Consider the following 57671-nt stretch of genomic DNA (forward strand, 5'->3'; position numbering starts at 1 on the left):
GCTTCTCCGAGCTCGCGCTCACCGACGTGCCCGCTGGCGCCGCCGTGTGCGAAGACATCGAGCGGATCCAGATCGCCGCGCGTAGAGCCTCCGATCTGTGCAAGCAGATGCTCACCTACGCGGGCCGAGGCCGCTTCCAGCAGAAGGGCTTCGACCTCGCAGAGCTGGTCCGCGAGATGCCCCGTTTGCTCGAGGTGGGGCTGCCGAAGGGCGTCACGCTGCGGTACGACTTCGCTCAAGGCGCCTTGCCGATCGCAGGGGATGCGACCCAGATCCGCCAGGTGATCATGAACCTCATCTCCAACGCGACCGACGCGCTCGGTGATGCGGGAGGCGTGGTCACCCTGGAGACCGGGCTCGTCGACGCCGACGCCGCCTGCCTTTCGCAGATGCGCTTCGGCGAGACCCTCGATCCCGGCCGCTACGTGTGCTGCACCGTGAGCGACGGCGGGTGCGGCATGGACGACCTCACGCAGCTCCGCATGTTCGATCCCTTCTTCACGACCAAGCGCGCCAGCCGCGGTCTGGGCCTCGCGACGGTCATCGGCATCGTTCGCAGGCACGGTGGCGCGATCCGGGTCGAGAGCCAGCCGGGCCAGGGAACCACGGTCCGGATGCTCTTGCCGTGCACCGGCAAGACGGCATGAGCTGAAGGCTCGGTCTTCAGGCGTCGAGCATCGTGTCGATGGCTCTCCGCTTCGCCAGGAAGACGAACATCGACGGCACGAGGAACAGCGACAGCAAGGTCGACGAGGCGAGGCCGCCGACCACGGCGAGGGCGAGGGGTCGGTTCGACTCCGTCCCGTGCTCGAGACCCAGGGCCACGGGCATCAAGCTGATGATCGTCGCCAGGCTGGTCATGAGGATCGGCGTGAACCGAACGCGACCTGCCTCGACCGCCGCCTCGACGCGGTCGGCCCCCGCCTGAAACACACGGTCCGCGTGATCGACGAGCAGGATCCCGTTCGACACGGCGATCCCGATGACCATGAGCGTGCCCATCATGGCCGGGATCGACAGCCCCTCCCGTGAGGCCAGCAGGGCCATCACGATCCCGACGAGACACACCGGGATGGTGAACAGCATGACCAGCGGCAAGCGCAGCGACTTGAACTGCGTGGTCATGATCATGAACACCACCATCACCGCCAGACCGAGCGCGACCCCGAGACCCGAGAACGTGGTGCGCATCAGCTCGACCTGCCCGGCGAGCGAGAACCGAGCGTCCCGTGTCCTGGGGTCCTCCAGGAGCCGGCTCTCGAGGTCTGCGGCGGTGGTGCCCAGGTCGCGCCCTTCGGTCTGCATCATCACCGTGGCCACCCGCTGGAGGTGGTTGCGCTCGATCGCGACCGGGCCTGCGGCGCGCTCGATCGTCCCGTAGCTCCCCAGCGTCACCGCGCCGGCGCTCGCGTTCGCCAGGATCGGGACCTCCCGCAAGCGCCCGGGATCCTCGATCTGCGCTCGATCGTAGGCCGTGACGACGTAGTACGACTGGCCATTCGCCGAATCGACCCACACCGACGGGCTGTTGATGTTCCCGAGCGTGGCCTCGAGCGTCGTCTGCGCCGCAGCGCGTGCCGTCACCCCCACGAGCCCCGCCCCCTGCCGGTCCGTCGTCACGCGCAACTCCGGGTAGTCGAGCTGCAGCGCCGGGTACACGTCGCGCACCCCGGGCACCCGCCGCGCCACGTCCGCCACCGCTTGCGCCTGCGCCTCCAGCACCTCCAGCCGATCACCGCGCACCTCGACCACGAGCGGCGCGTTGTAGCCGTTCGAGAAGACGCTCGCCACGAGGCCACCGGGAGCTTGCAGCATCTCCACACCCGGGAAGCGCCGCGCGAGCACCTCGCGCATCGCGTCCGCGATCTCTCGCTGGGTCCGCGCGCGCCGCTCCGGCGGGGTCAGTGCGAGGCGGATGAACCCCATGTGCGGCCCCGCGTTCGGGCTGCTCATCTTCGACCTCGCCTTGCTCGGCGACCCCACGTTCAGGAGGACCAGCTCCACGTCCTCCGGCGGCAGCTCCTCGCGCAGCGTCTTGCCCATCTCCTGGAAGATCCGCGTCGACTCGTCGAGCGACGTGCCGGGCGCGAGCCGCACGTAGACCCGCTCCATCGACTCGTCGATCTCCGGAAAGAACGAGCTTGGCAGCCTCGACGCGCCGTACACGCTGGCGGCCACGAGCACCAGCGTGCCCCCGACCACGAGCCAGCGGAGCCCGAGCGCCGCCCGCAGCGCCACCGCGTAACCGCTCGACAGGCCCTCGACCATCCGCTGGAGGGCGCGCGCGAGCCGGCCTGGCTCTCCGTGGCCGAGCAGGTAGCGGCAGGCGACGGGCGTGACCAGCATGCTCACCAGGTAGCCGGCCACCATCGCCGAGGCGACCGTCAGCGCGAGCGGGGAGAACAGCTTCTTCGCGAGCCCCGTCAGCAGGATGACCGGCAGAAGGACGGCGATGGTGCACAGCGACGCCGCGAGCGCCGGCCCTGCCACGAGCCGCGCTCCCCGGAGCGCAGCGGTGGCCGCGTCGTCACCTTCTTGCCTTCGGCGGTGAATGGACTCCAGCACCACCACCGAGATGTCGACCAGCGGCCCCATGGCGAGCGTCAGCCCGCCCAGTGTGAACGCATTGAGCGACTGGCCCGTCGCATAGAGGACGAGCAGGATCACGGCGAAGCTCAGCGGGACCGAGATGGCCGCGATCAGCACCGAGCGTGCGCTCTGCAGAAAAACGAGGATCACCGCTGCGATGAGGAAGAGCGCCTGCACGATCTCGCGCCGGAGCCCGGTGATGGCCCCCTTCACGAACGTCGACTGATCGAAGATCGGCCTCACGGAGAGGCCAGCCGGCAGATCTGGCAGGTGGGTGAGCGCCTCCTTGATCGAGTCCACGATCTGCACGGTGTTCCCACCCGGGATGCGCAGCACGTTCAGGTAGACGGCAGGCTCCCCATCCACGGCCACGAACTGCGTCGGCAGCGATCCGCCGTCTTCGACCTGCGCCACATCGCGCACCAGCACCGGCGCGCCGTCGACCACCTTGATCACCGCCTCCCCGATCTCGTCGACCCGGGGCGCGACGGCGTTCGTGTACACGTTGGCCTCGAAGCCTGGCGTCATCAACCGCCCCGAAGGGAGCAGCGCGTTCGCCTTGTCGACCGCGGCGGCGACCTCCGTGGACGTGACGCCCCGGGCCTGCGCGCGCGCTGGATCCACGAAGACGTTGATCTGCCGCTCGCGTCCGCCGTTCGGGGAGGCGCTGGCGACGCCGGGGATCCCCTCGATGATCGGCTCGATGGTGTTGACCGCGAAGTCGTAGAGCTGCGCGCCGCTGAGCCCACCGCCGTGGACGGCCACCTGGAGGACGGGCGCGTTCGAGGGATCGTACTGCAGCACGAACGGCGGAAGGACGCCGAGCGACTTCGGCACCGACGACATCGCGAACGCCACCTGCTGCTGCACCAGCGACTGTGCGGCGTTCAGATCGGTCCCCCACTTGAGCCACACATAGATGATGCTCAGGCTGTTGCGCGACTCGCTCTTGATGTGGTCCACGCCAGGAGTCGCCGCGATGAACTTCTCAAGGCGCCAGGTGATCGTCTTCTCGACGTCCGTTGGCCCGAGCCCGGACGCCAGCGTGCCCACGATGAGCACCGGCGGCGTCAGCTCCGGGAATGTGTCGACGCTCATGCGCGGCGTCACCACGGCCGAGAAGACCAGGAGAGCGAGCCCGATGACGAGCACCGCGAGGGGATTCTTCAGTGCGAGCCGGGTCATCGCGGCGGCACCGCCGGGATCACCGCAGCCGGGATCGGGGTGTGGGGCGGTCTTTTCGAGACATCTCCTTCCACCTTGGCGCGCACGACGTTTCCGTTCGCGAGCTGGCCACGCCCCTCCACCACCACGAGCGAGCCGGCGGGGAAGTCGGGCGTGACGAAGAGGCTCTTGCCCGCCTCGCCCAGCACCTGCACCGTCACCGAGCGCGCAACGTCCTCCTCGACCAGGAAGAGAGACGCCTTCCCGCCACGCACCGTCGCTGCGCGCAGGGGAATCTCGAGCGCCTCCTGTGCTTCTCCGACCTCCGCGCGCACCTCGGCCGTCGTCCCCACGGGCAGTGCGCGCTCTGGATCGGGCACATCGATCTCGACGTGCAGCGTCCGCGTCATCGGGTTGGCCGCTGCGGCTCGCCGCGACACCCGCGCCGTCATCGCGCGACCCGTGGCCATCATCCTCAGCTCGACCTCGGCGCCAGGCGCAACGGCGCTGAAATCGGCCTCTGGCACGTCGGCCGTCACCCGGACGAGCCCTCGATCGATGAGCGTCAGCAGCGCCTCGCCAGGTCGCACGAACGAGCCGGGGTCGATCCTGCGTCGGACGATCTCGCCATCGAACGGCGCCCGGAGCGTGCAGTCGTTCACCTCCAGGGTCTTGCCGGCGAGCTGTGCCTTCAGCGCCGCGAGCTGTGCGTCGGCTGCCGCGCTCTGTGCCCGCTTCTGCTCGGCCTCGTTCCTGGAGACATACCCTCCGCCCACGAGATCCTGCACCCGCGCCGCCTCGCTCGCGAGCGCCCGCTGCCGCTCGTCGAGCGCCCGCGCTTGCATCGCGACGCTCCTGTTCCCGGCGCTCGCGCTCCGACAGTCGAGGGTGGTCACCACCTGGCCGCGCTTCACGGCGTCGCCGGGGCGCACCAGCACGGTCTCCACGTACGCCGAGACGAGCTGCGGACCGATGTCGGCGCGCTGCCACGGTTCGAGCGTCCCCACGAAGCGCCGCGACGGTCGGTAGCGCGTCGCGTGCGCTGGCGTGACGGTCACCCCACGCGGCTCTTCCGAGAGCGCCGTTGCTCCCACCCCCTCGGCCCGTCTCAGCAGCGCCGCGCCCCCGCCCAGCGCACCCACCACGATCACGCCACCCACCCCCAGCACCCACCGCTGCGCTCGCGTCACGTGACCCATCAACGTGCCTCCGCGACCACGCGATCGAGCAGCACCCGCGCCCGCGCCGCCTCGAATTCCCCGATCGCCCGCTGGACCTCGGCCTCGACCCGAACGGCCTCCGCGTCGATCAGCTCCAGCACGGTGCCGAGCCCTGCCTCGAACCGGGCCTCGGCCTGCGCGTGGTTCGCGCGCGCCGAGATCGCTGCCCGATCGAGCGCCAGCAGCGCCACCTGCGCCGTCTCCGTCGCGATGTAGGCCTGCCGCACCGCCGCGATCTGTGCCAGGCGCGCGGCGCCGAGTTCTGCTGCCTTCACCACCTCGATCTCGCGCAGCGCGTCTCGGCGCGCCTTGATCGTCGGATCGTGGAGCGGAACGTTGAGGACCACCCCCACGCTCCAGTTCGGCACGATCGGCGCGAAGCCGTACCCTGGGATCGTTTCGCCGTTGGTGGGCGGTGCACCCCCGGCACGCCCGGAGAGCGCCGCCGCGAGGGCCAGGTCCGGGCGCAGCTGGGCCTCCAGGGCGCGCGTCTCCGCCCGGGAGACCTCCACCTGGGCCTCGGCTTGCCGCACCTCGACACTCTGCCGGCGCGCGCGCTGCAGGAGCTCCGAGAACGGGGGCAACGTCCCGCGTTCCTCACCACCTCCGCCTGCATCGAGCGCCTGCTCGGGGACACCCACCACGGCCGCCAGCAGCGCCTGGGCTGCGGCGAGCGCCCCCTCTGCCCGCACCTGCGCCACGTCGAAGCGCGCCACCTCCGCCTCGGCCCGCGCCACATCCACCGGCGTCCTCAGCCCTGCCTCGACACCTGCCCGCGCTGCCTCACGGTGAGCGCTCGCGCGTCCTGCCGCCTCGCGCGCCGCGACCTCCACCGAGCGCGCCGCACGCACCGCATGGAACGCCTCCGCCACCTGCAAGGAGACGTCGAGCTGCGCTCCGTCTTCCATCCTCCGGGCCAGCTCGGTCTGCGCGTCCAGCGCCGCGGATTGCGCCGCGATCCGGCCGAAGTCGAAGAGCTGCTGCCGCGCTCCCACGGCGACCAGCGACGACGCGTAGGGCGCGAGGTCCGGCTGCGTCGCGATGCGCGTCGCCCCGACGCGCGGAAGGCTCACCCCGTTGTTCGCCAGGATGGCTGCCGTCGAGTTGTTCATCGTCGCGCCGAAGAGCTGCGCCGTGCCGTTGACGCTGGGCAGCCACTGCGCGCCTGGCGCCTCCGCCGCGACCAGCGCGGCCTTCACCCGCGCGCGCGCCAGGTGGAGCGAGGGGTTGTGCGCTCGGGCAAAGCGCAGGGCTTCGCTCAGCGTGATCGCCTTCGCGTGGGGGACCCATCGTCCTTGGCTCACCTCCTGCGCTGCGACCGCGTGGGAGCCGCTCAGCAAGCCGGCCACGAGGAGCGCACACCGAAAGAGTACCCGGCCACACCGTCGTTCGAGCATCGCCCGGGTGTCCGAGCATCAACGATGCCACCTCCTCGACAGGCATCATTCCAGGCAGATCGTTCGAGTTCCACCCTGGCTGAGCCACACGGACAGACCCACACCACGGAAAATTTCCCGACCATCCTGGGAAAATTTCCGTGTCGTCACCTTTTGAGGGCCTACGATCCGGCTCCCTCCCGGATGGTACGGAGCGTGCTGTTCGAGGAGGGCTCCCCCATCTCGATGCTGCTCGGACTCCCCAGCCCCCGGCCCACGCTCGCGTCGAAGGCCGCTCGCTTCCTCCGCCGTGGGTGGATGGTCCCCTCGGTGGCGCTCGCGTTCGTGGCCATCGCGGCCATCGCGCTGCACGACGAGCAGCGCGACCACGAGGCCGCCCTCGAAGCCCTCGCCCGCCAGCAGCAGATGTTCGCCCTCGTGCTCTCGGACGAGCTGGTGGCGCGCCTGTCGGCTGTCCAGCGCGACGCCCACGTCGTCGCGGACGACCTCGCGGCGGCTCACGATCCACCCGCCAGCCTGAGACAGGCCTACCAGAGCATCGAGGTGACGCCCGCCGCCCAGCGCCTCCGCGAGCCGCCACCAGCGCAGTCGCTGCGGGTGGAGGCCCCCTCCTCGGACGGGCGCACCGTCGCGCTGACCGTGCCGGTCGCGTGGCTGATCCGCTCGTCGAGCCGCATCGAGCGAGGCGGTGACGTCGTCGTCCTCGTCCGACCACCCGGGGACACGCGCTGGCAGACCGTGAGCAGCGCCCAGCGCATCAGCGAGCCGCTCACGCAGGCGGTCGCGACGGGGAGCGAGACCGCCCGCCTCGAACCCCACGAAGCGGTCGCCCTCGGTCTCCCTGAACGGCGCGCCGTCGCCGGCGTCATCACCACCGACACCGGGCGGCTAGGCCCCTTCTCCGTGGCCGTCGTCGCCAGCGCTTCGCACGAGCGCGAGCGGTGGTATCGCACCCGCAGCCGCCTCCTCGCGGGCGTCCTCGTCCCCGGAGGCCTCATCGTCGCCTTCGCCGCGGTCGCCCTCCGACGGCAGCGCCGCGAGCTGGAGCTGGAGAAGAAGCTCGCCCTGGCCGCCCTGATCCGGGCCAGCGACGAACGCCTCGCGCGGGCGAGCCGCGCCGCCACCACGGGCACCCTCGCCATGGGCATCGCGCACGAGATCTCCACCCCCCTCGGGGTGATCGTCGGGCGCGCCGAGCAGCTCGAAGCTCGGGTCGGCACCGATCCGAAGGCTGTGCGCGCGCTCCACGCCATCAGCGAGCAGGCCGGCCGGATCAGCGAGGTCGTCCGCGGCTTCCTCGATCTCGCCCGTGGAGGCGCGCCCTCGCTGCGCCCGGTCGATCCCGAGGACGTCGTGCGCGGCGCCCTGCGCCTCGTCGAGCACCGCTTCCTCACCGCCAGCGTCCTGCTCGTGGCGGACATGGACGGCTGCCTGCCCGTGCTCTCCGGCGAGCTGCGCCTCCTCGAACACGCCCTGGTCAACCTCCTGCTCAACGCTTGCGAGGCGAGCGTGAGCGGGGCCCGCGTTTCCCTCTCCGTACGGGGGACGCCGACCACCGTGGACTTCCTCGTCGAGGATCGAGGCTCTGGCATCCGGGCCGAGAACATCGCCCGCGCCACCGAGCCCTTCTTCACGACCAAGCCGGAAGGAGCGGGCCTCGGCCTCGCCATCGCCCACGAGATCGTCAGCATCCACCGCGGGACCCTCTCGCTCGAACCCCGCGATGGCGGTGGCACGCGCGCGTACGTGCGGTTGCCCAGGGGAGGAGACCACGCCGATGCCTGATCGCGCCCGCGCTCCGCACGTCGTCGTCGTCGACGACAAGATCGCCATGGCCGAGATGCTCGCGGACGGCCTCGTCGATCGCGGCTTCTCCGCCGTCGCCGTCGCCACGGGCGCGCAGGCCCTCGCCCAGATCGAAGCGGAGCCGGTGGACGCCCTGGTCACCGACCTGCGCATGCCAGGCATGGACGGCGTCGAGCTGCTCGCCGCTGCCAGGCGCGCCGCTCCCGATCTCCCGGTGATCGTGATGACGGCCTACGGCGCCGTCGACACCGCCATCGAGTCGATCCGGCGCGGCGCGTACCACTACCTCACCAAGCCGTTCAAGCTCGACGAGCTGATCGTGTACCTGAGCCGCGCCCTCGACGAGGCGAACCTGCGGCGCGAGACCCGCACGCTGCGCCGCTCCTTGCAGGGCCAGGCGCCACGCGATCGCATCGTCGCCCGCAGCGCCTCGATGCGCGCCGCGCTCGACGTGATCGAACGCGTCTGCGGGAGTGATGTCCCGGTGTTGCTCACAGGCCCCACCGGCGCCGGCAAGGGCCTTCTCGCCCGCCATCTCCATGCCGAGAGCGGCCGCGCGAACGGCTCGTTCGTCACCGTCAACTGCGCGGCCCTCCCCGAACCCCTCCTGGAGAGCGAGCTGTTCGGCCACGCCAAGGGCGCCTTCACCGGCGCCTCCACGCGGCGCCCTGGCCTCTTCGCCGAAGCGGAGGGCGGCACCCTGTTCCTCGACGAGATCGGCGAGATGGCCCCGCCCCTCCAGGCAAAGCTGCTCGACGTCATCGAACGCCGCGTCGTGCGCCCCCTCGGTTCGGTGAAGGAGCTCTCCGTCGACGTACGCATCGTCGCCGCCACCCACCGCGATCTGCGCCGCCGCGTGGCCGAGGGCCTGTTCCGCGAGGACCTGCTCTACCGTCTCGACGTCGTCGCTGTGCGTGTGCCGCCGCTGCGCGAGCGCCGCGAGGACATCCCCGAGCTGCTCGAGCGGTTCCTCAGCGAGGCCCGGACCCGCCACCCCTCGGCGTGCGTGCAGCGGCTCTCTCCCGCGTGCATGACCCAGCTCCTCGACTACCCGTGGCCCGGCAACGTGCGCGAGCTCGCTCACACCGTGGAGCGCCTCGTGCTCCTCGGTCGGACGCCCGAGGCGCAGCCCCCGGACGCCGCCTTGCCCCACCCGGTGCTGGCAGACACCCCCGCTCCCGAGTTCGCTGGGCCCGTGCTCACCCTGCGTGAGCTGCAGCAGCGCTACGTCCGCTGGGCGCTCGTCGAGCTGGGCGGAAACAAGACCCGGGCCGCCGAGCGCCTCGGCATCGATGTGAAGACGCTGACGAAGTACCTGCTCTGATTCACACGGCAGGGCACGCGCCCCCGCCGCCCCGCCGAGCAAAGCGCGTCGGGGCCCCACCACCCCGCGATCCACCCGGGAAATCAGGCATGTCTCGCCGCTTCGGGCCTGACGTCGGGGCACCGAGAGGTCTGGGTCGGAGGACCCAGAGAGGGGGGTCGCCGACGGGGAAGATTGGGTCGGGCCACCGAGACGTCTGGGCCGGGGACCGAGAGGGATGGGTCAGAGGACCCAGAGAGAGGGGTCGTGGACGGAGAGGGATGGGTCGGAGGACCCAGAGAGAGGGGTCGTGGACGGAGAGGGATGGGTCAGAGGACCAGCGGTGGAGGTCGTGGACCCAGAGGGATGGGTCGGATGACGGGTCGAGATGGGTCAGGGCACCGAGAGGACTGGGTCGGAGGACCCAGAGACAGGGGCCGTGGACGGAGAGGGCCGAGGCGGGCGACCCCGCGGTAAAGGTCGAAGGACCCACGGGGCGCGGTCAGAGACCGATGGGTCGTGGTGGGTGGACCCAGCCGCGAGGGCCAGTGGACCGAGTGGCGTGTGTGGCTCGACGCCGAAGGCCGAGGCCGAGGAGCAGCTCACCTCGCAGGGGCCGACGGACCCGTTTTGCGCTCAGGCCTTCTGTGCGGCCGCGATCCAGAAGCCACCCAGGCGGTGGAGCGGCGAGTCGCAGAGCGCCCACTCCGCCCGGCGCAGGGCGTTGCGCAGCACGGGGACCCGCATGGCGATGGCCGCGGGCGTGACGATGCGCACCCCGCGCGCGTCCACCAGCCGAAGCCCGGGGGGCAGGTAACGCTCGGCCTGCTCGGGGGTGTCGAAGCGGGTGTAGACCGCGTCCTCGCGGGTGGTCGCGCTGATGGCGCCAGCAGGCCCGAGCCGCTTGGCGAGGCCCCGGAAGCTCCAGGGGTTGTAGAACTCGGCGAGGACGTGCCCACCAGGGCGCACGACGCGCGCCATCTCGGCCAGCGCGCCGCGGATGTCCTCCACGTGCGCGAGCACCTTGAAAGAGCAGGCGACGTCGAAGCTCGCGTCGGGGAAGGGGAGGGACGTGGCGCTGCCCTCCTGCACGTCGAGCCCTCGGGCGCGCGCGCGCTCGAGCATGCCGGGCGAGAGATCGACGCCGCTCGCCGTCCGCGCGAACGACTGGATGCGGGCGAGCAGGAGGCCCGTACCGCAGCCGACCTCGAGGACGTCCCGGCCGTCGCCGAAGCGGCGCACGAAGTCGACCTCCAGATCATCGACGAGATCGTGGTAGCCGCCCGGGTCCTTCCCGCCGCGACGATCCTCGTAGCGCGCGGCGAACTCGTCGTAGTAGCTGCGCGTCGCTGCGAGGTGCGGGTCGGTGTCGGCGGGGCGCGTGCCCGAGGCGGGCTCGGGGCGTGACGCCGGCGGAGGAGACGAAGACGATCCCATCGCCGCTGCTGTACCGCGCCTCGGGCCTGGTGTCTCGCGTGGGTAGGTGCCGGGGCGTCACCCGATAACCTCATCGAGGCGGCCCGGCGGCGAGCTGGATGGGCGCGTGTGAAGGAGCCGGCACCATTGCAATCCTACACCGCTCGCTCGACCCTCGATTCGCGCAGTGTGGCCCTGTGAGCAGCCCGCCGACCAACGAAACCATTTCGACGAATACCCTCCAGCGGGCCAACGTCGGAATGCCATGGCGGGCCATCGACGGCGCGCTCGGGGCAACGCACGATGCTGATCCACCTCGTGAAATGACGCCTCTTCGCGTCGTTGTGTGGTGCAACGATGCGATGCGACGGGACGCTGGAGAGCGGTCGTGTGCATCGCCCGCACACTGTCATGTTTCATTGAATTGATTATGCGACGGTCAGGACATCCGGTGCTGGGGTATGGCGTGTAACGAATTCGGTTTCGTTCGTTTGATTGGTTGCTTATAAGTGCTCTGGTTCAGGTCGGAGCGGACGTGGTGCCTGATTCGCGAGGCGTCGCGCGTCGTTTCGTGCTTATCGTCGACTCAAGCAGGGGTGGCCTCCTTCGGCGGCGGGATCGTGTGATCCTGCCGTAATGGGCAGGTCCATCTCGTCCGAGGTGGTGAATCATGGCAAAAGCTCGATCGTGGTGGCAGCGCTGTGGGTCGGTGATGATGTCGGGGCTGACGGTCGCCGGCGTCGCTGCCTTCTCGGTGCTCGGGTGTTCGGCCGAGCCCGCGTCTTCTGTGGGAGAAGAGGGCGCCGAGCGGACTGACGTCGCCGGGATGTCGTTCGACGAGTTCATGAAGCTCGTCCATCGAGAGCCCGATACGGGTCTATACATCATCAATGGTGACGAGCCCGTCATCAGCATTCGCGAGCTGGAGCAGATCCATCTGACGATGGTCCAGGAAGGAGGCCTCATCGTGCATCAGGTGGGCAGCTCGGACTCGAAATGGGACGACGTCCAGAGGCTCAATCTCAGGTATTGCGTGAGCACGGGCTTCGGCGCGAGCTACAACACGGTGGTGAGCGCGATGGCGGCTGCAGCGGCCGACTGGGAAGCGGCAGCCAACGTCAAATTCATTCACGACACCAGCCAGGATTCGGCGTGCAACGCGTCGAATCCCAACGTCGTCTTCGACGTCAACCTCGTCTCGGGTCAGCCGTACCTCGCGCGCGCGTTCTTCCCCGACTACCCGCGGAGCCTGCGCAACGTCCTCATCGACTCGAGCTCGTTCGGGCCCATCCCTCCGTGGACGCTCACGGGGATCTTGCGGCACGAGCTCGGCCACGTCCTGGGCTTCCGGCACGAGCACACCCGCTTCGAGGCCGGGTTGGGATGCTTCGAGGACACCAGCTGGCGCGAGCTGACGGTCTACGACGCCGCGTCGGTGATGCACTACCCCCACTGCAACGGGACGCAGACGGGGGATCTGGTGCTCACGGCGCTGGACAAGGAAGGGGCGGTGGCGCTCTACGGGACGGGATCCGGGTCGGAGCCGACGACGTGCACGCGCGACAAGTGCTCGGCGGGCCCTCTCCTGAACGGCGCTCCCTGCGGTGCATGTGTACAGAGCATCTGTGCGGCGGATCCGTTCTGCTGCGACAACTACTGGGATGACCTCTGTGTCGCACAGGTCTACTCCGTATGCGGCAGCGTGACGTGCAGCACGGGGACCTGCGCTCATGGACTGTGTCAGCAGGGCGGTCCGCTGACGAACGGCTGCGATTCGAACGGTGTCGTCGCGACCATCTGCGCCGCCGATCCGTACTGCTGCGACACGTACTGGGACAGCTACTGTGTCGGTCACGTCAGCTCCGTCGCTGGCAAAACCTGTGACTGAGCGGAGCGCGCTGCGCTGAACCCGCGCGAGCCAGCGTCGGGGATGGTTTCGTCGTGCAGTGCGTTTCAGTACGCTCGAACGCATGAGCAACGACGATCGCCAGTTCCCCGACTGGCAGCAGGTATACAAGGACGGCGCTGTCGAGCAGCTACCCTGGTACAACCCTGACCTCGACGCGGATCTGGCGCGCGCGCTGGAGCGGCTCGGGATCGCGTCCGGAAAGGTGCTCGATCTCGGGACGGGTCCCGGGACCCAGGCCCTTCACCTCGCGCAGCGGGGCTTCGACGTGACGGGATCCGATCTGTCGCAAGGGGCCGTCGCGTACGCGGAGCAGCTGGCCGCAGAGCGCGGACTCTCCATCCGCTTCGTGCTGGACGACATCCTGAACAGCACGATCGCGGGCCCCTTCGACGTCGTCTTCGATCGCGGCTGCTTTCATGTGCTGCCGCCCGAGCGTCGGGCCGACTACGTCGCCGCGGTCCGTCGTCTGGTCGCGCCCGATGGTCATCTCTTCGTGAAGTGCTTCAGTAGCCTGCAGCCCGGAGACGTGGGGCCGCATCGCTTCACGCCGGAGATGATCCACGAGATCTTCGGTGGCAGCTTCGAGGTGAGCTCGGTCGATCAGACCGTCTACCAGGGTCAGCGCGATCCCTTCCCGTTGGCGTTGTTCTGCGTCCTCCGGCCTCGTCCTGCTGCGAACGGTTGAGCGCATCCTCTCGGCGCCGTGCCTCGCACGGTGGGCTCGCGCCGCGGCCTTCTTGGCCCACCCGAGGGGCGCCTGATAGCCGCAGAGCATGCGCCCAGTGGATGACCTCCGCGTGGCGCCGCGATCGAAGCGCGTACGTGCGCTCGGGATCGCGGCAGCCCTCCTCGCCTCCTCGACACTCTCTCTGCCGACGCCGAGCGTCGCCGCACCTGGACCTCAGGGCGCACCGCCCATCGCCGCCAGCCACGCGACACAGCAGGTCACGCTGGCCGAGGTGAACTCTCAGGTCGACCCAGCGGCCACGCACTTGCCGGATCTCACCGACATCCTGCGCCAGTCGGCCGAGGCGGAGCTGCGCGCGATCGACTGGGGGAAGCAGGGGCTGCGCCGCGGGTACAAGGTCTCCGCGGCGATCACGCGCCTGGAGAGTGGACGCGAGGGGAAGACGCTGCGTGCCTCGTGCGCCGTGTCGGCCGCCGTGCGTGACGAGCGAGGCTCGCTCCTGGTCATTGTGGAAGGACGCGCCCGCGCCGAGGAGGAGGGCTCCTTGCTCGCCAGCGCCGAGCGTGGCGCGCTGGAGGGCGCGGTCCACGGCGCCATCCACCGCCTGCCGGAAGCCATCCGCAAGGCGCAGTGAACCCCCCGCCGACCCGGGCGTGAGGGGAGGGCGGGCGCCCTGCGAGGCGCCGTGTGCTATCCCTCGGGGATGCAGATCAAAGCCCGGGATGGAAAGGTCTACGACGTCAGCAGCGCGCCGCCAGGCGGCACGCACGAGGTGCGCCTCGGCGGATCCGTGGTGGGCACGTTCGTGCTGCTGCCGCGGGAGACTCAGGTGGAGGTGAAGAGCAAGCAGGTCGACGAGACGCTGCTCGTCGACATCGCGGACCGCTTCGTCGATGCCGGCGGGGCGCCGATGGGGATCCTCTGACCGAGCGATCCCCGGGCCCCGCCGAAGCGACGCCGCGTCAGCTGCCGGGGCTGAACATGATCGGGTACACGACGGTGACGATGCCGCCCTCGGGCTGCGGGAACGACAGCCCGTAGAAGGCGCGGACGACGCAGGAGACGACGCCCCCATCCGGCATGTCCGAGCCGCCGTTGCCGACGTTCGACACGGCGCCGTCACGACCGATGACGAAGCGCACGCCGACGCGGCCCTGCAGGTTCGGGTTGTTGCGCAGACCGTTCTCGTAGCAGAGGCGGAAGCGACCGAAGTTCTGCCGCACGATACGCTGGATGACCTCCGGCGGCAGGCGGCCGCTCACGGTGGTGGCGCCCATGCGCACCTGCGGGGGCTTGGTGCGGTGCGAGCCACCGAGGCGACCATGGCCCGAGCCGAAGCCCTGACCGGTGCCGGTGCCCGACCCGTGGCCGATGGTGCCGATGTTGCCGAGGCCGATGCCTTCGCCGCGGCCGCCACCGCCCTCGCCGATGCCGGAGAGGCCGAGGCCACCAGCGCCGAACGAGTCGCCGATCTCACCACCCCACATGTTGCCGCGCGCGCTCAGCGCGTCGTTGCCGAGCGAGTCGTCGCGACCCCAGGGCGCGGTCGGCGCATTGGGATCACCACCGGCGCCCGCGTTGAGCAGACCGATCATGCCGAACTCCGCAGCGTCACGGAGCGCAGCCTGGCGAGCGATGTGGGGGTCGGCGTTGTCGGCCGGGCCCTTCACGCCGTAGCGGTTGCCGGTCGCCTTGGTGTTCGGGTTACCCATGGAACCCTCTTCACCCTTGGCGCGCGTCCCGGTGCCGCCTTCCTTGTTGTCGGCGGAGTTCTCGGCGACCTGCTCGGTCTCCTTCTCCTCCATCTCCTTCTCGGCGGCGGCCTGCAGGTACTGCTGGATGAGGTACTGCTGCTCCGCGGAGATGCCCCCGTCCTCCGTCCCACCGAGCGGCGGCATGAAGAACGCCATCGCCGCGAGCAGGCCCGCGTGCACGCCGAGCGAGAGGCCTTGGTAGAGCAGGCTCTGCGTGTCGAACGAGAAGTGCCCCGCCACCGCGCGGCCCGCGTTCACCGCGGAGATCTGGAAGATCAGACCGTCCAGCTCGACGCGCGCCTTGGAGCCGCTGGGCAGCGCGACCTGATAGGCACCGGACAGCTCCGCGCAGGGCTGCGCGCGTCCCGTGTCGATCGCCTGCTGCAGCGTGATCTTCGGCTGACCGGGCAGCTCGATCGTGCCCGTCGCGCGCGGCAGGAGCACCACGCTCACCGCGCCGCCGCGATCCGCGAGCAGCACCGGCGCGCGCGTGGTGCCGAGCTTCTCGGAGGGGACGAAGTAGTCGCACTTGAAGGTCTTGCTCTCCTCCTCGCCGACGTAGAACGAGCGCGGGGGCGTCAGGTGCTCCACGTGCAGGACCGACTGGTCCCACAGGATCATCACCTCGACCGAAGCCGCGTTCGTCTCGACCTCCTCGTTCGGCACGTCCGGGCCCGCCTTGACGAGCGTGTACGTGTACGAGCCCTCGGGCGCGTCGTGAGGCACCTCGTCGTGCGCGGGGGGAGGCGCGAAGGGATTGGCGAGACCGAAGGGATCCGCAGCACCACCCGCGAACGGGTTGCCACCCGCGAACGGCGCTGCAGGGGCGGCACCACCGAACGGGTTCGCGGCGAAGGGGTTGGCGGCAGGCGCTGCGGCGAAGGGATTGGCGGCGGGCGCTGCGGCGAACGGATTCGAGGGGACGGGCTTCGGAGGCATGGCAGCAGCGGCAGCGACGGCGACGGGCTCTGCGCGCTCGACGACGATGCGGGTGCCACCGATCTGGATCTGGTCGCCGGCGTTCACCTTGCACTTGTTGACGCGCGCGCCGTTCACCATCGTGCCCGGCTCGTTGCCGAGATCGATGAGGGTGATGTCGGAAGGCGAGGTCACCTCGACGACCGCGTGCATGCGCGAGGCGAGCTCGTCGTCGATGCGGAGGTGGCTCTTCGGGTCCTTGCCGACCTTGATGATGTCCTGCGTGACCGTCTCGCGACGGAGCAGCGCTTCGTTCTGGTAGAGCGCGAATGTGATCGCGACCTTCTGCTTGCCTTCCATCTCCGACCCTTCCTGATGCGCCCTGGGGCGCCGTGTCCCCGAATCGGGGAGTATTCTACGCAGGGCGCGCCTGCTTTTGTCTTTTGTTTGGCTCTCGACGGGTTCGTTTCGCGCCGACGACGCGCGGCGCGCAGGGCTCGTGCCCCGGGATCTCAGGACGCCAGGAACGTCGAGGCCGACCGATGTGCGACTCGACAGCGCCTCGGGACCAAAGTTCCCGAGAGAATGTGGTTCTGAGTGTTTCCGCGGGAAAACCCGCGAATCGTGACGCGCGGGGCGGGCGAGGGGCTCCACGCCGCGCCTCTTTTTCCAGAGGGAGTGTGTGTAAGCCCCCCCATGACCCTACCGAGCCAGCGGTGCCTCGGGTGCGAGCTCGACCGTGATTCGGAGGCGAGGACGGAGCGGATGGAAGCGCTCGACGAGCATGGAGCAGGCTTGACGTCCTGCGCGGTTTATGGACGACAGCCCGGACGCGCGTGACGGCGGACGTCACCTGGCGAGGGCGGCGTAGGTCTTCTTGCGGAAGTTGGCGCCGAGATCGACGTGGCTGTGCGGCTGGAGCTGCGCCATGACGACGCCGACGAGCTTCTTCTGAGGGTCGACCCAGAAGTAGGTGTTGAAGAAGCCGCTCCAGGAGAACGTGCCCACCGAGCCCAGATCGGGGCTCTTGCTCGTGTCGGTGACGAGCCCGAAGCCCAGACCGAAGGCGTCGCCGTGCTCCTTCTCGGTGAAGGTGACGTCGGTGGTGTGGTTCTTCAGCATGAGATCCACCGTCTCCTTCTTCAGGAGGCGCACCCCGTCCAGCTCGCCGCCGTTCAGCATCGCCTGCGCGAACCGCGCGTAGTCGTTGACCGTGGAGACCAGGCCTGCGCCGCCGGAGTAATACTTCCCGTTCCAGTCGAGCGGGTAGCTCGCCGAGTAGACGGCGCCGTTCTTCTCCACGGGGCCGTCGGGGAGCCGCTCGATCGTCTGATCCTCCTTCGGCTGGTAGACCGCGGCGAGCCGGGTCTGGTGCTCCGCCGGCACCCGGAAGTGGGTGTCGTTCATCTGGAGCGGCTTGAGGATGCGCTCGTAGAAGAACTCCGCGAGGGCCTTGCCGGAGGCCACCTCGATGACGCGTCCGAGCACGTCCGTGCTCAGCCCGTAGCCCCAGTCCGAGCCCGGGTGGAACGTGAGCGGTGCGAGCGCGATTCGCCGCGCGCCGTCGGCCACGGTCCCCTTCGTCTCCGTCAGCCCGTCAGAGACGCCCGCGTAGCGGTACTGCTTCTGGAAGTAGGGGGTGGTCATGAAGCCGTAGGTGATGCCGGAGCGGTGGGTGAGGAGATCCTCGACGGTGATCTCACGCTTCGCGCGCTCGCGCTTGTACTCACCCTTCTTCTTCGGATCGGGCACACCGACCGTGATCTTCTTGAACTCGGGCACGAACTTGGACAGCGGGTCCGAGAGGGCGATCTTGCCTTCCTCGACGAGCATCATCACGGCCACGCTGGTGATCGGCTTCGTCATGGAGCAGATGCGGAAGAGCGTGGTCGCCGTCATCGGCGTCCCGGCCTCCGCGTCCTGCAGCCCGTGGGCCTCGTGGTACTTCACCTCTCCGTTCTGAGAGATCATGGCCACGGCCCCTGCGATCTTCTTGTCGGCAACGAGCCCCGCCAGGTAGGCGTGCACCTCCTCGAAGTTGTCCTTCTCGGGCTCCGCGTTCGCGTTCACCGTCGCGCTGGGAGCGGCTTGCGATGGACGCGGCGGGGTCGGGGCCTCCTGGCTGCCTCCGCAGGCGACGCCGTTCACGAGGATGACGAGAGGGAGGAGGAGGCGACCTGCTGCATTCATCGCAATGGGCATTCAAGGCTCCTTGGGCTTGCGGTTCTGGCGCGCGCTCCTGTCGTGCAGCACGCCACCGGAGGCGCTGGAACAGCGTGGGCCGAGGCTAGCATCGAAGTTTTTCTACGGCCACGCTCCGGCGTCGCCGCTTCCGGTGCGCGCGGCCTGGTTGCGCGTTCGATCGCGATTGGGTGTAGTAAGCGCGAGCCGTGCGTCGGTGACCTCCGCTCCCCGTGAGGACCCTCCGTCGCGCTCGCGTCCTTCCTGCGGTGCAGGTGACGCGGTCCCTCCGTCGCTGCTCCAGAGTCGTCCCCGTGTCCGAGCCTCTTCGCCCAGCGGTCATTCCCGCGCCTCCACCGCCTGACGCGCCGCGCCTTCTCTTCCGTCGAGGTCGCAGGTCACCGCGCGCCATCGCCTGGCTCGGGGCCAAGTCGTTCTGGGGGCACCTCTGGCACCTCGTGGCGAGCGTCATCGCCACCGAGGACATCGACAGCCGCGACTGGATGCGCGCCGACTCGCCCGAGGCCTTCACCTCGCGCGTCGCCGAGGAGCTGGGCGCAGGCCGCCCTGGGGCCGACAGCTTGACCGAGGCGCTCGGCGAGGATCTCTGGATCGATTTCGTGGCCGACACGGGGGACGACGTCTCGGTGAGCGCCGCCGTGGCGCAGCTCATCTTCTCGACGTACGAGGTCGAGGACGAAGCCGGAGAGCGGCTGACCCTGCCGCGCGGGCACGTCCTGCTCTTCGGCGGCGACACCGCCTACCCGGTGGCGACCGAGCTGGAGATCAACAACCGCGTCATCGCGCCCTGGAACGCCGTCCTCCGGCGCTTGCCTTCCGATGGGGCCTCGCGCGTCCTGCTCGGCGTCCCCGGGAACCACGACTGGTATGCAGGCCTCGACGGCTTCGGTCGCATGTTCCGAGCGCGCCGGGGCACGATCGACCGCGCATCGCGGGTGATGCCGCCGCCCTCCGAAGCTGCCCCCCCGTCGTACCTCGGACCGCCATCCCACACTGGACCCCTGTCGCACCCTGGACCCCTGTCGCACGCCGCGCCACGCTCGCGCGGCCCTGGCGAGGTGGGTGATCCCGAGGAGCGCGAGGGCAACATCGGTCACTTCATCGCCTGGGTCGAGGCCTTCAGCGTCGGGACGCTGGTCGCCAAGCGACCCGCCTTGCCGCTCGAGGGCTACACGCCGGTGCAGAACGCGAGCTACTGGGCGCTCCACCTCGCGCCCGGGCTCTCGCTGTGGGGGCCGGATCGGCAGCTGCGGGCCGTCGACTTCCAGCAGCGCCTCTTCTTCGCCGAGGAGCGCGCGCAGGATCCATCACGAGGCGTCGTGCTGTGCCTGGCCGATCCGGTGCGGGCCTACTTCGAGCCGAGCCGTGCGGGGACGGACATGCTCGCCGCGCTCGATGTCTCCATGGAGCGGGACGGCGTGCTCGTGCTCACTGGCGACACGCACCATTACTGCCGGGAAGTGGTCGGCGCGGGCCAGCACGTCATCGCGGGCGGCGGCGGCGCCTTCCTCCACCCGGCCCGCATCCAGCGCCGCGGCTTTCCCACCCCGGCGGCCGAGTTCCCCGGGCAGCGGGCCTCGCTGGCCCTCGCCATGGGGATTCCTTTCGAGGTCGCCCGCGGCCGCTCCGGGTTCCTCGTCCACTTCGGGATCGCCCTCCTCTACGTGCCCACCGTCCTCTCCGCGCTCGAGAGCGGTGCACCCGGGCTGACCATGGCGACCGCGACCGCTCTGGTCTGCTGGGTGATCGCGTGGGCCATCGGGGGCTGGCGCAGCGGCAAGGCCCTCTCCATTGGCATGCTCGCCCTGCCGACGGCCATCGGCCTCGGATTCCTCCCCGTCCTCGCGGCGAGCTTGCTGGGGCCCGTGGTGCGCGGCCTCGGCTTGCCGATCTGGGGTGGCCTCCTGGCCATCACCCTGGTCGCGGTGGCGCTCGGCGCCTTCCTCTTCGGCGCCTACCTCACGGCCTTGACCCTGCTCGGCCTGGAGCAGCACCAGGCGTTCAGCGCCCTCGCGCACCCGGGGTACAAGCACTTCGTCCGCCTCCGCGTCCGGCGGGACGGCAGCGCGATCGATGGCTGGGTCCTCGGCAAGATCGATCCCTTGTCTCGCGAGGAGGGGCCTGTCCTGGTCGACAGGTTCACCTGGCGCAATCCAGGCGCGGCTCCGGCCGGCCCGGGCTCAGGCACGCCACGTCGCTAGAGGGTAGAGGGGAACCGAGAAGGGGGGAGCAGGAGCGCCTGCTGGCGCGACGTCGAGGGGAGGGGAGGAGCCGCTCAGCGCCCCGGTGACGCCGTGTCCCAGGCCTTCGCCAACGCCTTCGCGGCGCGCTCGGCCTCCTTCGCACTGAGCCCGTGGGCCTCGCCGACGCGCGCCACGGCGCTGCGGAAGCGCTGGCGTGAGCGCACATGCTCGCGTGCGATGAGCACCAGGCAGAGCAGCGCGAGCAGTGCGCTCGCGCCCGGCGTGGGGAGTGACCAGGCCACGCAGACGATCGCCACCAGGAGCAGCAGGCTGCACAGGACCCAGGACTCGCCGAGGGCGCGCCCCTCCGTCGTCGCCGCCCGCGCGAGCGCTTGCACCGTGCTGGGTGGCAGATCCCCCAGCGCGACGCCCGCGGGGACGAACGTCGACGCGGGCGGCGCGCCGTGCGTCTCCAGAGGGCAAGGGTTCCCCCCGGCGCCGTCGGAAGCTGGCTCGCCCGGCGGTCGCGTGATCGCAGGCTCCGGAGCGATGGAGATCACCGCGTCGAGTGACGAACGGGTCATCGGTGTCGGCATCGGCTCCTCTCTCTTCGTCTGCGAGCCACGGGCTGATCCGTGGCTCTCTGTCGGTCGGCTCGCGGTCGGCGGGATGGATCCGACATCCGTTTGCCTGGTAGCCATGGGTCAGGAGGCGCTTGCTTGCGCGTCGGGCCGCAGCAGTGCCGGCGACGCCGCGTCGCGCGACGGCGGGATCGACGGCGCCCCGACCACGGGATCGCCCAGCGACGTGAGCGCCTCGGCGACCGTGGAGAAGACGCGCTTGTCGGTCACGTGCTCGAGCAGGCCGGAGCCGCGCAAGCGCGCCGTCACGCCATCGGACGCGCGCGTGATGATGGCCGCCGTCCCCTGCTCACGCAGCCGATTCAGCACCGAGCGGAACGCCTCGATGCCCGTGAAGTCGATGAGCGGTACGCCCGCCAGATCGAAGATCAGGTACTTGGGCAGCGGCCCGCCCTCGGTGAGCGACTGCAGCCCGGTGTGGGACGCGAAGAAGATCGGCCCCTCGACGCGGACGACGGCGACGAGCTGTGCGGCTCCTCCCGGCGCGCGGCGCGTCGCTCGATCGAGCAAGCGCGGCACCTCGCCGGGCTCGTCGGAGGCTGCGGTCACGAGCGACACGTCCACCCGGCGCTGCATGTGAGCGAAGTGGACGAGCGACAGCACGAGGCCCATCAGCACCCCGCCGACGAAGTCGGAGACGACGATCGACATCGCCGTCATCACGAAGACCACGGCCTCGAACCGCGAGACCTTCCACATGAAGAGGACCTGCCGCCAGTTGATCAGCCGGAAGCCGACCACGAGCAGGATGCCGGCGAGGCCCGCGAGCGGCAGGCGCTCGACGAGAGGGCGCGCGAGGAACAGCAGGCCGAGCAAGGTCACCGACTGGGTGAGGGCCGCGAGCCGCGTCGACGCGCCGCACTGGACGGCTGCTGCGGAGCGCACGATCGCGCCGGCTACCGGCATGCCGCCGACCAGCGAGCTCGCCAGGTTGGCGACGCCCTGGGCCATCAGCTCCTGATCGCTCGAGTGACGCGGCGCCTTGCTCTGCGCGTCGACCGCGACCGCGGCGAGCAAGGAGTCGATGGAGGCGAGCAGCGCGAGCGCGATGGCCTCCGGGAAGAGCGAGACGAGGTTGACGCCGTGGAACGGCGGGAACGCGATCTTCGGAAGCTCCGCAGTGATCGAGCCGACCGAGGCGGTGGTCATCCCGAGAGCGCTCACCAGGAGGATCGCTGCTCCCAGGCCGATCAGCCCTCCCGGCAAGCGCCGGTGCAGCTTGGGGAGCATCACCGTCGCGATCATCACGAGCACGCCCACGCCGACTGCGAACAGGTCGAGCTGGGAGGCCCATGCTGTGCCCGGCATCGATGAGACGAGCCGCACGTCATTCGGCAGCCCGAGCAACCTCGGTATCTGCGAGTTGAAGACGAGCAGCCCGACCGCCGCCATGAACCCGCCGATCACCGAGACGGGGATCGCATGGATCAACCGCCCCACCCGCGCCAGACCGATGAGGATCTGGAGGATCCCGCACAGGAACGTCGCGCACAGGAGCCCTTCATAACCGTGCCGCTGCAGGATCTCGAAGGTCAGCGGCACCAGCGCGACCTCGGGACCCGTCACCTGGAGCCGTGAACCGCCGATGAGCGCGGCGATGGCCCCGGTGATCGCGCCCGTGATCAGCCCGATATGCGCTGGCAACCCGCACGCCAGCGCAAGCGCCAGGTTGAGGGGGAGGGCGACGAACGCGACGGTGAGCCCACTGAGGAGGTTGTCCACCACGCTCTTGGGCTCGACCATCTCCTTCCAAGAGGTGAGTGTTTCTGTCCACATGGGGCGCCAGAACCCGGGCTCGGAGCTGGCTTGGTGGGCGGTCGGGGTTGTCATGACGCTGCGCGTTGTCTTCACGGGGCGTGCCAGCCCTGAAGGGGACCGCTTTCCGCCGACAAGTGCCCGGGGGGCGTCTGTCTTTACCGACAGACACCCGATGGAAAGACCGACGCTGTCGGTGAACCCCCACAGCTCGAGCGATCCATATTCACCTGGAAAATCGAGGGTTTACTCTGTTCGTTGCGTGCGTTTGATGACGCGATACGGCATAGTCGAAGCAGCTCATGCGGCTACTGACCCGGCTGGTGCTCTCTCACGCCGTCCTGGTCCTGGTGATGCTCGGCGCGCTCGCCGTCGTCCTCGGATCGCTGGCCGGCATCACGTCGTCTTTGCAGGAGCTCCTCGGCGGTGAGACGGTGAGCCTCCGGCGGGAGGCGACCCTCCACCGCGCAGCGTGGGCGGTCGAGCTCGCCATGCGCCACGGCGACGATGCCTGCGCGCAAGGCGTCCCCTGGGACGATGTCGGGGCGAAGATCACGCACCGCCTCGCTGCCCTCGACGCCGAGCTCGGCGAGCCAGCGCGGCCGACGGGCGGTACCATGCTGGCCGCGATCGATGGCTACCGCAGGCTCGCCCGGCGCGTGGTGGCCGAGGGCACCTGCGCTGGCCTGGTCGCTCCGGCGAGCCAGACCGAGCGCGAGCGCCTCGACGAGCAGCTCACCGACGCCTGGATCCAGCGGATCTTCGAGCTGCACGACGCCGTGCGTGCGAAGGAGGAAGACGCGCGCAGCGCCGGCGCTTCGGCGCTCTCGAGCGGGTTTGCCATCGCGCTCGCCGCGTGCGTGCTGGCCGCCGTCTTGGCGCACCAGCTCGCCCGGACCGTCACCGAGCCGCTGGCCGCGCTCGGCACCCAGGCCCAGCGCCTCGGCAAGGGCGACTTCGACGCGGGCGCCGAGCAGGTGGCCGGCCCCGCAGAGGTGCGGGATCTCGGGCACGAGATCGAGATCATGCGCCGCCGCCTCGCCGAGCTCGACACCCTCAAACAGGGCTTCCTCGCCTCCGTGTCGCACGAGCTGCGCACACCACTGACGAAGATCCGCGAGGCGATCGCGCTACTACAGGACGGCGTGGGCGGAGGCACGCTCACCGAGCGGCAGACCCGCATCCTCCACATCGCGCGGGTGGCTTGCGAGCGAGAGATCCGCATGGTGACCACCCTGCTCGATCTGTCGAGGTTGAGCGCGGGAACACCCATCCGGCTCCAGGCCGGCTCGGCCATCGACGACCTGGTCCGCAACGCCGTGCGCGACGAGGACGAAGAAGCCCGGGAGCATGGGGTCGTCGTCGACGTCGAGGCCCCGGGCGAGGTGCCGCTCTGCAGCCTCGACGTCGCCCTCGTCGAGCGAGCGGTCGCGAACCTGGTGCGCAACGCGATCTCCGTCTCCAAGGCGGGGCAGCGGGTGCTCGTGCGCCGGGAGCTGGTGTCCGGTGAAGGAAGCCCCGGACCGGGCCCCTGGGTGAAGATCTCCGTCTCCGACCAAGGCCCAGGCGTTCCGCCCGAGATCCGCCAGGCCATCTTCGACGAGTTCATGACCCACTCGGTGACGAACTCGCCCAAACGGGTCGGGGTCGGGCTGGGCCTGGCGCTCTCCCGGCAGATCGCCCGGGCGCACCGGGGCGAGCTGGAGCTGGATGGACTATCCGTAGGGACCGGGGCGACGTTCCGGCTATGGTTGCCCATCGCGGCGGAGCTATCCACCGCGGATGTCTCCGACGCGCTCCAACCCGCTCCCGCCCTTTCATGAGCCCAGCCCACCGGCCGCACATCCTCATCGTCGACGACGAACCCCATCTCTGCGAGCTCCTGGCCTTTCGCCTCGAGCACCACGGCTACCGGGTCACGACGGAGCTGACGGGCAAGGCCGGCATCGAGGCGCTCGGACGCGAGCGTGTGGACGCGATGATCGTCGACCTGCGCCTGGAGGACGGCGACGGCCTCGACGTGCTCACCGAGGTCCAGAAACGCTCCCCCGACGTCCCGGTGGTCATCCTGACCGCTCACGGCACCATCGAGACCGCCGTCGAGGCGATGAAGCGCGGGGCCTACGGCTTCCTGACCAAGCCGTTCCACGACCATGATCTCCTCCAGAAGCTCGGCCACGCCGTCGAGAGCGCGAAGCTCCGGCGCGAGGTGGCCGGCCTGCGGCGGATCGTCGGCGCCGAGAGCGACGAGATGCGCCTCCTCGGGACGAGCGATCGCATCGCTGCTGCCCGCGAGGTCATCGCCCGCGTCGCCCCCACGGACGCGACCGTGCTCCTCCTCGGCGAGTCGGGGACGGGCAAGGAGCTGGCCGCACGCTCCCTCCACGGCCTCTCCCCGCGGCGAAGCAAGCCGTTCATCGCGGTCAACTGCAGCGCATTGCCAGCGGAACTCCTGGAGAGCGAGCTGTTCGGCCATGTGCGCGGCTCCTTCACGGGCGCCGTGCGCGACAAGGAGGGCCTCTTCGCCTCCGCACACGGTGGCACCTTGCTGCTCGACGAGATTGGCGACGCCCCGGCCCCCGTCCAGGTCAAGCTGCTGCGCGTCCTGCAAGAGCGCCGCTTCACCCGGGTCGGCTCGATGGCCGAGGAAGAGGTCGACGTCCGCGTCGTCGCAGCGACCAACCGTGACCTCCTCGCCGAGGTGCGGGACGGGCGCTTCCGCGAGGACCTGTTCTACCGGCTCCACGTCGTCCCGATCGTGATGCCGCCCCTCCGCGATCGGGTCGAAGACATCCCCCTCCTCGCCGAGGTCTTCCTCTCGCGCGCCGCCGCGCGCCACAACCTCTCCGAGCCGACGCCCACCCCGGAGGCCCTGCGCATGCTCCTCGCGCACCCCTGGCCCGGTAACGTGCGCGAGCTGGCGAACGTCATGGAAGGCGCCGTCCTCCTCTGCCGAGGCCAGCGCCTCCAGCCCGACGACCTGCGCGCCTTGCTCGTCCCACCGACCCGCAAGCTGGAGACGCGGCCCAGCGAGGTCGAGATCGAAGACGCCGAACTCGCGACCGCGGCGGAGGCGAGCGAGGCCATGGTTCTCGCCCTCGGCGACCACTCCGTGGACCTCCCGCCCCTCCGCGCGGCGCGCGACGCCTTCGAGCGCGCTTACCTCGTCGAAGTCCTGCGCCGCGCGAACGGCAACGTGAGCGCCGCGGCGAAGCTGTCCGGCAGGAACAGGACCGACTTCTACGATCTGCTGCGCAAGCACGGCCTGTCGTCGGCCAGCTTCAAGGAGTGACCGGCGACGTCAGCGCCCGGCGACGTCAGCGCCTGGCAACGTCGCCGATGGGCATGCGCGGCATCGCACCTTGCTGACCGCTCGTCGTGGTGCTGTCACTCGTCGTCGAAGCAGTGCTCGTCGTGTTCTCGCTCGTCCGCTGGACGCGGATCTGGTTGTGCACGTCCTCGACCCCCCGGACGTTCTCGGCGACGTACTCGATGAACCGCTTCTGCTGGCGCTCGGGCACCGTCCCTTCGAGCGTCACCTCGCCGTCCTTCACCTGCACGGTCACCTCGCTCGCGTCGATGTCGTGTCGGTACGACAAGGCCTCGCAGATGTCCTCGAGGATCCGCTCGTCGGAGCGCTTGTAGCCCTTGGGCCCGCGTCCGAACGCCTGACGGACCTTGTCACCCAGCTCGCTCATCGCGCCCCGGAAGCTCTGCATCGCCGAGTGCCCCATCTCGCTCATCGTGTGCGAGGGCTCATGGCGCGTGCGCCAGGCATCATCACGCTGATGGGGATAGCCCGGCAGCACCTCCCGATCCCAGCCGACATCCCCGCGCCCATAGCTGAGGTTGTCGTCATGGGTGTACTCGTTGCCGTACCCACCCCCGTAGCTCCGCGCGCGCTCGGCGTGCCCCTGATGGCCCATGAGGCCGCGCCCCTCGCCGCCGCGAAACCCTCCGGACCGGTTCCTATCACGCCCGTAGCCCGCGCCTTGATCGCTCCCGTAGAGCCCCTCACCCCGTCGTTCGCGCGTCGTGAACCGTCCCTCGTCGAGGCTGTACCCCCCACCGCGCTCGGTCACGCCCTCGGGATCACGCCACATGCGCTCGTCGTCGCGGTCGAACTCACGCCCACGCCACCCGTAGCCGTCGCCCCTGTCGAAGCGGTCCTTCATGAGCTGGCCTCCTTCATGTCATCGTCAACCCACCGTGCCGGGCGCTACCGTGCAGTCGACGGTCGAAGGTCGCAATCAGCAGGACCCCTGGAAGACATCAGGATGCTCCTGCGGTGTGCACGCGCCGGTCGTAATTGGTGGCTGAGCGAACGGCGAAGCTCCGCGCTGATTCGAGAAGGGCCGGAACGCAGGCCGAGCCGACGGAATCAGACCTTCAGCGCCTTCTCGTGGCCCCGCGACCGCTTCTCCTGGCGAATCCAGGCGAGACACTCCCTATCTCCTGAAGAATCCAGGCGAGTCGCTCCCTTCTCTGACGAGCGCATTGCTCCGCTGCAATGGCGTACGCCTTTCGGTGTCATTCGCGGTCGGTATCACTCTCGTGCGGTCGGTGTCGCTCTCGGTCGGTGTCGCTCTCGGTCGGTGTCGCTCTCGTAACGACGTGCGGAGCCATCACAAGGACGTGCGGAGCCATCACAGCCGTAGATGCGCAGGCCACCAGGGCAACTGATCGAGGGGCACCGCAGCCACGCCGACCGCGCCAGGTCCCGCGTGCAGATAGATGCTGGGTGAGAGCGGTCTGAGCCAGAGACAGGCCACGTCCAGCCGCCTGCGCAGCTCCTCGGCCGCGCGCTGTGCCTTGTGCGGAGCATCCCCGTGAAAGACGGCCGCCGCCACGCGCCGCCCCTGGCCGAGCGACCCCGCGATCCACTGCGCGATCGCGATCCCCGCATCAGCCCGCGCGCTCACCTTCGACATCATCTTCAGCTCGCCGCTGGAGAACGCGATCAACGGCCGCAAGCCGAACAGGTTGGCGAAGAACGCGCGCAAGGCCGTCGCCCGTCCTCCCTTCACCAGATACTCCAGCGTCTCTACCACGAACCCGACCTGGATCTCGCGACGGCACGCTTCCAGGAGCTGCACCACATCCTCGAGGGGCATCCCCGCCGCGCGTGCCTCGCCCGCGAGGATGCAGGAGAGCCCGGCGCCGACGTCGGTCACGCCGGTGTCGAAGACCGTGATCTTCGCCCCTTCTTCCCCTGGCAGCCGCAGCAGCGTCCTCGCGGCGACCTGGGCGGCGTCGTACGAGCCGATGATCTTCCGCGAGGTCATGATCGCCAGCACCTCGCGGTCGTGGCGCAGCGCCGCCCGGAAGGTCGACACGAACTCCGCCGCCGTCGTGCCCACCACATGAGGGTGCTCTCGTGCGGTGCGAACCCAGCCATCGATGAGCGCGAGCTCGATCCCGAAGCGGGTGTCGTGGGACACGCCGTCGACCACGATCTGCTGTGGCGTGACCTGGATGTCGTAGCGCTCGACCAGCCCCTCAGGGAGGTTCGAGCCGGGGTTGGTCACGATGATCACGGAGACCCCTCGAACGGCGACCCAGCTCCATCCCACCACCGGGAGACGACCTCGCCGTGCTCGACCACGCTATCTGGCCCGCGCAGGCCGCGCCAGGCTGCGGGACGCGCCACAGGCGTGCGAGCGGGGAGCGGGCGGCGAGACGTGAGGGAGCAACGAGGGACGGGACAGTGGATTGCGTGAGGACCGGAACGAAGTTGCGAGCGGATTGCGTGAGGAGGGGAGTGGGGAGGCCGCGGGTTGCGAGAGAAGAGGCCGCGGGTTGCGAGAGGTTGCAGCACGAGTCGGGCGGCTTCGTGGTCGATGAGTCGTCGATGAGGCGATGAACATGGACAGCGTGTGCGGACGTCGTCGCGCTGGTCGTCGGGTCTGGAGAGCGACGAACCGGTCGGGGTGCTGTGGACGGCTCTCGCCGTGCTGGTGACCGATGCCGCGAGAGTGCTCGCCGAGAGGGTCTTCCAGCGGAGTCGCCGCAGATAACGCCGACTTTATATAATACGCAGGTTATGTACGACGCCGAGCTGCTCGAAGGCCCTGGTCGTTCGAAGGCCCGGTCGCTCGAAGGTCCTGGCAGGTCGGAGGCCTTCAGCGATCCGTCCTATTTGCATTTGGTGACCCTGGCAGCCCAGGTGTTCATCCGACCGTGAACGGAAGGTGACCTTGGCAGCCCAGGTGTTCATCCGCTCGCGGTCGGATGGCACGCCTGGGCGCCCAAGGTCTGATTTCCGGAGCAGAACGTGTAGCTCGAACTCCCGGACCCGGGCGGAAGGCGTGAGTTGGGGTCTCGGGGGCCGCGCGGGAGGGAGCGGATTGAGCGCTGGGGCTCGATCAGGTGCTCTCGGCGTCGCGTCCCTTGATGCTCTGCCACGCGCGCTGGGCGCCCGTCACCAGGAGCAGCGCGACGAAGCCCGCCGCGATGCCCACCAGGGCGTTCAACACGGTCGGGGTGAGGGCGGCGAGCAGGCCGCCGACGCCCGGGACCGCGGCGATGGAGGCTGCCGCGCCCTCGATGGTGTGGTGCAGCGCGGCAATGCCGTGCGTGATGATGCCGCCGCCGACCATGAACATCGCCGCCGTGCCGACCACGGACAGCGCCTTCATCAGGTAGGGCGTCACCACGAGCAAGCCGTCGCCGAGCCGTTGCTGCACGGCGCTGTCCTGCTTGCGGAGGTACAGGCCCAGGTCGTCCAGCTTCACGATGCCCGCGACCAGGCCGTACACGCCGACGGTCATGAGCACCGCCATGAGGGAAAGGACGAGGAGCTGCTCGATGAAGGTGGCCTCGGCGACGCTGCCGAGGGTGATGGCGACGATCTCGGCCGAGAGCACGAAGTCGGTGCGGATGGCGCCCTTCACCTTCTTGCGCTCCAGCTCCACCATGTCCACCGCGGGATCGGTGAGCGCGCGCAGGCGCTCGCTGCGCTGCGCGGCGTCTTCCTCGGCGTCGTGGTGCAGGTACTTGTGCGCCAGCTTCTCGAATCCCTCGAAGCACAGGAACGCGCCGCCGAACATGAGCAGTGGCGAGATCGCTGCGGGGAAGACCGCGCTGATCGCCAGCGCGGCAGGGACCAGGATGAGCTTGTTGAGCGCGGAGCCCTTGGCCACCGCCCAGACGACGGGGAGTTCACGCTCGGTGCGGACGCCGGTCACCTGCTCGGCGTTCAGCGCGAGATCGTCGCCGAGCACGCCGGCCGTCTTCCTGGCGGCGACCTTGGTCATCACCGCCACGTCGTCGAGCAGTACCGCGATGTCGTCGATCAACGTCAGGAGGCTGCTGGCTGCCATGAGAGCTTCCCCGATCCATCGAGAAGAAAGTGAAGTGCGGAAGGGCCGAAATGGGCGCTGCGCGCTCGCTGAGCGGACCACCTCGTTCGTTCATCGTCCGCGTGGCCTCGCGTGAGCGGCGAGTCACCTTACCCGTCCGTCGACCGATCTTCAAAGGCCCCACCATGCCCGTGCATCTCTCTCGCGATTCATCCCGGGATCCCTGCGTGGGTAGAGGGCCGGTCGCGGTGTGACGTCCGACGTCCCATGTGACGCGTTGCGTGCGTCAGCGCTCCCGGGTGTCGGGCGAATAGCGCCCCGCCTGCCCTTGCGGCTGGAGAGGGGTGCCTTAGGTCTCCCTCGTAAGTTGAATCAACGGCGAAGGGGGACCGATGGCAGGAATTACCTGGATCCTCATCTGTGATGCGAGCCGCGCACACCTCTACCGGGAAGAGCCGAAGGGGCGTGGCTTCACGTTGCTGGAATCGATGGAGCACGCGGACAGCAGGGCTCGCGTTCGCGATCTGATGGCCGATCAGCATGGCCGCAAGCCCAATGGCAACCCGGGCGGGGTCGCCAACGGAGGGCCTCCGGGCAGGACGACGAACGGCACGTACCTCGGGCGTCCTGGTGCGGCGCCGGAGACCGATCCCAAGGAGGTGGAGGCACAGAAGTTCGCCAGGGAGCTGGCCACGCGGCTCGAGCGAGGGTTGAACCAGCACGACTACGAGCGCTTGATCATGATCGCGCCCCCAGCATTCCTGGGGATCATGCGCGCCACGGTCTCGACGCAGGTGAGCAAGCACGTCGTCGACACCGTGGACAAGGATCTGAGCTGGCTGGACAAGCCGCGGCTGGAGGAACGACTCCGGACGCTGCGGGCCGCCTGACGAGGCTGAACACGAACTGAAGAGAAGAAAGGCTTGGGGACATCGTGGGCGGGTGACGGCCTCGAAGGGCGCGGTCACCCGCCCGCGACGGCGTCAGGAATGGCTCGCGACGGCTCGGACCTGCTCGCGGTGACGTGAGGGGAATCAAGACGCGGGCGGGGATGGGATGGGCGGTCGGGCGCAGGCGCTCTGGATCGATTGCAAGGCTGCATCGAGGGAGAGTGATTGCGACGCGCCGGAGCGGTCGCGAATGGCCACGGTCTGGGCGTCGACCTCTCTCCCGCCGAGGACCCAGACGAACGGCGCGCCACTCTCGTGGGCGTCGGCGATCTTGCGGGCCAGGCTCTCGGAGCGCCGGTCCAGCGAGACGCGCAGGCCGCGGGCGCGCAAGGCGTCCTGGATGTGGTGGGCATAGGCATGGTGGGCCTCCGCGATGGGGGCGACCACCACCTGGAGGGGCGCGAGCCAGGGTGGCAAGGCGCCATGACTGTGTTCCAGGAGGATGCCGATGAAGCGCTCCAGGCTGCCGAGGATGGCTCGGTGCAGGATGACCGGGCGCGCGCGGTTGCCGTGACGATCGATGTAGTGGGCATCGAGTCGCTCGGGCAGGATCATGTCGAGCTGGATGGTGCCGCATTGCCAGGCGCGGCCGTGGGCGTCGCGGAGCGCGAACTCGAGCTTGGGACCGTAGAAGGCCGCCTGACCTGGCTGATGTATCGGGTCGAGGCCGATGGCGTGTGCGGCGCGGAGGAGGGAAGCCTCGGCGCGATCCCAGACGGAGTCGTCACCCGCTCGCTCCAGGGGGCGGCTGGAGAAGGCCACCGAGACGTCGGGGAATCCGAACGCCAGGTAGACGCCGTGCAAGAGGGCGACGAAGGCCGCGATCTCCGCCGGGACCTGATCGTCTCGGCAGAAGATGTGCGCGTCGTCTTGCACGAAGCCGCGCACGCGGAGGAGGCCGTGGAGTGCGCCACGCTGCTCGTTGCGGTGGCAGACGCCGAACTCGGAGAAGCGCAGCGGTAGGTCGCGGTACGAGCGGATGCCGTGGCGGAAGAACTGCACGTGGCCTGGGCAGTTCACCGGCTTGAGGGCGAAGTCGCGCTCGCCGTCGTCGACGACGAACATGTTCTCCCGGAAGTTGTGCCAGTGGCCGCTCTCCTCCCAGAGCGAGCGCGAGAAGACCTGGGGGGTCCTGATCTCCTGGTAGTCGTGCGCGGCGAGGCAGTCGCGCAGGTAGGCCTCGACGAGGCGGTAGAGTGCAAAGCCGCGGGGGTGCCAGAAGATCATGCCCGGGGCCTCTTCCTGGACGTGGAAGAGGTCGAGGCGGGCTCCGATGGCGCGATGATCGAGTTCGTTCAACATGGTCGTGCTCCTCCTGGGTCGTCTTCGGGCCACGCCAGGGGTCGGAGCGCCGCGCCACAAAGCACGAAGGCCCCGCCTCCCGGCAGGGCCCTCGGTTCATCGTGGCGTGCGTCGCGTCAGTGCGTCGCGTACGTCACGACGACCTGGGTCCCGCCTGGGACACCGGTCGTCGTGGTCGTCGTGAGCGCGCGGAATGCGAGCATGCGCCAAAGGTTGCGCGCCTCGCGAGCAATGTCAAGCCGGTAGGCCGAGCGGCCTTGCGGGAGGCCAGGGCGTCGCCCTACACATCGCGGAGCTGGAACCACATCGCGGAGCTGGAACCACATCGCGGAGCTGGAAACCCGGCCGTGCAAAGGAGCTGCCCATGAAGCCTGGTGATCATCCCGATTTCTACCGCCTCGCTCCGCCGCCCGGCGCCTCGCGCGACAGCACCATCCGTCTCGATAAAGAGGGAAGGTTCTGGCACGACGGCGAGCGGGTGGAGCACCAGGCGATGGAGCAAGCGCTGCGGAGCTGGGTCGCCGTGCACCCGGACGATGGGCGGCCGATCCTCACGAATGGCTACGACTGGTGCTACTTCCAGGTGGATGACGCGCCGCTGTTCGTGAGCGCGCTCCACGTACGTGAGAGCGGGACGACGCTGGTGCTCTTCGATGGGACGGAGGAGCTGCTGGACCCATCGACCCTGGCGCTCGGCGCCGATGGCGTCGTCTATGCGCGCGCGCGTGGCGGGACGCTGGAGGCTCGCTTCTCGCGGCATGCGCAGACGCAGCTCGAGCCACTGCTGGTGGAAGCCGAGCCCCCGACGGTCTCGGTCGGCGGCAAGACGGTCGTGCTTCCCGACCGTCGGCGCGCAGGCTGAAGCAAGTCACGCGTCGCGCGTGGGTCGAGACGGTCGTGCTGCCCTCACACCGCGCGGTGGCGATGTCGATCGAGGGTAGGGAGGGGGGAGGGGAGGCAGGGCGTCGGTGGACGCCCGGCGCGCCTCGATGAGGAAGGCTTCAGCGCGTCAGTTCGACTCGCAGATGAAGCGGTAGTGCAGGTTGCAGGGCTCGTCGTTCCAGCCGTGGTCCGGGTAGAAGCGGTTGAGCTGCGCGCAGCCCTCGTTGCCGCCGGCGTTGTTCGGCTCGCCGGGGGCCCAGTTCACGTAGTTCGAGGACTCGCCGCTCTGCCAGACCCAGCTGCCCTCGACGGCCTGGTCGTTGTAGCCGATCCACCACTTCTGCGTGGAGAACATGTTCGCCATCGCGTGGAGCCAGCCCTCCTCGTTGATCGTGTTGATCGTCACGAGGTTCATGTTGAATTTGTCGCAGTACGCGGTGGCCGCGTCCCAGGACTTCGCGTGGTTGCAGAACACGTAGTCGTGGCCGTCGAACTCCTTCACGTCGGAGCAGGCCATCTCGCCGTCGCAGATGAGGATCTTCAGCTCGCAGATGACCTCTTGCCCGTTCACGTAGATGGTCTGGTAGACGATCTGCGTGATGCAGTTGTCCTCGGCGAGCGGCTTCGCGTCGCCGACGCCGCCGGGGATCCGCTCCTTCACGAGCATGCCGTCGTTGCGCAGGATCTCGATTTCCTGCGCGGTGAGGCCGGACAGGTTCTCCGCGCGCGCGGTCAGCACGAAGCTCTTGTTACTGGCCTCGTGCGGCGAGTAGGGGCTCGCCAGGAGGTCGGCGAGCGCCGTCGACATGAGCGCCTCCGACCCATCCTCGAGCTGAAGCGCGATCTTGCCGTAGTCGAGCGCGCGGTCGAAGTAGAAGTGGTAGAGCACGTCGCTCGCGCCGAGATCGACCTTCAGCGTCTCGCCGTCGCGGAGCTTCGCGAGGTCCGCGGCCGTCACCCGGACGTTCTTCGCGTCGACCTGCTCACCAGGTGCAGCGACCTCGTCGCCTGTACACCCGATGGCGGGAGCGAGAGCGAGCGTGAGCGCGCAGAGCGGGAGCGAGAGGACGCGAGCGACTCGGGCGATGTTCATGGAAGACCCTCCTGAAGTGACGTGCTGGGCGCGCGTCATGATGAGGGCCATGTTGGTGATGTCTCACGGAAGCGCCAACGTGGAAAGCGCGTTGTGGTCGCACTTTGGGAGGACCAACGAGTTCATCGGCCCACCTCTCCCACCTCGTACCCGAGGTGTGGGTGACGGATCTTCCCGTGGCGCCCAGGGCGCTCCCGATGGCGTCTCAGGGAGCGGTTGCACACGCGTCGCAACCACGGTCGAGGCTGGTTTTCGGCTCGGATCGCGCCTGTCGTCGTCGGCGTCGCCACACGACGCCGCTCACGCGCGGGGTGGCTCGAGGCGTGTCGTGTGCTGGTGATCCAGGGGACGTTTGAGGGCTCGGTCGAAGCCCGGGGCACGACTGCGCTGAGGCGTGCCGTGGCGGAAAGCTGCGTAAATAGTGGATCCATGTGTCACGCCGGTGTTGTGCGGCGCACGGTACTTCGCTGCCCTGCGGCGCGCGGCGCTTCGGTGTCGTGTCGCGCACGCTTCGATGACGTGCTGCGCACTGCGCTGCGTGTCTGGTGTCCTTGCGCCGTGTGCGCTGCGATCCGCGCCCATGGAGGAGGCGCCCATCGAGGACGGGCGTGAAGCGCTCGGTCGCGACGAGGCCGCCATGATCGTGACACGCTGAGCGAAGCGGGCGTTCCAGGGGGCAGGGGCGCCCGCTGCGCATGCTGCACGACGGTTTTCCACGCCGTTCGCACCTCGGTGGAGTCGCTCGATGTCGCGCGCGGGCCCGAGTTCACCCTGTGACCCCGTGGTCATGAGGCCGTAACAACCGCCAGGTAGAGCGCTATCCACCATGGCTCGGATCCTGGTGATTGAAGACGAACCAGCGCTCCTCAAGGTCCTCGATTACAACCTGCGCCAGGCCGGGCACGAGGTGCTGGCGACGGGGCTGGGAGAGGAGGGGATCAGGAAGGCGCGTGAGACGCCGCCCGATCTGGTGCTCCTCGACATGATGCTGCCCGATGTGCCGGGGACCGAGGTGTGCCGGGCGCTGCAGCGCTCCGAGGCCACACAGCGCGTCCCGGTGATCTTCGTCTCGGCGCGGGGGGACGAGGTCGACCGGGTGGTGGGCTTCGAGCTGGGCGCCGTGGACTACGTGGTGAAGCCCTTCAGCGTGCGGGAGCTGCTCCTGCGCATCCAGGCCGTCCTCCGGCGCTCGCGGGCGCCCGAGCCGGCGGCGAAGTTCACCGAGTTCGGGTGCCTTCGCATGGATGAAGGAGCCCACCGGGTGTGGGTGGATCAGCAGGAGGTGGAGCTGACGCTGCTGGAGCTGAAGCTGCTTCTCGCGCTCCATGACAGCCGGGAGCGGGTGCAGAGCCGCAGCGCGCTGCTGGAAGGGGTCTGGGGGGCCGACGTGAGCGTGACGACGCGGACGGTGGACACCCATGTGAAACGGCTCCGTGACAAGCTGGGGCGCGCGGGGAATTACATCGAGACGGTGCGCGGTATCGGCTACCGCTTCGCGGGGTCGCCGGATCTGGAGCCGGAGCGCTGCGCGAGCGACGGTGGGCGGTTCGCGGGAGACGAGGGATGAGCGGTCGGCGGTGGAACGACGGAAACGTTTCGTCGCCGTCACGCAGTTGCCACCGAGGGCGAGCAGGGTGCGCGCATCGAGATGGCGCACCAAAGGGTGTGCGCGGGCGGGCGCCGTGAGCGCGCGTGGATGCGGACGCCGTGAGCGTGCGCTGAGGCGCGCGTCGTGCGTCGTGCGTTCGCGTCGAGAAGGTCTGGCGTGCGCATCGAGAAGGTCTGAGGAGCGAGGATGCACCTTGAAACCTGGAGCGTCGGGGAGGCAGACCCCGGGCGAACGAAGCGGCTGGGGATCGGCGTCGCGGTCGGGCTCGGGCTCTTCGGGGCGGTGAGCCTCGCGGCGGCGAGCATGCCGTCGTCCTTCACCACCGCCGCGGAGGAGGAGCCCGAGGTGGTCGATGTGCGGCTGGAGACGGCGGTGCCGGAGACGGTGAAGCCGCCGCCGCCTCCTCCTCCGTCACCGGAGCCGCAGCCGATGGCCGCGTCGGTGGGGCCTCCGCGCAAGGCGCTGGTCGCACCGAAAGAGGTGCCCGCCGAGCTGCCCCCGGAGGGCGAACCCTCGAAGGGAGGGGGCGCCGATGAGGCGTACGGTGACAGCAATGGCGGGCCAGGGGGTGTGCCGGGTGGCACGGGACATGTGGCGGCCCCCCCGCCGCCGCCTCCGCCGCCGCCGCCTCCGCCTCCGCCGCCACCTCGGGCCCGGGGGCCGGTGCAGCTTCCGGAGAATGCGACGCCACCGTCGGCGCTTTCGATGAATCAGCCGGGCTACCCCGCGGCGGCGCGTACCGCCGGCGTGGAGGCGACGGTGGTGGTGAAATACGTGGTGTCGGAGTCCGGGCAGGTCACCCAGGTGACCGTGGTGCGCGGTCACCCGATGTTCGACGAGGCGGTGATTGCCACGGTGAAATCGTGGCGATTCAAGCCAGCCATGGTCGATGGAAAGCCGATTGCCGTCTACAGGACGGCGAAATTCCCCTTCAAGCTCCGAATGTGAGCCACTTCCTTCTCTAGCAAGGAGCGAATGCCATGATGCAATTCGATCTCGCGCATATCTGGGCCAGCATGGGGCTGCTCAGCAAGCTGGTTGCTTTCGCCCTGGTCCTCATGGGGCTGGCGAGCATTGCCGTGGTCGTGGAGCGGATGATCGCCCTCCGCAGGCTCGGCCTGGAGACGCGGCGGTTCGCGAAGGAGGCCAGGCCCTTGATGGAGGTCTGGGACACGGGCGCCATCGTCGACGTGGCCGAGCGGTATCGGCTGTCGGCGCTCGCGCGGCTGATGGCGGCCACGATCCGTCGCTATGAGCGCGCCTGCGACGAGGGGGATGGCGGCGTGCCCGCGGTGGAGCTGGCACGGCGTGAGGCCGGGCGGCGCCGCGAGGCGATCGGGGCCGATCTGCGCCGGGGGATGAACGTGCTGGCTTCCGTGGGATCGGTGGCCCCGTTCGTGGGGCTGCTCGGCACGGTGATCGGGATCATCACCGCCTTCCAGACGATCGCGTCGTCCGGCTCGGGCGGGCTCGGTGCGGTGAGCGCCGGCATCTCGGAGGCCCTCATCGTCACCGCGCTGGGTCTCGGGGTCGCGATCCCGGCGGTGCTCTTCTTCAACTACCTGAGCGCCCGAGTGTCCGCGGTGGAGCTCGCGCTGGAGCGCAGCGCGGGGGAGCTCATCGACGAAATGGAGAACGAACATGGGCGCCACAGTGGAGAGCACGAGATCGCGAAGGCCGCAGCTTGAGCCAGAGATCAACGTCACACCCCTGGTGGACGTGGTCCTGGTGCTGCTCATCATCTTCATGGTGGTGGCGCCACAGCTCGAGCACGGGGAGCGGGTGGAGCTGCCGGCGGTGTTCCAGCCGGACGCGAAGTCGAAGACCAAGCTCGACCCCATCTACGTGACGGTGACCGCGAGCGGACGGCTGTTCCTGGAGAAGGAGGTCATCGAGGACCTCACGGCGCTGGATGCGCGGCTTCGGGAGGTGCGGAGCGCGGAGCCGGAGCGGCGGGTGGTGCTGAAGGGAGATGGTTCCGTGAAGTACCAGAAGATGCGAGAGGCCTTCGCGCTGTGCCAGAAGCTGGGCTTCGCTGGGATCGCGCTCCAGGTGAGCCAGCGCGGCGGCGGCGCGGGTGTCCCGGAGGAGGGCTGACGCGATGGGCATGGGCGTCCAGGGGGGGAGCGGGCGAAAGCACGAGGTCAGGCCGAGCATGAACGTCACGCCGCTGGTGGACGTGGTGCTGGTGCTGCTGATCATCTTCATGGTGGTGACGCCGCTGCTCGCGAAGCAGATGTGGCTGAACCTGCCGAAGAAGGACGAGGAAGCGAAGAACGAGCCGCCGCCGAGCGATCAGGACAAACCTGTGGTGCTGACGGTGGACAGAGACGGGACGGTGCGGATCAACCGGTCCGCAGTCGACCGCGCGGGGGTGAAGGAGAAGGTCGGCCGCGTCCTCGCGGCGCGCTCGGACAGCGTGATCTACTTCGATGCTCACGATGAGGCGGATTACTCGGTGGCGGTCGAGGTGATGGATCAGGCGCGCATGGGCGGCGCCAGGACGATCGCGGTGCTCACGGAGAACGCGATGCCCTGAGTCGAGCGCGCGTCGGCGAGCGCGGTGCGCAGCCCAGGAGCAGGCGCATCGACGCGCGCGACGCGCTGCCCTGAGTCGGGCGTGTCGGCGAGAGCGGGTCGGGTCGACAGGAGACGAGGCGTGCGGTGCTGCGGACGCGAGAGGCGCCCGAGGGCACCCGTGTGCGCGCGGGATGCCGCGCGCGAGGGAAGACGTTCATGGTTCGTCACGGGAGCTGGGGGGTGGTTGCGGTGCTCGTCGCGCCGCTGGTGTGGAGCGGTGTCGCCCGCGGTCAGGAGCCGGCCGAGGACGCCACCGAGGCCCCCCCGGATGCGCCCGGGGAACTTGTTCCAGCAGAGGATGCGGGAGCCGAGGAAGCGGGCGCAGATCCAGCGCGGCCCCCGCCAGCGGGCAAGGGGGTGGTCTGGGGCGTGGTGATCGACGGGGCGACGAAGGAACCGATCTTCGACGCGCAGGTGTCGGTGGTGGGGGCGCCGCAGAAGACGCTGGCCGACGTGGATGGCCGCTACCGGCTCGAGCTTTCACCGGGGGAGTACACGCTGCGGGTCTGGTACGAGCTGTACACGGCGCAGCGGGTGCAGGACGTGCGGGTCGTGGTGGGGGGCATGTCGCGGATCGACGTGACCTTGACCGGCGATCAGCAGGCCGAGGACGTGATTGAAGTGGAAGCCGAGGTGGAGCGCGCCAGCGTGGGGACGCAGCTCCTCCTCCGGAAGAACGCGGCGCAGGTGGGCGATGCCATCGGGGCGCAGGAGATCGCGCGGACGCCCGACCGGAGCGCGTCGGAGGCGGCGCGGCGCGTGGTGGGCGCGACGGTGGTGGGGAATCGCTATGTGGTGGTGCGCGGGCTGGGGGACCGGTACACGAACTCCCTCTTGAACGGGGCGCCGCTGCCGAGCCCGGAGCCGGATCGGCAGGCCGTGCCGCTCGATCTGTTCCCCACGCTGATCCTCAGCGACATCACCATCCTGAAGAGCTTCACCCCGGACATGCCGGGCGATTTCGCTGGCGGGTCGGTGCGGATCAACACGCGCGAGCTGCCGAGCCGGCTGCTGGCACAGGCGCAGATCACGATCGGGATGAATTCACTGTCGACGTTCCAGGATCGGGTGAGCTACGAGGGCGGTGGGCTCGACTGGCTGGCGATCGACGACGGGGGGCGCGCGCTGCCCGCAGGGTTCCCGACGTTCAAGGTGGCCCGACTGAACCAGAAGCCGGACGGGAGCCGGGTGACGGACGCGGATCTGGTGACCTACGGGCGGGAGCTCGTCCGACCGATGGGGACGACGCGCACGCTCAACCTGCCGAACGGGAGTGGAAACCTGGTCCTCGGCAACACGTTCGAGCTGGGGAAGGGGCAGAAGCTCGGGTTCACCGCCGCGCTGAACTACGGGCGCAGGTTCGTGCGTCGGCCCGACGAGATCCTGAGGACATTCTTCCCGCCGCCCACGGCCAACTCGGATCAGGTGACGCTGCGCAACGTTTACGTGGGCAACACCGGCATCGATCAGGTGTCGTGGGGTGGGTTCGGCTCGGTGACGTGGAGCGCGAGCAAGGACCACAAGGTCAGCCTGACCGGCATCTACAGCCGCTCCTCGGAGGACGAGGGGCGAGAGATCGCCGGGTACAACGAGGAGCGGCGGGTGAACCTGACGGACACGCGGCTCCGGTTCATCGGCCGCGGGCTCGTGTTCGGGCAGCTCACCGGGGAGCACCGGATGCCGGACCTGGGTGGAGCGACGCTGACCTGGAATGCGTCGGCGTCGCTGGCGTCGTCGGACGAACCAGGGACGCGGCAGAACGTGTACACACAGGACGCGAGCACGGGGATCTTCGGCTGGGAGGAGAGCACGCTGTCGGGCTCGTACTTCTTCAGCGAGCAGTCGGAGCGCTCGCTGGGGGCGGGCTTCGACTGGCTCCAGCCGCTCACCTCGGGCGAGCTGCCGACGAAGCTCAAGATGGGTGGGCTGATGACGCTGCGGCGCCGGAGCTTCGACGCGCGGCGGTTCCGGTTCTTGCCCGTGCAGGACGCGGAGCAGAGCGATCTCCAGGAGACGTTCCGGCTCCCGCCCAACGAGCTGTTCACCACCGAGAACATCGGCCGGGCCATCTTCCTGCGGGAGGAGACGCGCCCGACGGACGCCTACGACGCGGACTACGACGTGTTCGCGGGCTACCTGATGACCGACGCGGCGCTGACGCGCGACCTGCGGCTCATCGTGGGGGGGCGCGTCGAGTCGTCGCGGCAGACGATCCACTCCTTCGATCCGTTCGCTCCCGAGCTGTCCCCGCTGAGGAACGAGCTGGCGAGCACGGATCTCCTGCCGGCGCTGAGCTTGCTCTACAAGGCGACGCCGAAGGCGAACGTGCGGCTCGGCATCTCGAAGACGGTGGCGAGGCCGCAGCTCCGCGAGCTGGCGCCGTTCGTGTTCACCGACTACTTCGGGGCGCGGGAGATCCTCGGCAACCCGAACCTGAAGCAGACGAGCATCTACAACGCCGATCTGCGCTTCGAGCTGTTCCCGGACACGGGCGAGGTGGTGGCGGTGAGCGCCTTCTACAAGCAGTTCTACGATCCCATCGAGCAGGTCATCCTGCCGGCGAGCCGGGGCATCGTGTCGTACCAGAACGCGCCAGGGGGCAGGAACGCGGGCGTGGAGCTGGAGCTGCGGAAGACGATGGGCTTCCTCGCGCCGGCACTCTCGGACTTCCAGCTCATCGCGAACCTGACGCTGGTGAGTTCACGGGTGGAGCTGGACACGGAGCGGCTGGGGATCCAGACGAACGCGATCCGGCCGCTGGCGGGGCAGTCACCCTACGTGGTGAACGTGGGCCTCGACTATGCAGGGATGGAGACGGGGACGCGCGCGCGGGTGCTCTACAACGTGTTCGGCCCGCGCATCGCGCAGGTGGGCTCGAACCGCCTGCCCGACGTGTACGAGGAGCCGCGGCACCAGCTCGACGTGACGTTCGCGCAGCAGATCGGCAAGCAGGTCGATCTGAAGCTGACGGTGGAGAACCTGCTCGACTGGCCGGTGCTGTTCACGCAGGGCCTGGGCCCGAGCGGCGAGGCGAACATCGTGAACCGCTATCGCCAGGGCGTGTCGGCGGGGCTCGGGGTGGTGGTCACCAACTGAGCACGGCGAGGCTGCTGCACGCCTCGTGATGTTGCGAATCGCGTCCGGGTTCGCCACGAGAACGTTGCAAGGAGCACGCGCTGAGGTCACTGGCGCAGTGCAGGCTGCGCCCCAGAGATTCCGGAGGTTCATCACACATGCGTATCAACGGTACGATCCTTCCTGGCTTCACGGCGCTCGGGTTGCTGCTCGCCGGGTGCTCCGACGCGGCCGATCCTCTGGCGCCAGGGGCGCAGTCGGAGACGACCCTCAGCGGCTCGATCACGGAGAGCCGGACGCTGACTGCGGACACGGAGTGGACGCTCGGGGGCGTGGTATTCGTGGAGGAGGGGGCGACGCTGACCATCGAGCCGGGGACGGTGATCAAGGGAGACGCCGCCAGCCTGGGGACGCTGGTGATCGAGCCCGGTGCGAAGCTGATGGCGCGCGGGACGGCCGACGCGCCGATCGTGTTCACGAGCCAGGCGCCTCCTGGCGAGCGGCGGGCGGGTGACTGGGGCGGGGTGATCTTGCTGGGCCGCGCGCCGATCAACGTGCCCGGTGGGCGGGCGCAGGTCGAAGGCATCACCGGCGAGGGCACCGAGTACGGCGGTAACGATCCCGAGGACTCGAGCGGCGTCGTCGAGTACGTGCGGATCGAGTTCAGCGGGGTCCAGCTCTCGCCCGACAACGAGATCAACGGCATCACCTTCGCCGGCGTCGGTCGCGGGACGAAGGTGGATCACGTGATGGTCCACCACACGACGGACGACTGCTTCGAGTTCTTCGGAGGCACCGTGGACGCCAAGCACCTGATCTGCGCGTACAACGGTGACGACGGCGTCGACTGGGATCTGGGCTACACCGGCCGGATCCAGTACGTGGCGGTGATCCAGGATCCTTCGATCGCCGACGACGCGAACGGATTCGAGGCCGACAACGACGGTGACGCGACGCTGAACCAGCCGATCAGCAATCCCACCATCTACAACGCGACGCTGTGCGGTCAGAACACGGTGGTGGACAAGCAGCAGTACGGGATGCTGCTCCGCCGGTCCACGCGAGGAACGATCGTCAACACGATCATGTCGGGCTTCGAGGCCTGTGTGGACATCCGGGACGCGACGAGCGCGCCGGTGGTGACCCACTCGATCTGTCACGGCAGCACGGCGCCGGGCGTGGACATCGCCTACGACGAGACCGAGACCAGCGACGACGCGAAGGGGAAGCCCACCTACGACGACGACGGTGGGCTGGACGAGGTGGCCTGGTGGAACGAGGCGGGGAAGGGGAACCGCGTGATGGATCCGCAGATCGCCGACTGCTTCAAGGTGGGGAGCCCCGACTTCCGGCCCCTGGAGACGCTGAGCGAGGGAGCGGCCACGCCGCCGAACGATGGATTCTTCGATAGCGCTGCGGCTTACATCGGCGCCTTCACGGCCGACGACACCTGGGCCACCGGGGCCTGGGTGAGCTTCGAGGCACGCTGAAGGCTGGGTCGTGCGCTGGATGACCCGGTGATGGTGACGTGCGTCACCCGGGCGTTCAGCGAACCCGGGCGGTGAAGCCCGAGATGCGGTGTTCGGCACACTGTGGGCGCGTGTCCGCGCTGTCCCGGAATGTCACCCGTCCGCACAGTTCGCAGAGACCAAGGTGCTCACGGTAGTACTCGCGGTCGGTCAGGACGGCTGCAGCGAGCACACTGAGCGCGATGTCCCCGAGAAAATCGATCTCGCGAGGGGAGGGTACCCAGGCCGCTTTGCCGTCCACGGCGGCACGCCGGACCCGCCCGCCGTAGATGGCCGCGTGCAGGAAGCGGTCGTCGGCGACGGGCGCGATGAGGCCCCGGACGGCCTCGAGGACCCGCCCCCGCGCGCGGAGAAGCAGCTCCTCGAAGCTGCTGTCGGCCTCCGCGCGGTCGTCCAGCCGGAGCGGCTTCGCCCCAGGCTCGCGCAGCACCATCGGCCGCTTCATCAGGCCAGGATTGACCAGGTGCTGCTGGATCCACTGGATGAGATCCGTCGTGGTCCACTCCGAGGCCGCGCCCTCGAGGAACTCGAGGACGGCCTGCACGCCACCTCCCACCTGCCCGGGGGACACAGCGAACGAAGACCAGCTTCGTGTGCGACGGATTCGTTGTGGCAGCTCTAGCTTGCGGGTGGTTCCCATAGGGTCGTGTTGGTTGACTTACTTCGGTTGTTTCCGGGTCGCGGATGGGTCTGGACAGATGCAGAGCAGAATTCATGCCGCCTGGACCAGAAACCGCGGAAGTCCTGGCTGGCCGGAGCTCGTCGGCGCCCTCGGGGAGTCGCCGCGCGGGGTGGTGGTGACGGGGTAACGGGTCGGCCAGCGGACCTCCCGTGTCAGGTCATCCCGTCGTTTTGGGTTAGGATAGGTCCGATGCAGACGACGGTCCGCGCGACCATCCCCGATCCGCCAACCTCCGCGGACGTGCCCGTCCCTGGCCTCGTCCTGGTGTTCTCCGGGACGCAGCCGGTGTGCAAGCCGATCCGGTTGGAGAATGGGGCCGTCGTCCTGGGGCGAGGTGGGCCGACCAGCGACGAGAAGCTGTCACGTCGGCATGCGCGGATTGCCTACGACGGCGCGATGTGGACCGTCGAGGATCTCGGGAGCACCAATGGGACGTGGGTGGACGACGAGGAGATCCTCGGTGAGGTGCGCAGGACCAAGATCCGGGTGATCCAGGCGGGGACCTCGGTGTTTCTCCCGATGAGCGACATCCGTCGCTTTCTGAGGCACCTGGTGCGCGTCGAGAAGGGAGTGGTGCAAGGCCCGGCCCTCCAGGAGGCGCACGCCGCGATCGCGCGCGCCGCCAGTTCGGGAGACAGCATGCTCGTCACAGGCGAGAGCGGCACCGGCAAGGAGCTGGCTGCGCGCGCCTATCACCAGGCAGGGGCGCAGTCCAACGGCCCGTTCGTTCCAGTCAATTGCGCCGCCATACCCGAGGGACTGGCGGAGCGCCTGCTGTTCGGTGCGCGCCGCGGTGCATATTCCGGTGCCACGCACGATACGGAAGGGTATGTGCAGGCCGCGCATAACGGCACGCTGTTCCTCGACGAGGTCGCCGAACTCGATAGCGCCGTCCAGGCAAAGCTCTTGCGCACGATCGACACCCAGCAGGTCCTGGAGCTGGGCGCCGTGTCGGCGAAACCGGTCCGGGTGAGGGTATGCGCGGCGACCCATGATTTGCGGGCGCGCGTGGCTGCCGACAAGTTCCGGGAGGACCTTTACTATCGCATCGGTCGACCGGAGATTCACTTGCCCCCCTTGCGGGATCGACCCGAAGAGATCCCCTGGCACCTCGCTGAATGCTGCAAGCATGTCGATGTCCCCCGGGAAATGAACGGAGGCCGCCCGCCCGTGCTGTCCCCATCGCTGGTCGTCGCCGCGCTGCTGCGGCGGTGGCCTGGCAACGTGCGTGAGCTGCTGGGCGAGGCCCGTCGCGCTGCTGCCAGGGCCATCGACGAGGAGCGGGTCGTCGTCGAGGAGCGCGATCTCGATCCGCGCGCCGGCATCGGAATCGGCGAGCCAGTCACCGAGGAGCAAGCCGGGGCGACCCGTGCGACGCCCCCGCCGTCCGACGAGACCTACGAGGCGATGGTCCTCGAGCGAGGGAACGTGTCACGCGCCGCGCGCCGACTGGGCATTCACCGCAACAAGGTGCGTCGCTGGATGGACAAGTACGGCGTGAAGCGCTCCGATTTCGAGTGAACCACAAGGCGTGAGCGACGTCGGCAGAACGTGAGCCACATCGGTGGGGCGACGCGCAGGAGCATCGGAGGGAACGAGCTCGGCGGGCAGAACATGGTTTGATGCGCTGCGATGAATGTTCCTCTCGCACAGCGTGGGCGGCTTCTGGTAACGTGGGAAGAAGTTAGCTCACATCATAGGTGAGGATCCGTTCAGGCCCGTCGCCCTTCGACTCGTTCCGACCCTGTGTCTCGCTGGAGGTTTCATGCGGCGCCGTCGATTCATTCCTGCCATTTTGGTCGTTCTGGGGGCCGCAGCGAGCGGCGCAGCGCTCGCCGTCGGGTGCAGTGCTGCCGGTGACCCCAGTGAATTCACCACCAGCAGCAGCTCGGGGCTCACCACCACCTCGACTGGCGGGGGGAATGGGGGGAGCGGGGGTGAAGGGGGAGGCATCGACCTCATCCCCGAGAATGATGGCGGCACCGACGCGGCGCCCGACGTCTTCGTGAATCCCTGCGGTACCGAATGCGGTCCCGTCGAGCTGTGCGATCCGGACCACCTCGGCCTCGACGACAACTGCAATGGCGTCGTCGACGAGGGGTGCGCCTGCGTCAGCGGGCAGGCGAACTTCTGCTTCAAGGGGGATCCCTCCTTCCGCGGATCGCCTGGCTGTTTCGACGGTGTACAGCGGTGCACCGAGAACGGGGACTGGGGGCCGTGCATCGGCGGCGTCCACGCGACGGAGATGTGCGCCGAGCAGAGCACCCAGGGCTGCCACGCCATCACGGCGGTGCCCTTCCAGGACGTCAACCTGAAGACGGGGACGGGCACCTTCAGCAGCAACGCGGTGACCGAGACCTGGACCGTGGCCTGCCCCCCCGGTGTGAGCCCTTGCCCCAGCGTGACGGGCTCGAATCCCACGGACGATTTCAAGCCGCTCCAGTCGGGTGAGTACACCGTCACGTACACGAAGACCGTGGCCGGCGGGGCGCCCGAGTCGTGCACCTATCCGCTCTTCGTGGGTGCCAAGGGGCTCCGCGTCGAACTGGAGTGGCAGAACGACAATGGGCTGTACGGCGCCGACATCGATCTGTACCTGCACCAGCCGAACAACACACAGCCGTGGAAGATCGGGGGCAATGCCAACTCCTGCGGTTATGGCAACTGCACGATCGGCAATATCAGCAGCATCCCCAACTGGTTCCCCCCGGGCAATACGCCGCCGGATCCGGTGAACTGGTACCTCGATCCCATCCCCGAGCAGAACACGTGCTACTACGCGCCGCGTAATGCCGGTCAGGCGTGGGCCGCCCGAGGTCAGGGCTGCCATAGCCCGCGCCTCGACATCGACAACATCAGCTGCACGGCCTCGGAGAGCAATCCCAACTCGTCGAGCTTCTGCGCGCCGGAAAACATCAACATCGATTACCCGCCGGTCGACGAGTGGTTCCGGGTGGGGGTCCACTACTTCTCGGGCACGCCGAACATCCGGCCGCGTGTGAAGATCTACTGCAACGGTGCGCTCTCCGCGGATCTCGGACCGCAGGGCTTCTACTCTCCGGAGAGGCCGCTCATCTTCCCCGCAGCCGGGAGCACCACGCTGTTCTGGCTGGCGGCGGATGTGCGGTTCAAGGACGGAGAGTGCGACAACAGCACCTGCGAGGTCGTTCCGCTCTACATGGACAACACCACGCGGGAGCCGTACCTGACCACGAGGAGCGTTGTCGAGGCGAACTTCGGTCCGCCCTATCCTCAGTGAGCCATACGCTGCTATCAGCTAGTCGATGCCTGCACGTTTCGTGCTGGAGGTAGAGACCGACTCCCCCGCCAGGGCTGCCACGCTGCGCCTTCTGGTTCCTGGTGGGGAATGTGTCGGAGAGCATCGAATCCAGCTCGATGCGCATCCCGTGGCGCGCTGGGAGGGGCTCTTCCACCCACGCCGGTACGTCCGCCGTGTCGCTCGCGATAGCCGACAAGCCGAGGTGTTGCTCGACGCCGTGGGGGCGTTCCTCGGGCGCACGGTGCTCGGATCTCAACTGACGCACGCGCTCGCGGCGGGGAGCGAAGCGCGGACGTTGCTCGTGCGGATCGTGGGCGAGACCGACGATCCTCTCGCGGCGGCGTTCGCTCAGGTGCCCTGGGATCTCGCGAGGCTCGAAGGGGATCTGCGGACGCTGCGGCAGCGGGGCGTCACGGTGCGGGTCCGTCTGGCGCGTCGAGACGAGCGCGCCGCGAAGAGCACGGATGGTGCATCCATTCCACCTCCCGAGGGGAGCGACGCGGCGCCGAGGCCGAGCGCCGCGACCCTGCCAGGCGCCGGAGAGCCCATCCGTGTGCTGCTGGTGTTCGCAGAGCCCAGAGGAGCACGCCCAGCGGGGGCTCGCATCGAGAGGGAAGAGCTGCTCGATACGTTCTTCCGCGAGATCGTGCCCCGTCGAGGGGTGGAGGTGGACGTGCTCTCCCACGGGGTGACCCGGGCGCAGCTGTGGGAGCAGGTGCGGAGCCGCGGTGGCTACCACGTGGTCCACTGGAGCGGGCGCGCGGTCGAGGGAGGGCTGGAGATCGAGCTCGAGCCGGGCGAGGAGGAAGACGCCTGCATCTCGGGCGAGGAGCTGGCCGATCTCCTGAGCGGCTCGGGCGGGGGTGAGGTGGCGCCGGCGCTGGTGCTGCTCAGCGCCAGCCGAGCAGGGGCGCTCGGAACCGCACGGGACTGGGACTCGGTGCGCACGGCCATGAGCGAGCCGGCCCCTGCCGCGGCAGAGCCGACGCTGGAGCAAGTGTTCGAGGTGCGCAGCGGGACGTCAGCGGTGGGGCTGGCCATGAGCGCCGCGGGCGTGCCGGCCGTGGTAGCCATGCGCCACGAGGTCGCCCCGAGCTATGCGAGGCGGTTCGGGCGCGGCTTCTTTCGTCGGCTGCTCGGGAGCGAGGGGAGGACCTCCGTCGAGGAGGCCCTGGCCGCGACGCAGCGAGAGCTGGCTGGAGCGCACGGTGTCGAGAAGGGGGAGAAGCCGCCGCGGGGCGCGGTGACGCCGAAGGAGCGCGGGGTGCTGCTGGCCGGCTCCTCGGCCTCCGTCGTGCGGGCGACGGGAGGCGACGTGATCGGGGGAGAGCTGCGCTCGGCGCGGCTCACGCCGAGGACGCCGGAGCAACCCATGCGTGTCGAAGCGGCGCCGCTCGCCACCGACAGCGGGCGGACGCCCGTGATGTCATCGTCGATCGAAGTCCCTTCGTCGGCGAGGACGCGCGCCGTCGGTGAGCCCTGGCAGGCAGATCTTCTGGACCAGTCCGCGCTGATCCTGCTCGGCGGGGCCTCGATCGAGGTCGCGCCCGAGGAAGGGCGGAGCGCTCCTGCGGCGCGGGTCGAGCCGCGGCCCATGCCGCTGCTGGAGAGTGGGAGCAAGGAGCTGGAGCCGTCTCCCGGCTTCGTCGGCCGCGGTATGGAGCTGGGGCGGCTCGCGCGAGAGTGGCTGGCTCCGGGCGGCAAAACGATCGCGCTGGTGGAGGGGCCGGGGGGGATGGGCAAGACGTCCCTCGCGGCGGAGGCCATCCACCTGTGGCATGGCCATTTCGACCTGGTGCTCGCGTTCCAGCCTTTCCGGGAGAGCTCCAGCACCACGCTGCGCGTGGAGGGGGACGACCGCGGAGGCGCGGCATCGGTGTTCGGAGGGCTCCCTCCGGAGATCGAGACGCTGCTGCGCTATGTCGATCGGCGGTTGCGAGAGGAGAGTCCCCGATACCGCGATCGCTGCGAGCGGGATCCGTTCCTCCGGGTGTACACGCCACCGGGGGAGGAGGAGCAAGCGGGGGCGCGCGCGGCGCGGCTGCTCGAGAACCTGGCCGAGTCCCTCGTGACGGACAGGGTGCTGCTCGTGCTGGACGGGGTGGAGCGAGGCGCGGGCACGGAGGGGCAGGAGGCGGATGCCCCGTGGTGGCAGCTCCTCGCCCAGCTACGCCCGCGGCTCGGCGAGGGCAGGGCGAGGATCCTGGTGACCTGCCGGCGCAGCCCCCCTGCGACGGTGCTTCCGGCCGTGTTCCGCCTGGCGCTGGGAGGTCTGCCGCTCGGTCACGCCGCGGTGCTCGCTGATCGGCGCTCGGCGCTTCGCGAGATCCTCGCCCGAGGCACGAGGGAGCGACGCGAGGGAGGGACGGCAGGGCAAGCAGAGCGGCTCGCGCGGCGGGTGCTCGAGGTGACCCACGGACACCCCCTGGTCTTGCTCCGATTCGGTGACGTGGCGGGCATGGGGCGGACGGTGCTGGAGGGCGCGCTCGATCGGCTGGGGGCCCTCGGGGACGGGTTGCCCCCGGACGCGCTGCCCGGAGGCCTCGGCGAGGCGGAGCGTCAGCGGGCATTGCTCGAGGACGTTGGCGCGGGGCTGTTCGATCTGCTGCTCGAGCGGCTCTCTCCGAGCGCGCGGCGGCTGCTCTGGGGGATGTCGCTCGCCAGCGAGCCGGTCCCCGCCTGGATGATCGAGGACCTCGGCGCGAAGCTGCTGCCCGGGGAGGAGCGCCCGCGGACGGCCCTCGCGGAGCTATGCGCGGCTGGCCTGGTGGTGCGGGAAGAGGAGCAGGCGCGAGGGACCGTCTACGCTTTCCACTCTCTCGTCGCGGAGCGGACGGCCGCGTGGATGACGCAGCACCTCGACGAGCAGGGGGACGCGTCGACCGAGGATCTCTACCGCTGCTTCGGTGAGCGGTACACGGCGGCGTTCAGGAATGCGCTGCCGATGCTCCAGCAGGGGCTTCTGACCATCCCTCCCGTGGCGGAGGAGCCTCGTGCGTGGACAGGGCCCGTCTCGAGCTCGGAGCCACGATCGAAGCCTCCCTCGGCGCCGAGCAGCGAGTCGAGGCCGCGCGCTGCGCGCAGGCCGCGGGAGCTGTGTGCGGAGCTGGGACGCAGGAGTGTCCGCTACCTGGTGCGGGGCCGAGCGTTCCAGGCGCTGTCGGCATTCGGGAGTGCTGCGCTGACGGGCGCAGGCGACGCGGTGTTGCTGTCCGAGGTGATGGATGACCTCGAAGCGGCCGCGGATCACGGCGCGGGGGCGACGCGGTGGCGTGCCCGGGTATCGCTGGCCGATGCGCTGCGGAGCGCGCGGCAGGTGGAGATGGCGCTGCCGCTCTACGAGCGGGCGGCGAGCGATGCTGCTGCGAGCGAGCACTGGGCGGACCTCGGCGTGATCCTCACCAAGTGGGCCGCAGCACTCGCGCAGGAGGGCCAGCTCGATGCCGCGCGAGAGCTTTTCGAGCGGGGCGCGGAGGCCAAGCGGAGGGCAGGGAAGCCGCTGGCTCAGGTGATCGGCGTCGAGCTGGAGGCGCTCCGGATCGACGTGCTGCGGCGGGGCGCGGCCGCCGCTCTTCCAGCGATCGAGGAGCGCGTCGCCACGCTCAGGGGGCTGTGGACGGGCCGTCCGGACACCGAGGAGAGCGCCCTGAACTCCGAGAGCACGCAGATCGGCAGCGCGCTCGCGACAGGGCTGGACGTCGCCAGGCGTGCGAACGCGGAGCTCGAGCGATGGGATGTGTGCCTCTCGCTGCTGGATGAGCTGGAGGCGCTGGACCGTGATCTCGGCGCCGCGGAGCTGGAGATGTCCCGCGAGCGGTTCCATCGCTGGACACCGCTGGCACGGCTCGGCAGGACGGCCGAGGCGACCGAGGTCATCGAGGGATGCCTCGAAGGGTTCCGTCGCGCTCGCGACACGCGTGGCGAGGTGCGTGCTCTCTCGGCGCTCGCGACGGTACACGCGGAGGTCGGCGATTTCGAGGCCGCCACGGGACTGGAGCGCGAGGCGCTGAGCGCCCGGGAGCGGTTCGCGAGCGCCAGCGAGCGCGCGGTGGCCCACTGTCGGCTCGCGAGCTTGCTGGTGCGGGCAGGGAGCGCCGTCGAGGCGATGGAGAACGCACTGGCAGCGGTCGCCTATCAGCTGGCGGCTGGCCAGGAGGCGCGCGCCGAGTTCCGCTTGCTGGCGATGTCCGCGCGGGACGCCGCGAACCTCGCGGTGCGGGAAGACACGGGCGACGTCGCCTCGTCTTCCGATGTGGTGCTCCAGAGCGGCGCGCGCCCCGTGCTGCTTTCGTCCGTCCCGAGGCTCACATCGCTGCTGGAACGCCCGCCGTTCGCCTCGGTGCGCAAATTCCTGGCGGAGCGTGGGGTCTCCATCGACATGCTCCAGGGACGCATCGACGAGCTTCTCGGGCACGCCGCGGACGATCTGGAGCACGGACCGATGCCGACGTTCTCCATGGAGGAGGCGGGATAAATTGCGCTGGCTCGCGACGGCGCGGGTCAGCGTGGAGGGGACCGCTTCTTCGCGCGCGCGATCGCTGTGCGGATGAGGGGAGCCGCCGGGGTGAGCGCGTCGACGAGATCGCCCACCTGCGTCGTGGCGCGCTCCACCCGTACCCATGCGGAGGAGAAACCGAGCGTCCCTGGGGGGTGTCTCTTCGCCAGATCGATGGCCGTCCGGAGCTCCGCCCCTACCTCGCGGATCCCACGGAGCCGCGCGGGATCCGCGCCGCGGGCGTGAGCGTCGGCGTAGATCACGCGGACGATGCCGAGCAGATCACGCGCAGGTTCGAAGGGAAAGGGATCGCGACGGATCGTGAGCACGGTGCTGCAGGAGACAGGGCTGCCCCGTGATGGTAGTCGCACGCCCCCCTCGACGACGAGCGCCCGATGATGTGAAAAACTGCCGTTTACTTCTGCCCGATCCAGCGAAGATCCGCGATGACCGGGCGATGATCCGATCCGAGATCTGGGCCGACCTGGGCGCGCTCCACGGACCAGTCCGCGTTCGTGAGAACATGGTCGATCCGTATCCCGAACCAGCGCGTCTGCTTGGTGGTGCCGGTGCCAAATCCCGCACGGGAGAAGGCGTTCTGCATGTCCGACCAGAAGCTCCGGTAGATGGCGCTCTCGACGGGCATGTTGAAATCGCCGGCGACGATCACGGGGCCGGGTGAAGCGTCGACCCACTGCCGTGCCAGCGACGACTCCCAGGTGCGGAGTTCGACATTGTCGTCATGCTCCGTCGCGCCCCGCCATGCTCGGTGCATCAGCGCCTCGATGGCGTCCCGCACCGTCTCCAGATGCACGTTCACCACGCTGATGTGGCGTGGGAGCCCGCCATCACCCGGGAGTTCGAGGTCGTAGCGGACGATCGCGCCGTTCCCCCCTCGCTTCCAGACATCCATGCGATCGCGGGCGACCACCTCTCGCACGGGAAACTTGCTGAGAAGGCACTGCCCCTGGTTCGTGCGGACCTCCCACCCAGGGAAGGTGCTCTGCAGCTCCTGCTCTTGCCAGCCGCACTCCTGGAGCGCGACGAGATCGGGGCGGTTCACTTCGACGAAGCGGCGAAGCGCCTCCAGGTCTCCATGCCGGGAGCGGGCGTTGAACGAGACGATGCGGAGCTGACCTGCTCGCTCGTCACGAAAGAGCTGTGACACCGGGACCTCGAACCCCAGGATCGGCCCCACCACGATCAGCGCGGCGACGGCCGACGGCACGAGGGCGCGGGGGCAGAGGACGAGCGCCGCCGGGACGAGGCACGCGAGCGGGATGGCCATGAGCCATCGCGGACCGAACAGCACCAGGGTCGCCGGCCACCAGCGGTCGCCCAGGAAGTGCAAGCCGAGCGCCCCGAGGATCACCGCGGCGAGGTAGAAGAGGGCGCCCACCCAGACGAGCGACCTGACCCGCCCCTTGAGGCCCTTCCACTGCAATTTCGTCGTGTGCCCGTCCACCATGTTGCTCTGCAACGAGCTTCGATGTCCGGCAGGGCCTTCCTGTCGCGGGTGAGCGCCAGCAGCGCCACGACGTGATGCGCTTTCCGCGAGAGAAGGGCCGCGGAGCGGTCAGCGGCCTGGCATGCGGCCGAGCGTGGTGGCCACGACGAGGACGAGCTCCGTGGGATCGATCGGCTTGGGGACGTGGGTCTGGAAGCCCGCGACGAGCGCCCGCGTCCGGTCTTCCATGTGGGCGTGCGCGGTGAGCGCGACCGCCGGTGTGCGCCCACCGTCTGCGGGAAGGAGGGTCCGCACCCGGCTGATGAGATCGTAGCCCGACTGCCCAGGCATCCCGATGTCGCTGATGAGCAGATCCGGGCGGGTGGTGCGCAGCGCTTCGAGTCCCTCCACCGCGCTCGGCGCCGTGGTCACCCGCGCCCCGCAAGCCTCGAGGATGGACGCGATCAGATCCCGAGCGTCTTGCGCGTCGTCCACGACGAGCGCGTGAATCCCCTGCAGATCGCAGCGCACACGGAGGTCTTCGAGCGCACCAGGGGACGGGGGGGCCTCGTCTTGTGCTGGCGGCAGCGCGACGGGGAGGCGGACGGTGAACCGCGCGCCGTGTCCCTCTCCCTCGCTGAAGGCCTCGATGGTGCCGCCATGCAGCTCGACGATGTGGCGAACGATGGCGAGGCCCAGACCGAGGCCTCCCTGAGGAGGCACCTGCCCGCTCTCGGCCTGACGAAAGCGCTCGAAGACGTGGGGCAGGAAATCCGGGGCGATCCCACGGCCGGTGTCGAGCACCGAGAGTTCCACCGCGTCGTCGACGCGGGAGAGCGCCACCTCCACCCTGCCGCCCCGGGGCGTGAATTTCACCGCATTGGTCAGGAGGTTGGAGGCGACCTGGAGGAGGCGATCGGGATCTGCAGGGATCGCGCCGGTCGCCGAGATCTCCGACCGGAGCCGGATCTCCTTCGCGTCTGCGGCGGGACGGACAGCATCGATCGCCGACTCGACGATCTTCACCGGGTCGACCTCCTGCACCCCGAGGCGCAGCTTGCCGGAGATGATCCGGGACACGTCGAGCAGATCCTCGATGAGGGCGAGCTGGTTGTGCGCGTTCCGCTCCACGATGTCGAGCGCGCGGGCACGCTTGTCGGAGGACAGCGCGCCGAGCTGCAGCATCCGGATCCAGCCGAGGATGGCGTTGAGCGGGGTACGCAGCTCGTGCGAGACCATGGCCAGGAACTCGTCCTTGGCGCGGTTGGCCTCCTCGGCGCGGGCGCGCTCCCGCTGCGCCGTCTCGAAGAAGCGCGCGTTGTCCAGCGACAGCGCGGCTCTGCGTCCCAGCTCCTCGGCGAGCTGCAGATCCTCGTTCGTGTAGCTCTGGTCACTCGACGCGAAGTACAGGAGACCGAGGGCCTGACCACGCGCGGAGAGAGGCACGATCATGGCGGAGCGGAGATCCAGCGTCGAGAGCTCCAGCCGGTGCGTGGGGCTGAGGGACAGCCGCTCGAGCACCTCGGCCGCGCCGTGGACGAGCTGTGCGCGCTGGGTGCGGAGCGCGGCCCGGAGGGGATGATCCCCGACGGCGGTGCCTCGGGGCAGGGCCCGGAGCCTCGCCTCCACCTCGGGATCGGTGTGGGCGAGCAAGAGCGGGGCGCCCTCCTCCGGAGCGCCAGCGACGAGTTCCACCGCCGCCAGCGTCGCCAGCTCGGGCACGGCGAGGCGCAGCACGCTCGCCAGCGTCTCCCCCATGTCGAGCGTCGCGCTCATCCGAGCGCCGGCCTCGGCCAGCAACCGCTGCCGCTTCTGATCGGCCCACGCGCGCTTGTACAGCCGCTGGAGCCGCGCCAGCGTGCCGACCCGCGCGCGCAGCTCGGACGGGTTGTACGGCTTCGTGACGTAGTCGTTCGCGCCGGCCTCCAGCGCCTCGACGACCTCGTGCTCTCGCGCGTGCCCGGTCATCATGAGGATCGGGAGCGTCGCCTCGTCCAGCGTCTGCCGGAGCGCGCGGCAGAGTTCGAGCCCGGACATCCCTGGCAGGTGCCAGTCGAGCACCAGCACCTCGGGCAACGAGTCGGCGACGCGCGTCAGCGCAGAGGCAGCGTCGGGCAGCAGCTCCACGTCGTGCAAGGGGGACAGCACGCGGCGCGCCAGCTCCGCCTGCGTGGGGCTATCTTCGACGACCCAGACGACTCCCCGCTCTGGTGTGACGTCCATGGCGGGGGTCGACGGCCTCTCCCCGTCCGTCGCGTCGGCCGCCATGCCCCTGACCTTACGCATTCCCATGCACCTTCACGTCTCTCTCTCGGCACCCCTCACGCTGGGCCTGGTCCGGCGTGAAGGCTCACCCTATGCTGCGTATCCAGCGTAGAATCCAGCCAGGAATTGCCGGCAACGGCAGTACGTCGTCGGCTCCATCCCGCGCGATCGCCTCCTTCGGCATCCCGAAGACGACCGAGGTTTGCTGGTCTTGAGCGACGACCCGGCCGCCGGCGCGGCGAAGCGCGACGGTCCCATCTGCGCCGTCATCTCCCATGCCACTCAGGATGACGCCTAGCGCCCGTGTGCCCAGGGTATTCGCCAAAGATCGGAGCAGCCACGTGCCAGAGGGGCGGAAATACCCCACGGGCGGCGCATCACTGAGCAATGTACGCCCCAGGGCATCGATCCCCAGGTGTCTGTCCTCGGGGGCGACGTAGGCACGCCCTGGTCGGAGCGCCTCGCCTTGCTGGGCCAGCGAGGTGGGATAGCCCGTCCTCTGGGCGAGCCACGATGCGAAGCCGGGCGCAAATCCAGGCGCGATGTGCTGCACGATCAGGATGGGTGGGACGATGCGTCGGGGCAGGTCGGCGAGGATGTCCGCGATCGCGTTGGGCCCACCCGCCGAGGCGACGATGCCGATGGCGTCGATGGGGCTCTTGCTCGGCGGCGCCGTCTCCGCGGAGGAGGGGAAGGGCCGGCGGCCCGAGGTGGAGCCGGCGCGTCCAGCCGCGCTCTCGGACGTCGACGGGACGCTCGTGGTCGACGTCGGCGGGCTTGCGGCGCTCGCTGGCGCCTGACCGACCCGCACCATCGCCATCGACCGGAGCAGCTGCGCGAGCGCGCGACGTCGCTGGACGTAGCCTGGCGCCGTGGGGGGAGGGAGCCCCTGGGTGACCGCGAGCGCCCGCGCGCGCATGGCCTCCAGGATGAGCTCGCTGCTTTTCGCGTCCGCGGCCGCCGTGATCATCACGATGGGGGTCGGTGTACGCGCCATGATCTCGCGCGCCGTCGCGAACCCATCCATCCCCGGCATGATCACGTCCAGCAGGACCACGGAGGGTCGCAGCCGGATCACCGTCGCCGTGGCGGCATAGCCGTCGGGGACCTCGCCCACGACCTCGACGCCTGGCTCCTCGGCGAGCGCGAACCGCAGCGCGGCGCGCTGGGTCGCGGAGTCGTTCACGATGAGCACCCGCAGCGGTTCGGCGGGCGGCGTCTCACCGAGCATCAGCGCTGTTATAGCAGCCGTTCCAGTGTTTCAAGCAACGCCTCTTGGTCGAAGCTGCGCTTGATGAGGTAAGAGCTGGCGCCGAGGTCGAGCGCGCGCTGGCGGTCGGATGGCTTGTCCAGAGCGGTCACCAGCACGAAGGGGAGCCGCGCCGTGCGAGGCGTCGCGCGGACGCGGGCGAGGAGCTGAAAGCCGTCCATGCGGGGCATCTCGATGTCCGACAGCACCGCGTCGACCATCGCCTGGCCCTGCCCCGAGAGGTGGCCCTCCGCCAGGATCTCCCAGGCGTGCTGCCCGTCGTGAGCGAGCGTCACGTCGTACCCCGCCGCCTCGAGGATGGTGCGCTCGAGCTGCCGTGTGGTCACCGAGTCGTCGACCACCAGGATTCTCCGGCGTTTCGACGTCTCGGTGCTGGTCGTGTCGTCGGAAATCGACGCGGGCTGCGCGACGCGGACCAGGTCCGCGGCATCCAACACCAGCGCCACTTCTCCGTCGCCCAGCACGGCGGCGCCCGAGACCAGCGCGGCGCGTCGGACGCGGTTCCCCAGCGGCCTGACGATCACCTCGTGGTAGTCGAGGAGCGCGTCCACCCGGAACGCTGCCCGCCGATCCGCCGCGGCGACGACGACGCAGGCCCAGCGTTCGTCGTCGACGAGCTGCGTGACGGGGCGCGTCGCGAGGCCCAGCGTGGCGTCCAGATCCGCGAAGGGCACGGCGCCGCCTTCGTCGCGGAGGTAGAGCCGGCCCTCCATCGAGATCAGATCGCTCGGGGCGACGCGCCGCAGGCGCTCGATCGCCGTGGCCATGAAGATCACACGGACGTCCCTGACCTGGACGACGAGCCCTGGTGAGACACTGAGGTCGACGGGCACCGTCAGCGTGAAGCGCGTGCCTCGCCCGGGCTCGCTCTCCACCTCCACCCTGCCATGGAGCTGCGCGATCCGCTGGCGCACCACGTCGAGGCCGACCCCCCGACCGGAGAACGCGGACACGTTGCGCCGCGTG

41 protein-coding genes (2 of these 41 only partly in view) are annotated in these 57671 nt (G+C 69.4%); 22 read left to right on the plus strand and 19 right to left on the minus strand.

What is annotated here, in order from left to right; genetic code table 11:
- On the plus strand, positions 1–647 hold the 3' portion of the coding sequence (locus CMC5_RS18700; protein ID WP_218920288.1) for a two-component system sensor histidine kinase NtrB. 490 nt of this gene lie to the left of the window's left edge; the window shows 647 of its 1137 coding nt (coding positions 491–1137); its start codon lies beyond the left edge, outside the window; it ends in the stop codon at positions 645–647.
- A gap of 16 nt (positions 648–663) precedes the next feature.
- On the opposite strand, the gene CMC5_RS18705 is transcribed toward CMC5_RS18700, so the two are convergent.
- The 3 genes from CMC5_RS18705 to CMC5_RS18715 are packed head-to-tail and all read right to left on the minus strand — an operon-like array spanning position 664 to position 6277.
- A complete protein-coding gene (locus CMC5_RS18705) occupies positions 664–3774 on the minus strand; it encodes an efflux RND transporter permease subunit (RefSeq protein ID WP_050431705.1) in 3111 nt (1036 codons plus the stop codon).
- Positions 3771–4943: an efflux RND transporter periplasmic adaptor subunit gene (locus tag CMC5_RS18710; RefSeq protein ID WP_169796587.1), complete on the minus strand. Its 1173-nt coding sequence runs from the start codon at positions 4941–4943 to the stop codon at positions 3771–3773. Before CMC5_RS18710 ends, CMC5_RS18705 begins: the two co-directional genes overlap by 4 nt.
- Positions 4944–4951: 8 nt before the next feature.
- Positions 4952–6277 (minus strand): TolC family protein, encoded by a 1326-nt coding sequence (locus CMC5_RS18715; RefSeq protein WP_169796588.1) that lies wholly within the window; start codon positions 6275–6277, stop codon positions 4952–4954.
- 288 nt (positions 6278–6565) lie between these two features.
- Here CMC5_RS18715 and CMC5_RS18720 point away from each other — a divergent pair, with 288 nt between their 5' ends.
- Together CMC5_RS18720 and CMC5_RS18725 are read left to right on the plus strand one after the other, a co-directional pair.
- Positions 6566–8155: a sensor histidine kinase gene (locus CMC5_RS18720; protein ID WP_156338717.1), complete on the plus strand. Its 1590-nt coding sequence runs from the start codon at positions 6566–6568 to the stop codon at positions 8153–8155.
- A complete protein-coding gene (locus CMC5_RS18725) occupies positions 8148–9500 on the plus strand; it encodes a sigma-54-dependent transcriptional regulator (protein WP_082363470.1) in 1353 nt (450 codons plus the stop codon). Before CMC5_RS18720 ends, CMC5_RS18725 begins: the two co-directional genes overlap by 8 nt.
- A 615-nt stretch (positions 9501–10115) precedes the next feature.
- Here the strand turns inward: CMC5_RS18725 and CMC5_RS18730 are convergent.
- Positions 10116–10916: a class I SAM-dependent methyltransferase gene (locus tag CMC5_RS18730; protein WP_082362593.1), complete on the minus strand. Its 801-nt coding sequence runs from the start codon at positions 10914–10916 to the stop codon at positions 10116–10118.
- 649 nt (positions 10917–11565) lie between these two features.
- Here CMC5_RS18730 and CMC5_RS18735 point away from each other — a divergent pair.
- The 4 genes from CMC5_RS18735 to CMC5_RS18750 all read left to right on the plus strand — a co-directional run bounded on the left by CMC5_RS18735 (position 11566) and on the right by CMC5_RS18750 (position 14417).
- Positions 11566–12783, plus strand: a complete 1218-nt coding sequence (locus tag CMC5_RS18735) for a zinc metalloprotease (RefSeq protein ID WP_179955527.1) — start codon at positions 11566–11568, stop codon at positions 12781–12783.
- Between the two features lie 82 nt (positions 12784–12865).
- Positions 12866–13489, plus strand: coding sequence for an SAM-dependent methyltransferase (locus tag CMC5_RS18740; RefSeq protein WP_050431709.1), 624 nt, complete (start codon positions 12866–12868; stop codon positions 13487–13489).
- A gap of 97 nt (positions 13490–13586) precedes the next feature.
- Complete coding sequence (locus CMC5_RS18745; protein WP_050431710.1) at positions 13587–14126, plus strand: hypothetical protein; 540 nt, start codon at positions 13587–13589, stop codon at positions 14124–14126.
- A 69-nt stretch (positions 14127–14195) separates the two neighbouring features.
- Entirely contained in the window at positions 14196–14417 is a 222-nt protein-coding gene (locus CMC5_RS18750; protein ID WP_050431711.1) for a hypothetical protein, read from the plus strand.
- Between the two features lie 37 nt (positions 14418–14454).
- On the opposite strand, the gene CMC5_RS18755 is transcribed toward CMC5_RS18750, so the two are convergent.
- Together CMC5_RS18755 and CMC5_RS18760 are read right to left on the minus strand one after the other, a co-directional pair.
- Positions 14455–16524: an AgmX/PglI C-terminal domain-containing protein gene (locus CMC5_RS18755; protein ID WP_050431712.1), complete on the minus strand. Its 2070-nt coding sequence runs from the start codon at positions 16522–16524 to the stop codon at positions 14455–14457.
- 489 nt (positions 16525–17013) lie between these two features.
- A complete protein-coding gene (locus CMC5_RS18760) occupies positions 17014–18366 on the minus strand; it encodes a serine hydrolase domain-containing protein (RefSeq protein WP_050431713.1) in 1353 nt (450 codons plus the stop codon).
- Positions 18367–18659: 293 nt separating this feature from the next.
- Between CMC5_RS18760 and CMC5_RS18765 the strand changes: the two genes are divergently transcribed.
- Positions 18660–20567: a hypothetical protein gene (locus tag CMC5_RS18765; protein WP_050431714.1), complete on the plus strand. Its 1908-nt coding sequence runs from the start codon at positions 18660–18662 to the stop codon at positions 20565–20567.
- Between the two features lie 74 nt (positions 20568–20641).
- On the opposite strand, the gene CMC5_RS18770 is transcribed toward CMC5_RS18765, so the two are convergent.
- Positions 20642–21133, minus strand: a complete 492-nt coding sequence (locus CMC5_RS18770; protein ID WP_050431715.1) for a hypothetical protein — start codon at positions 21131–21133, stop codon at positions 20642–20644.
- Between the two features lie 120 nt (positions 21134–21253).
- Entirely contained in the window at positions 21254–22933 is a 1680-nt protein-coding gene (locus CMC5_RS18775; protein ID WP_050431716.1) for a SulP family inorganic anion transporter, read from the minus strand.
- Between the two features lie 314 nt (positions 22934–23247).
- On the opposite strand from CMC5_RS18775, the gene CMC5_RS18780 reads away from it, so the two are divergent.
- Together CMC5_RS18780 and CMC5_RS18785 are read left to right on the plus strand one after the other, a co-directional pair.
- Positions 23248–24768 (plus strand): HAMP domain-containing sensor histidine kinase, encoded by a 1521-nt coding sequence (locus tag CMC5_RS18780; RefSeq protein WP_050431717.1) that lies wholly within the window; start codon positions 23248–23250, stop codon positions 24766–24768.
- Positions 24765–26237 carry a sigma-54-dependent transcriptional regulator gene (locus CMC5_RS18785; protein ID WP_050431718.1) on the plus strand — a complete coding sequence of 491 codons (1473 nt, stop codon included), beginning with the start codon at positions 24765–24767 and terminating at the stop codon, positions 26235–26237. The genes CMC5_RS18780 and CMC5_RS18785 overlap by 4 nt, the downstream gene beginning before the upstream one ends.
- A gap of 25 nt (positions 26238–26262) precedes the next feature.
- Here the strand turns inward: CMC5_RS18785 and CMC5_RS18790 are convergent, their stop codons facing one another.
- The 3 genes from CMC5_RS18790 to CMC5_RS18800 form a co-directional block, all read right to left on the minus strand.
- Complete coding sequence (locus tag CMC5_RS18790) at positions 26263–27120, minus strand: BON domain-containing protein (RefSeq protein WP_050431719.1); 858 nt, start codon at positions 27118–27120, stop codon at positions 26263–26265.
- A 471-nt stretch (positions 27121–27591) separates the two neighbouring features.
- Complete coding sequence (locus CMC5_RS18795) at positions 27592–28482, minus strand: DegV family protein (RefSeq protein ID WP_050431720.1); 891 nt, start codon at positions 28480–28482, stop codon at positions 27592–27594.
- An 828-nt stretch (positions 28483–29310) separates the two neighbouring features.
- Complete coding sequence (locus tag CMC5_RS18800; RefSeq protein ID WP_050431721.1) at positions 29311–30267, minus strand: DUF808 domain-containing protein; 957 nt, start codon at positions 30265–30267, stop codon at positions 29311–29313.
- A 371-nt stretch (positions 30268–30638) separates the two neighbouring features.
- On the opposite strand from CMC5_RS18800, the gene CMC5_RS18805 reads away from it, so the two are divergent.
- Positions 30639–31136 (plus strand): host attachment protein, encoded by a 498-nt coding sequence (locus CMC5_RS18805; protein ID WP_050431722.1) that lies wholly within the window; start codon positions 30639–30641, stop codon positions 31134–31136.
- Positions 31137–31280: 144 nt separating this feature from the next.
- On the opposite strand, the gene thrS is transcribed toward CMC5_RS18805, so the two are convergent.
- Entirely contained in the window at positions 31281–32498 is a 1218-nt protein-coding gene (thrS, locus tag CMC5_RS18810) for a threonine--tRNA ligase (protein WP_050431723.1), read from the minus strand.
- A 364-nt stretch (positions 32499–32862) separates the two neighbouring features.
- Between thrS and CMC5_RS18815 the strand changes: the two genes are divergently transcribed.
- Positions 32863–33360: a hypothetical protein gene (locus CMC5_RS18815; RefSeq protein WP_050431724.1), complete on the plus strand. Its 498-nt coding sequence runs from the start codon at positions 32863–32865 to the stop codon at positions 33358–33360.
- Between the two features lie 147 nt (positions 33361–33507).
- Here CMC5_RS18815 and CMC5_RS18820 read toward each other — a convergent pair whose 3' ends face one another.
- A complete protein-coding gene (locus CMC5_RS18820; protein ID WP_050431725.1) occupies positions 33508–34473 on the minus strand; it encodes a C-type lectin domain-containing protein in 966 nt (321 codons plus the stop codon).
- Between the two features lie 826 nt (positions 34474–35299).
- On the opposite strand from CMC5_RS18820, the gene CMC5_RS18830 reads away from it, so the two are divergent.
- From CMC5_RS18830 to CMC5_RS18860, 7 genes are all read left to right on the plus strand, one after another.
- Positions 35300–36040: a response regulator gene (locus CMC5_RS18830; protein WP_050431727.1), complete on the plus strand. Its 741-nt coding sequence runs from the start codon at positions 35300–35302 to the stop codon at positions 36038–36040.
- 228 nt (positions 36041–36268) lie between these two features.
- Positions 36269–37030, plus strand: a complete 762-nt coding sequence (locus tag CMC5_RS18835) for an energy transducer TonB (protein WP_050431728.1) — start codon at positions 36269–36271, stop codon at positions 37028–37030.
- 32 nt (positions 37031–37062) lie between these two features.
- Complete coding sequence (locus tag CMC5_RS18840; RefSeq protein ID WP_050431729.1) at positions 37063–37770, plus strand: MotA/TolQ/ExbB proton channel family protein; 708 nt, start codon at positions 37063–37065, stop codon at positions 37768–37770.
- Positions 37771–37810: 40 nt separating this feature from the next.
- Positions 37811–38179 carry an ExbD/TolR family protein gene (locus tag CMC5_RS18845; RefSeq protein WP_281180876.1) on the plus strand — a complete coding sequence of 123 codons (369 nt, stop codon included), beginning with the start codon at positions 37811–37813 and terminating at the stop codon, positions 38177–38179.
- A gap of 4 nt (positions 38180–38183) precedes the next feature.
- Complete coding sequence (locus CMC5_RS18850) at positions 38184–38621, plus strand: ExbD/TolR family protein (RefSeq protein WP_050431731.1); 438 nt, start codon at positions 38184–38186, stop codon at positions 38619–38621.
- A 125-nt stretch (positions 38622–38746) separates the two neighbouring features.
- Positions 38747–41758 (plus strand): TonB-dependent receptor domain-containing protein, encoded by a 3012-nt coding sequence (locus CMC5_RS18855; protein WP_156338718.1) that lies wholly within the window; start codon positions 38747–38749, stop codon positions 41756–41758.
- A 137-nt stretch (positions 41759–41895) separates the two neighbouring features.
- Positions 41896–43227 (plus strand): hypothetical protein, encoded by a 1332-nt coding sequence (locus tag CMC5_RS18860; RefSeq protein WP_050431732.1) that lies wholly within the window; start codon positions 41896–41898, stop codon positions 43225–43227.
- A gap of 55 nt (positions 43228–43282) precedes the next feature.
- Here CMC5_RS18860 and CMC5_RS18865 read toward each other — a convergent pair whose 3' ends face one another.
- Entirely contained in the window at positions 43283–43810 is a 528-nt protein-coding gene (locus tag CMC5_RS18865) for a hypothetical protein (protein WP_245678505.1), read from the minus strand.
- Between the two features lie 327 nt (positions 43811–44137).
- Between CMC5_RS18865 and CMC5_RS18870 the strand changes: the two genes are divergently transcribed.
- The 3 genes from CMC5_RS18870 to CMC5_RS48545 all read left to right on the plus strand — a co-directional run bounded on the left by CMC5_RS18870 (position 44138) and on the right by CMC5_RS48545 (position 51702).
- Positions 44138–45469 (plus strand): FHA and sigma-54 interaction domain-containing protein, encoded by a 1332-nt coding sequence (locus CMC5_RS18870; RefSeq protein WP_050431734.1) that lies wholly within the window; start codon positions 44138–44140, stop codon positions 45467–45469.
- Between the two features lie 244 nt (positions 45470–45713).
- Positions 45714–47207, plus strand: coding sequence for a hypothetical protein (locus tag CMC5_RS18875; protein WP_050431735.1), 1494 nt, complete (start codon positions 45714–45716; stop codon positions 47205–47207).
- Between the two features lie 25 nt (positions 47208–47232).
- Positions 47233–51702, plus strand: a complete 4470-nt coding sequence (locus CMC5_RS48545; RefSeq protein WP_156338719.1) for a CHAT domain-containing protein — start codon at positions 47233–47235, stop codon at positions 51700–51702.
- Between the two features lie 26 nt (positions 51703–51728).
- On the opposite strand, the gene CMC5_RS18885 is transcribed toward CMC5_RS48545, so the two are convergent.
- The 5 genes from CMC5_RS18885 to CMC5_RS18905 all read right to left on the minus strand — a co-directional run.
- Complete coding sequence (locus CMC5_RS18885) at positions 51729–52052, minus strand: hypothetical protein (RefSeq protein ID WP_050431737.1); 324 nt, start codon at positions 52050–52052, stop codon at positions 51729–51731.
- Between the two features lie 86 nt (positions 52053–52138).
- Positions 52139–53191, minus strand: coding sequence for an endonuclease/exonuclease/phosphatase family protein (locus tag CMC5_RS18890; protein WP_082362597.1), 1053 nt, complete (start codon positions 53189–53191; stop codon positions 52139–52141).
- A 108-nt stretch (positions 53192–53299) separates the two neighbouring features.
- A complete protein-coding gene (locus tag CMC5_RS18895; protein WP_169796590.1) occupies positions 53300–55456 on the minus strand; it encodes a response regulator in 2157 nt (718 codons plus the stop codon).
- A gap of 64 nt (positions 55457–55520) precedes the next feature.
- Positions 55521–56666: a chemotaxis protein CheB gene (locus CMC5_RS18900; protein ID WP_050431739.1), complete on the minus strand. Its 1146-nt coding sequence runs from the start codon at positions 56664–56666 to the stop codon at positions 55521–55523.
- 8 nt (positions 56667–56674) lie between these two features.
- On the minus strand, positions 56675–57671 hold the 3' end of the coding sequence (locus CMC5_RS18905) for a hybrid sensor histidine kinase/response regulator (protein ID WP_050431740.1). Its footprint extends 1421 nt past the window's final position; the window shows 997 of its 2418 coding nt (coding positions 1422–2418); its start codon lies off the right edge, out of view — the gene reads right to left on this strand; its stop codon occupies positions 56675–56677.

It is taken from the genome of Chondromyces crocatus, assembly GCF_001189295.1.
GTDB lineage: Bacteria > Myxococcota_A > Polyangia > Polyangiales > Polyangiaceae > Chondromyces > Chondromyces crocatus.

Coding starts and splice junctions, on each gene's coding strand:
- CMC5_RS18705 (WP_050431705.1), bottom strand. CDS start 3,774: ATGACCCGGCTCGCACTGAAGAATCCCCTCGCGGTGCTCGTCATCGGG.
- CMC5_RS18750 (WP_050431711.1), top strand. CDS start 14,196: ATGCAGATCAAAGCCCGGGATGGAAAGGTCTACGACGTCAGCAGCGCG.
- CMC5_RS18890 (WP_082362597.1), bottom strand. CDS start 53,191: ATGGTGGACGGGCACACGACGAAATTGCAGTGGAAGGGCCTCAAGGGG.
- CMC5_RS18760 (WP_050431713.1), bottom strand. CDS start 18,366: ATGCCCATTGCGATGAATGCAGCAGGTCGCCTCCTCCTCCCTCTCGTC.
- CMC5_RS18790 (WP_050431719.1), bottom strand. CDS start 27,120: ATGAAGGACCGCTTCGACAGGGGCGACGGCTACGGGTGGCGTGGGCGT.
- CMC5_RS18895 (WP_169796590.1), bottom strand. CDS start 55,456: ATGCGTAAGGTCAGGGGCATGGCGGCCGACGCGACGGACGGGGAGAGG.
- CMC5_RS18815 (WP_050431724.1), top strand. CDS start 32,863: ATGAAGCCTGGTGATCATCCCGATTTCTACCGCCTCGCTCCGCCGCCC.
- CMC5_RS18775 (WP_050431716.1), bottom strand. CDS start 22,933: ATGGTCGAGCCCAAGAGCGTGGTGGACAACCTCCTCAGTGGGCTCACC.
- CMC5_RS18740 (WP_050431709.1), top strand. CDS start 12,866: ATGAGCAACGACGATCGCCAGTTCCCCGACTGGCAGCAGGTATACAAG.
- CMC5_RS18830 (WP_050431727.1), top strand. CDS start 35,300: ATGGCTCGGATCCTGGTGATTGAAGACGAACCAGCGCTCCTCAAGGTC.
- CMC5_RS18770 (WP_050431715.1), bottom strand. CDS start 21,133: ATGACCCGTTCGTCACTCGACGCGGTGATCTCCATCGCTCCGGAGCCT.
- CMC5_RS18870 (WP_050431734.1), top strand. CDS start 44,138: ATGCAGACGACGGTCCGCGCGACCATCCCCGATCCGCCAACCTCCGCG.
- CMC5_RS18735 (WP_179955527.1), top strand. CDS start 11,566: ATGGCAAAAGCTCGATCGTGGTGGCAGCGCTGTGGGTCGGTGATGATG.
- CMC5_RS18755 (WP_050431712.1), bottom strand. CDS start 16,524: ATGGAAGGCAAGCAGAAGGTCGCGATCACATTCGCGCTCTACCAGAAC.
- CMC5_RS18840 (WP_050431729.1), top strand. CDS start 37,063: ATGATGCAATTCGATCTCGCGCATATCTGGGCCAGCATGGGGCTGCTC.
- CMC5_RS18835 (WP_050431728.1), top strand. CDS start 36,269: ATGCACCTTGAAACCTGGAGCGTCGGGGAGGCAGACCCCGGGCGAACG.
- CMC5_RS18900 (WP_050431739.1), bottom strand. CDS start 56,666: ATGCTCGGTGAGACGCCGCCCGCCGAACCGCTGCGGGTGCTCATCGTG.
- CMC5_RS18780 (WP_050431717.1), top strand. CDS start 23,248: ATGCGGCTACTGACCCGGCTGGTGCTCTCTCACGCCGTCCTGGTCCTG.
- CMC5_RS18820 (WP_050431725.1), bottom strand. CDS start 34,473: ATGAACATCGCCCGAGTCGCTCGCGTCCTCTCGCTCCCGCTCTGCGCG.
- CMC5_RS18875 (WP_050431735.1), top strand. CDS start 45,714: ATGCGGCGCCGTCGATTCATTCCTGCCATTTTGGTCGTTCTGGGGGCC.
- thrS (WP_050431723.1), bottom strand. CDS start 32,498: ATGTTGAACGAACTCGATCATCGCGCCATCGGAGCCCGCCTCGACCTC.
- CMC5_RS18730 (WP_082362593.1), bottom strand. CDS start 10,916: ATGGGATCGTCTTCGTCTCCTCCGCCGGCGTCACGCCCCGAGCCCGCC.
- CMC5_RS18860 (WP_050431732.1), top strand. CDS start 41,896: ATGCGTATCAACGGTACGATCCTTCCTGGCTTCACGGCGCTCGGGTTG.
- CMC5_RS18785 (WP_050431718.1), top strand. CDS start 24,765: ATGAGCCCAGCCCACCGGCCGCACATCCTCATCGTCGACGACGAACCC.
- CMC5_RS18850 (WP_050431731.1), top strand. CDS start 38,184: ATGGGCATGGGCGTCCAGGGGGGGAGCGGGCGAAAGCACGAGGTCAGG.
- CMC5_RS18800 (WP_050431721.1), bottom strand. CDS start 30,267: ATGGCAGCCAGCAGCCTCCTGACGTTGATCGACGACATCGCGGTACTG.
- CMC5_RS18725 (WP_082363470.1), top strand. CDS start 8,148: ATGCCTGATCGCGCCCGCGCTCCGCACGTCGTCGTCGTCGACGACAAG.
- CMC5_RS18805 (WP_050431722.1), top strand. CDS start 30,639: ATGGCAGGAATTACCTGGATCCTCATCTGTGATGCGAGCCGCGCACAC.
- CMC5_RS48545 (WP_156338719.1), top strand. CDS start 47,233: ATGCCTGCACGTTTCGTGCTGGAGGTAGAGACCGACTCCCCCGCCAGG.